Here is a 57,671-nt window from a genome sequence, read left to right on the forward strand (position 1 = left end):
GTCGGCGTCCTTGGCGTCGGTGTCGGCGGCGAATTCCCCTGCGGCCCAGTCGCGATACGTCTGCGGGTCCTCGGCCACACCGGCCAGGAACGCGGTCTTGTCGATGCCGGCCAGGTGGAACATCACCGACGCCGCCATCATCTCCTCGACCGGTGTCTTGTGCACCGGCGCGCCGGCACGGGTTGCCACGTCGGCGTCCCCGGTGGCGTCGACGACTCGGCTGGCCAGGATCGCTTCGCGGCCTGCCTTGGATTCGGTGACAACGCCGATGACCTCGTCGCCGTCCATCAGTGGTGCGACGAACTGGCGGTGCAGCATCGGACGAACGCCCGCCTCCTCGACCAGCCGGTCGGCGACCAGCTTGAAACCCTCGGAGTCGAGTTCGTAAGACAGCGACTGGCTTTCGGGCACCGCCGCGCCCATCTCCTTGGCGCGCTGCTCGAACTCCCTTCCGATGCCGCCCGCTTCGACCGTCTGTTCGTGGCGGTACCAAGCGAATCCCTCGACGCCGACGGCGGTGATGTTCCCGCCGAAACAGCCGAAGCGCTCGACCAGCGCGACGTCGACACCGGCCCGCGCGGCCGCCAGTGCAGCGGCCAGTCCGCCGGGTCCCGAGCCGACGACAAGCACGTCGGTCTCGTGGATGACGTCGATCTCGCGGCTTGGCTCGGTGATGGTTCGGGGCGCCGGCATGGAGCGAGATCCTAGGCCCCGAACACGTCCAGGCAATTACTCGCGGCCGTCTTTCGGTCGGGGATTCTTCTTCGTCCCGTTTGTGTCAGCACTCTTCTTGTGGGCGGGTTTCCCTGCGTGCGTACCTGGTTTCTGATCGGCCGCAGCAGAGTCGGTCGCCGGAGCCGATTTTGCGTTCGGACTCTGGGAATCCTTGTCGGGCCCGGCAGCGCCGCGTTTGGTGTTCGTGGAAGGACTGTCGGCTTTGGTCGATCGTTTTCCTGCCAACTCGCGTGCGGGACCAGTAGTGATGCCGTCGTTCACGGACGAAACATCGTCGAGAACCATAGTTGGCTGCTCCACCGCCGCGAGCGCACTCGACTCGGTCGCGCTGGCCCGTTGCAGGGCGGACGCACCGCCGGCGCCCGGGGTCGCGAGATCGACGAGATAGTCGAGTTGGGCGCGCCCCCAGGCAGCAAGTGCATCGATCGCCTGGCCGCCGCGGGTGCTGATTGAGTCCAACGTCGTTTGCAGCGCGGTGACCGTCGCCGTGATCAGCCCATTGCCGTGGACGGTGTCGACGACGAATTGATTCCCGGCATTTATCAAGTCGTGAGCGAATCCGGTGACGGCGTCGCCTTCACTGGCGATCAGCGTCCAGCCCGCGTTGAGTTCGAAGTTGATCAGCGGAACGAAGGGCACCCATGCGATAGCGTCAAGGACGCCGCTGACGGATCCAACTCCACTGGCGACTATGCCTTTTATGGGCTCCCAAATGTCCCAGATGCGATTGGACACCGCAGCCAAGGCATTCGAGGCACTGACCAAGACGTCCCCGAACAGTCCTTCGGGAACGTCCGCCCATGGCGGGCGCGGCGGGTAGAACGGCAACGGGGGCAACGGAATCCATGCGCCGAGTTCGTCGATTCCCAGCCACACTAGCGCCAGACCGGCGTCTACGACCCAGTCTGCGACGTTCTTCAGGGCGCTGCCCTGCCCGCGCAGCCAGTCGGTGAAGTTGAAAACGCCGCTGTGCACCAGTGACTCAACGAAGTTGTACACCACGTCGACCTGACTGGTGACAATCCATCCGACGTACGGGATGATCCACGCCGCGATATACGCCGCGACATCGACCGTATATTCCACCCAGGGTTCGATCGCCAGGTAGAGCCAGTCGATGAAGTTGGCCAGGTTGATCAACGGTGGTGACGGAGCGATCGTCGGCGTGACAGCAGACGAAGTCAGCGCTTGGCCGATATCCAACACCTGCGCCGGCGACAACGACGACAGCGCCGAGAGGGCTGGGCCAGGGGGCAACGACTGCACGGCATCGCGGAGTTCGACGGCCACGTGCGACGCGGCGGGTGTGCCGATCGCTGGCTTCGACGTGTCGGATGCAGGGGTGATCAGCGCAGCCAGCGCAATGACGACGGCGCTCGCCGCCGCTACCCCACCCCTGAGTGCGGCACGAAGCCGAATAGCCATGTCAACGCCCTGGTAGATCGAAAGACGCAGGCAGAAGCCCCCTGCGATGAAGTCTCTCATGCGAACACGGCCCCCTCGGCGAAATTCGCGGCCTTGCCTCGCCGGTTTGTAGGCTGCGGGGATGCCGTTCGATAGCGGCGAGGTTTTCGCTGGTTACGTCATCCAGCGGATGCTCGGAAAAGGCGGTGCGGGCGAGGTCTACCTCGCCCAGCATCCCCGGCTGCCGCGATACGACGCGCTCAAGATCTTGTCGGCCACCGGCAACGACGACGAGTTCAGGGCCAGATTCAACCGCGAGGCCGAATTGGCGGCAACGCTGTGGCACCCCCATATCGTGGGGGTTCTCGATCGCGGCGAATTCAACGGCCGGTTGTGGATCTCGATGGAGTACGTCGACGGCACCGATGCAGGCCAGTTGATTCGGCAGAGCTATCCCGGCGGGATGCCCGAACACGACGTGACGGAAATCGTCACCGCGGTCGCCGATGCGCTCGACTTCGGCCACGAGCGCCGCCTGCTCCACCGGGACGTCAAGCCGGAGAACATCCTGGTGACCGCGTCCGACGGCCACCGCCGCCGGGTGCTGCTGACGGATTTCGGGATCGCCCGCAGAATCGACGACGTCAGCAACCTGACCGACGATGGCGTGGCAATCGGGACCATCAGTTACATCGCGCCCGAACAACTTCTCAACAAGCCGCTCGACGGGCGCGCGGATCAATACGCCTTGGCGGCCACCACCTTTCACCTCCTGACCGGCGCGCCACCGTTCGTCGATTCCAATCGCGCCGTCGTCATCAGCCACCACCTGTTCACGCCTCCGCCGCCGATCTCGCAGCGTCGCCCCGAGCTTGCCCACCTCGATGCCGTGCTGGCCAGGGCGCTGGCCAAAGACCCCGCGGACCGGTACCCGACGTGCCTGGACTTCGCGCGCGCCCTCACCAAGCAGCCCCCGCGCACAGCGCCAAGCCCGGGTGCGCGCCCCGTCACCCAGCGTCTCGAGCGGGTGGTGCTGCACGGCACCGCCCGTGGGGTCCGCGAACGCGCGGGCGCGGCTGACGAGGCCGGGACGTTGTCGTTCCACGTCGTGTCGCACGATGCGGTCGAGACGCCGAGCGCCCCGATCCCGGTCGAGATGCACACCCAACTCGTCGCGGGTCAACTCGCGGACGGGGACGAAGTCGAGGTCAGCGGTGTCTGGGACGGCGGCACGCTGGACGCGGACACGATCGTCAACCTCTCGGCGGGGAAGCGTCCGACGCGGTCGCCTGATCGCGGCAGGACGCGCACTGTCGCGCTCGCCGCGCTCGCCGGTGTGCTCGTGGTGGCGTTGGCCGTGACGCTGTGGCTGACGAGTGGCTTCGCGCTCTGGACTGGCGGCCCCGGACCGATCGTCAAACCGGAGAGTGCGACGGTGTTCTCGCCGAGCGGCGCCCCGGACAACCCGGACAAGGCGGGCTTGGCGATCGACGGCAACCCGGATACCGCGTGGTCCACCGTCACCTATCGCGACCCGGTGCCATTCCCGACTTTCATTGAGGGAGAAGGCCTTTTGCTGCACCTGGCGCAGCCCACCGCGCTAAGCGCTGTGACGATCGACTTGTCGAGCACAGGTACCGAGGTGCAGATCCGCGCGTCGAACTCCGAGCACCCCGCCAAGTTGGCCGACACCACCGAACTGACGCCGATCACGCCTCTACAACCAGGACACAACCGGATCGAAGTGCACGACGACACCAAGACGTCCAATGTGCTGGTGTGGATCACCAAACTCGGTACGACGGACGCCCAGAGCAGGACCTCGATCTCCGAGATCACCCTGCAGGCCGCCAAATAAAGTGGACGCGTGATCCTCGAACTGCACCGCGACGACTTGCATCAGACCAGGTTCCTGCACGACGACGCGCCGTCGCCGGCGGACGGGCAAGCTCTGCTGCGCATCGAATCGTTCGGACTGACGTCGAACAACATCACCTACGCCGTGTTCGGTGAAGCGATGCGGTACTGGGACTTCTTCCCGGCTTCCGAACCCGAGTGGGGCAGGCTGAACGTCTGGGGCTATGCCCACGTCGAGCATTCCCGGCATCCGGATCTACCGACGGGCACGCGTGTTTACGGGTATCTGCCCTGCGGGACCATCTGCTCGTACAACCCGACCGCGTCGACGAGAAGGGCTTCGTCGACGCCGCCCCGCACCGCGCCGGCCTTCCGCCGGTGTACCAGGGCTACCGCAACCTCGCCACCGACGCCTTCTACTCGGCCGAACACAAGGCCGCGCATCTGGTGTTCTACCCGCTGTTCTTCACCGCGTTCCTGATCGACGATTTCCTCGCCGATGAGGGCTTCTTCGGTGCGGACACCGTGGTGATCTCCAGCGCCTCGGCGAAGACGGCGCTCATCGCGGCCTACCTGCTCGCCAAGCGCGACGGTGTGACGACCGCGGGACTGACTTCTGCGGGCAACAAGCAGTTCGTCGAGAGTCTGGACGTCTACGACTCGGTGAGCGTGTACGACGACATCTCGGCGCTACCGGGCGAGCGGGCGGTCTACATCGACATCTCGGGCAACGGAAAGGTGCGCGCGGACGTCCATGCGCTCTACGGCGACCGACTCGCCCACAGCGCCACCGTCGGCGCGACCCATTGGACCGAGATCGGCGCACGCGCAGGCGAACTCGACGGACCGAGCCCGGTGCTCTTCTTCGCGCCCGATCGCATCGTCAAGCGCAGCGCGGACTGGGGTCAGGCCCGACTGGATCAGAGCCTGGCCGAGGCCTGGCATCCCTTCGCGGCCTGGTCGTCGAATTGGCTTCGCGTGGAACGGATTTCGAGCGAAGACGACATCAAGCGGACTTACCTCGAGTTGCTCGACGGTAAGGTCGACCCAGCCGCAGGTTGCATCGTGGAGGTGTGAGCCGCGCGCCCGATGAACTCGAGGCCGGCGTTGATCGCGGGCCGGTGCCGCAGAATGCGGTAGTGCGCCAACCGGCCCAGTCCGCGGGTGGTGACGAGCTTCGCACCGGGCCAGGCGTCGACGATCTTTTCGCTCATGTGGTACGGACTGTCGGGGTCGTCGGGGTCATGGACCACCAGCAGCGGCGGCGCATCGCCGAGGGTGGCGGCGATGCGAGCAATGTCGGTATCGAACAGCGGCATGTTCAGCCGTCGGTCGAGGCGGCGGTGCAGGCCGCCGAGAATGCGGGGGCCGAATCCGTGACGGTCGGCGAAAATGTCCAGATACCAGGAGAAGTCGCCCATCGGCGCCAGGAACACCAGGCGTTCAGCCGAGGTGCCGCGGGCCACCGCCAACGCGGCCGCCTTGGCGCCGAGAGAATGGCCGACGATCGCACGCGCTGGTCCGTGTTCGCGCACAACGGCTTTCACCGCTTCGGCGCACTCGACGATCGTCGTGCGTCCCGGCGCGAGGTCACCAGGCGCGGAGTCGTGATGACTCGGCAGGTCGAAGGCGATGACCCGGTGCCCTGCCTCGACCAGGGGCTTGACGAAGACGCCGAGGTGCGCTCGGCACCCACCCCAGCCGTGCACCAGGTACACCGTCGGGCCGGCGCCCCAGGCCTCCCCCGCGACCCGGTGGCCCGACCACGTCGCCTCGACAGGCTCACTCGGCGGTACCCCTGGTGGCATGCGCAGGCTGGCGTCCACGTCCGGCGGGGTGCACCACAGCTCGACGGCCCACCGCGACCCGATCGCGGGCGCGAACCGCTCGAGCAGCCCCAACGCCCGGCGTACTCGCCGGTCGACGGGTGGCTCGATGCCAGATCCCGCTTCCACGAGCGGCAATCTTACGGTCCGTCGACGGGTCGCCGCCCTGGGCCTGCTTGACTGGCGTGATGCCGGCGATCGACGAGATGCTCGACGAGTTCGCGTTGCGAAAGCTCGTCCACACGTACTGCCGCGCGGTCGATCGCGGTGACTTCGCGACGCTACGAAGCCTCTACCATCGCGACGCCCAGGATGCGCACGGCGCGTTCTCCACCGGGTCCGTCGACGAGTTCGTCACCACGCTCGAGGCGTCCCGCCCACATCTGCGATCGATGCAGCACCACATCACCACCATGAATTTCGTCGTCGACGGCGCCCGCGCCGAGGGCGAGATCTACACCATCGCGACGCATGCGTTCGCAGCGGGCGACCGCGATGTCGAGGTCATCGTCGGCGGACGCTACCTGGACCGCTACGAGAAGCGTGACGGCGTCTGGAAGATCATGGAACGGGCCATCGTGACCGACTGGGCACATGTGCACGATCCGGCGTCGGTCGACCTGAGCCATCCGATCACCCGGGGCACACTGCACGGTACTTCGGGACCCGATGATCCGTCGCACCAGTTCTTTTCGCTGTTCTAGCGATCACACTCCCACGCCGTCGGCCACCCACGGCACGCGGTCCACGGTGGCGTCGTCGAGCACCATCGCGGCCACCCGGTCCCGATGCTGCTCGGCGCCACCCAACAGCACGGCGTCCGTGGCGGCGCGCTTGTAGTAGAGGTGCGCCTGGTGTTCCCAGGTGAAGCCGATTCCGCCGTGCACCTGGATGGTGTCGGTGGCGACATGGCTGAAGGCCGCCGAGCAGACCGCCTGCGCGATGGCTGTCGCCAACGCCGGATCGTCGGAGCCGTCGGTCAGCGCCCAAATGGCATGGTAGGCAGTCGATCTGGCGTGCTCGACGTCGACAAGGAGATCCGCCAGCCGATGCTTCACCGCCTGGAACGATCCGATGGGCCTGCCGAACTGCAGCCGCGACTTCGCGTAGTCGACGGACAGGTCCAGCAGATGCTGCGCGGCGCCGACCTGCTCGACGGCCAGCAGCGCGGCGCCCACCTGCAGTGCGTGATCGACGACGCGTGCGGTTTCGTCCGGGCCCGCGATCACGGCACCGCGGACGTTGGACAGCGTGATGCTGGCTTGCGACCGGGTCAGGTCGAGGGTGGCCAGCGCGGTGCGCTGTACGCCCTCGCCGGTGGCGTCGACGGCGTACAGGGCGACGCCGTCGGATCCGCGGGCGACGACCAGCAAGACGTCGACGATGCGGCCGTCGACCACTTGCGTCACCGTGCCCGACAGCGCGTCGCCGTCGGCGGTCACGGTGACCGCGTCCGGATCGAACACGCCGGCGGTGTCGGCCACCGCGACGGCGGCGGTGCGCCGCCCTTCGACCAAGTCGCCGAGCAACTGGTCACGCTCGGCGCCCGGCGACGCGGCGACCAGGGCGGGAATTGCGAGGTAGACCGTGCCGAACAGCGGTCCGCACGCCAGTTTGGCGCCAAGTGCCTCGATGGCGACCGCCTGGTCGACGAGGGTGCCGCCGACGCCGCCGTCGGCCTCGGGGACGGACAGGCCGAGCACGCCCAGTTCGCCGCCGAGCCGCGCCCACACCTTGGGGTCGAACGGCGGGTCGGACTCCATCAGCTGCCGGATCTTGTCTTCCGCGAAGTGCTCGGCGCTGAACTTGCGCACCGCGTCGCGCAGTTGGTTCTGCTCGTCGCTGAACCTGTACTCAGCTGAATCAGCCGAGCTATTGGGCTGATTCGCAAGCTTCTCAGCCACGTTGTCCGGCTGATTCGCAAGCTTCTCAGCCGCGTTGTCCGGCTGATTCGCAAGCTTCTCAGCCACGGGGGATCTCCTTCCACGGCATCCCCGCATCCGCGCGCAGATCGCCCGGCAGTCCGAGAATGCGTTCGCCGAGGATGTTGCGCATCACCTCGGATGTGCCGCCTTCGATGGTGTTGGCCCGGCTGCGCAGATACTTCTGTTGGATGGGCCCCTGCCAGTCGCGCTCGCCGCTAGCACTGCCCTGTCCGTACCCGCGATACAGAAGTCCTTCTGGGCCAAGAAAATCCATGCACCACTGGTAGATGTGCTGATTGAGCTCGGCCCCGACCAGCTTGCCGATCGAGCCCTCCGGACCGGGGCCGCCGACCGTCGCAGCCGCACGCGACCGTTCCGATGTCAGGCGCTGCGCCTCCGAACGCAGCCACAGTTCCGTGAGCCGGTCCCGCAGCACCGGCGTGCGCCGCTCGGGGCGCGACGCCCACAGCGCGGTGGCGTCGGCGATGGTGCCCGCACCGCGACGGCTGCCGCTGCCGCCGAGGGCGGTGCGTTCGTTCATCAACGTCGTCATCGCGACGTTCCAGCCGTTGCCCACGTCGCCGAGGCGGTGTTTGTCCGGGATGCGGGCGTCGGTGAAATACACCTCGTTGAACTCGGCTTGCCCCGTCAGCTGGCGCAGCGGCCGGGTTTCGACGCCCGCGCCGTGCATATCGATGACGAAGTAGGTCAGTCCCTTGTGCTTGGGCACATCCGGGTTGGTGCGCGCGAGCAGCAGTCCCCAGCGCGCCCGGTGGGCGAGGCTGGTCCACACCTTCTGACCGTTGACCACCCATTCGTCACCGTCACGAACGGCCGAGGTGGCCAGCCCGGCGAGGTCTGATCCCGCGCCCGGTTCCGAGAACAGTTGGCACCACAGGTCTTCGGTGGTCGCCAGCGGCCGCAGCCATCCCCGCTTCACGTCCTCGCTTTGCGCGTGCTCGCGGATGGTCGGCGCGGCCATGCCGTATCCCATCGGATTGAGTCCGAGCGGCACCGGTCCACCCGCACCCTGCAGGATGCGGTCCGCGACCGCCTGCAGACCGCGGGACACCCCCAGCCCGCCGAGCCCTTCGGGGAAGTGCACCCAGGACAGGCCGGCGTCGTAACAGGCGCCCAGATACTGCTGGACAGGCGCCTTCTTGGGGTCGTGATCGGCGACCACCGTCCGCGCCAGCTCGGCGACCCGTTCGGCATCAGCATCGTTGCTCATGCCAGTCACGATAGAAACTCGACACCCGTCGAGAATCAGCGGCCCCTGGTAGCGGTGCTCAGCTGGGGCAGTACGCGGCCTTCGCGATGGCGACCAGACGCACCACGGTCTCGGGCTGCACGCCGGGTTTCTGGCGCAGGATCGCCTGCGACACCGCCATCGAGGAATTGCCATGCGTGAGTTGTCGGCAGATCGCGCGCCCGATCTGGATCATGTCGCTGTCGCCGGTCGGGCATTCGAACGGCCCCTGGCCGCACCCGAGCCCGCTGGACTTGATCAATCCGAGGTAATTGTCGTCGGCGGCGTCTGCGCTGGCCGGTCCCGCGAACGCCAGCGCCATGGCCACTGCGGCCACGAACGATACGAACACGCGTTTCACGGGAACACCATAATTCGGCGCCCGCCCGGACGCCTGCGCCGCCCAGGAAACCGTCAGGTAACGAGCACTAGGCTGGGCGCTTCGGCTTACTGGTGAAAGGGACCTCGCCGTTGTCTCTGAAAAGTGACATCCCCGGGAAGGAGGCTGTCGGTTTCCGCTCCGAACGGGGACCTGTTCTCATCTCGGTGATGTTGAGCACCGGTCTGGTCGCCATCGATTCGACGGTGCTGGCGACGGCGGTGCCGTCCATCGTCGGTGAACTGGGTGGTTTCAGTCAGTTCCCGTGGCTGTTCTCCGCGTACCTGCTTGGACAGGCGGTCACCGTGCCGGTCTACGCGAAGCTCTCCGATATCTTCGGCCGCAAGCCCATCCTGCTGTTGGGGATCGCGCTGTTCCTCGCCGGATCGATTCTCTGTGCGGCGGCGTGGAACATGCCCGCGCTGATCGTCTTTCGGGCCGTACAGGGTCTGGGCGCGGGCGCGGTCCAGCCGACTGCGATGACCATCGTCGGCGATATCTACACCGTGGCCGAGCGGGCCAGGGTGCAGGGCTATCTGGCAAGCGTGTGGGCGATCTCGTCGGTCATCGGACCGCTTCTCGGCGGCGTCTTTTCGCAACTGGGTGTGTGGCGTGGCGTGTTCCTGATCAACATCCCGCTGTGCCTGCTGGCGGCGTGGATGTTCAGCAGGCACTTCCGCGAGCAGGTCGCCCACCGCCGTCGCAAGGTCGACGTTGTCGGCGCGGTCCTGTCGGCGTGCGCGATGACGGCGCTGATCCTGGCGATCCTCGGCGGCGGTCAGACGTGGGCGTGGTCGTCGGCGCCCAGCATCGCCGCCTTCGCCACGGGCGCGGTGCTGCTGGGGGCATTCGTCATCGTGGAGCGAAGGGCTGCCGAACCGATATTGCCGCTGTGGGTCTTTTCCCGTCGACTGCTGTGCGCGACCACGATCGTCGCGTTCGGTGTCGGGGCCATCCTGATGGGGTTGACGTCATATGTGCCAACGTTTCTGGAGGGCTCGCTGCGGGTCCAACCGGTGATCGCAGGCCTGGCCCTTGCCGCGTTGACGCTGGGGTGGCCTGCAGCGGCGAGCGTCGCCGGACGGTTCTATCTGCGGTGGGGTTTCAAGAACACCGCAATACTCGGGGCCGTGCTGGTGATCATCGGAGCAGCGGTCCTCGCGGCGGCCGCGCACCGGCCGAACGTGGCGGTGGCGGCAGTGGTGTGTCTGGTGATCGGCTGCGGCATGGGGCTGCTTGCCGTGCCGACACTCATCGCAGCCCAGTCCAGCGTCGACTGGAGTGAGCGTGGCGTCGTGACGGGTAACAACATGTTCGCCCGCTCGCTGGGAAGCGCCGTCGGCGTCGCCGTCTACGGCGCGATCGCCAACTCGATCTTCGGCCCCGGCGACGTGCACTCGGTGGGCCCGGCGGCCATCAAGGCGGGTTCGGCGGCGGTCTTCGCCGGTGTGCTCGTTGTCGCGGTGGCCACCGCCGCCGCAGTGCTGGCGATGCCGCGCACGCCTGCGCACGCGGCCGACGTATCGGGCTAGGTCCCAGGCGAATGCACCCGTTGCGCCAGCCACGGCAGCGCGTTCGAGAAAGCCGCGGCGGCGAATTGCCAGGTGTGATAGCCCGGATACACCCGCAACGAGCATCCGATGTCGACCGCGACCGCGGCAGCGCACAGATCCGGTAACGCGCCCTTCTCCCGGAACACGTCGGCGTCGTCGTGGCCGCCGAATCCCACTGGGGCGTCGCGCTTTACATGGTGATCGGGCAGGTTCTTCGTCTTGTCGTCGGCAGGCTCCTGCGAGTCGTCGAAGTATCCCGCGACGCCGGCGTACGGTCCGTGTTTGGCCATCACGGTGCGCGGGTCGAACGCCGCCCAGGTGGCGGCGTCACCGCCGTACAGTCGCTCGATCGTCTGTTGTTTGGTGCCGGAGTTGGGCCCGCGGTCGCCACCGATGTCGTCGAAGGTGGTGAACAGGTCGGGGTGCATGACGGTGAGGTCGATGGCGCAGGTGCCGCCCATGGACCAGCCCACCACACCCCACCGGGTGGGATCCGGCGAGACGCCGTAGTGGGACACCACGTACGGGCGGACATCTTTGGTCAGGTGGTCGGCGGCGTTGCCTCGCGGACCGTTGACGCATTCTGTGTCGTTGTTGAAGTTTCCGCTGGAATCAACGAAGACGAAGACAGGGGCCGCACCGTTGTGGGCCTTGGCGAAGTCGTCGATCACCGATATCGCGTTGCCGGTGCGCATCCAGTTGGTCGGGTTGCTGAACTCGCCGGCGATCATCATCACCGCAGGAAGCTGTGGCGGTGCCGCGCCTGCGAACCAGATCGGCGGTAGGTAGACGTATTCACGGCGATGTTTGAATCCGCTTGCGTCGTTGGGTATGTCGACACCGACGAGTTTCCCCGTGTCAGGGTGCGTGTTACGCAGCCCCGCGAGTGCGGAGACGTCGGTCTGGTCCGGCAGCGGACCGGACGTCAGATCTCCCCACGCCTTCTGCACGGTCGGGTAATAGCCGACCCAGTTGTTGAGCACCAGCAGGGCGCACAGCAGCGTCAACGGAACCGCCAGGAACGACATGCCACGGCGCCACCACCGTGCACCGCGAAAGCCCAACAGCGCCACCGCTATTGACGCCGCGAACACCGCCGTCCACACCCACAGGCGCAACGGCGCGGGATCCGAGGCGAGCCCTTCGGAATTCATGTACGCGCGGGCTCCCAGCGCCACCGCAACTGAAACGGCGGCGGCGACCGGTACCCAGATGATCCGCCACCGACGGGTCCGCCAACCGATCGCGATCACCAGCACGACCACCGTGACCATTTCCACGGTCAGGGGCAGCCAGCCGGCCAGCAGCGAGACGCCGTGGCCGAACTTGCTGAAATCGGGGTCGGGTAGCGGCGGCATCGGGGTCGGCGTCGGAGGCGTGATCGAGGGACCGGTCGGCGGCACCCCGCCAGTCTCGAAGCACTTCCTGGGAAGACGCTGGCGGCTGCGCCGGTGTCAGTTCGAGCGGGCGGATCTGGCGAACCGCCACAAGTAAGTGGGAAGGCGCCGCGCCGGGACGCTGCGCGGCCAATCGCTCGCGCGGAAATAGGCGTCGGATCCGCCGTCGACGAAGATGACGCTGCCGCAGAGGAAGTCCGCGGAGTCCGACAGCATGAACAGCATCCAGTCGGCGAGCTGGCCCGGGTCACCGAATCCGCCGATGGGGACGGGGAACGCTCGGACGGCTTTGGCCTCGCGCGGCATCGATAGCTGTTTCTCGAGCAGAGGCGTCATGATGGCGCCCGGCGCCAGCGCGTTGAGTCGAATGCCTTGGCCTGCCCAGTCGCGTGTCACCGCGGTGCGCCTGACCCAGTGCGACACCGCAATCTTCGACGCGGCGTACGACAGCGACGGTGCGGCCGGCCCGAGCAGCCGCACCGAGCGCGCAGCCCGATCGGCATCGCCTGCGAGCAACGCGCGCACCGTCCGCCGCGGGACGACCGGGGTTGTGGTCGTTGAATTGCTGCCGATCACCACCACTTTGGCGCGCCCGGTCGCGGCCAGCGCCTGCCGCCACACCTGCAGCAGGTCCACCACACCGAGATAGTTGACCTCGAAGATGCGGCGCGGTCCGTCCGGGCCCGGTGTCGGCCCGATACCGGCCGCCAACACAGCGCCATCGAGTCGGTTGCGCGCGGCGGTCAGTACCGCGTCCGCCGCCGACTGGCGACCATCGGGAGTCGACAGGTCCGCCACGACGTCGGCTTCCTTGACGTCGACGCCGATCACGATGTGACCCGCGGCCCTCAGCTTCTCGGCGGCGTGGCGCCCCATGCCCGACGCCGATCCGGTGACCGCGTACACGCCCATTCCCCTGTCCCCTTTCGTTGCTGACGCGTCAGCGTCGACGGGAGCGTAACGGCGCGGGCAAACGCACCCGCGACCGGTCGGTGGCTGGGTGCCTGCAGGCAAAGGGAAGTTTCGTTTGACGGATACCGTTGACCGAGGCGATTGCCCATCGTGCCCGCCCACATCCGCCAAGGAGCCTGATATGAAACTAGCCACCCTGCGCACCTCAGGCGGCACCGTCGCCGCACGGGTCGACAGCGCCGAAAGCGCCGCCGTCATTCCCGGCTACGCGGACCTCTCTGCACTACTCGGTGAGCCCGAATGGCGCACCATCGCCGAACAGGCCGACGGTGATTCGGTGAGCCTCGACTCGGTCGAGTTTGCGGCCGTCGTGCCGCGCCCCGGCAAGATCGTCTGCGTCGGCTTGAACTACGCGGGCCATATCAAGGAGATGGGCCTTGAACTTCCGAAGTATCCCACATTGTTCGCGAAGTTCGCCGACGCCCTGACCGGCCCGTACGACGACATCGTGGTGCCCAAATACGCTTCGCAACAACTGGATTGGGAAGCCGAGCTGGCATTCGTGATGGGCAAGACCGCCTACCAGGTGGCCGAAAACGACGCGGCCGACTACATCGCCGGCTACTCGGTGTTCAACGACTACACGATGCGCGACTACCAGTTCCGCACGTTGCAGTGGGACCAGGGCAAGAACTTGGACAAGGCAAGTGGCTTCGGACCTTTCCTGGTCACGGACTATCAACTCGGCACCACGATCGAGGCCCGCCTCGACGGCGAGCTCATGCAGCAGGCCACCACCGACGACCTGGTGTTCAGCCCCGAGGCGCTGGTTTCCTACATCAGCCACATCGTCACGCTGCGGCCTGGGGACGTGGTGGTTACCGGAACCCCCGGGGGCGTCGGTCACGCCCGTAAGCCCGCTCGCTACATCGGCGACCGGCAGACCGTCGAGGTGAGTATCGACGGACTCGGCACCATCAGGAACAAGACGATCATCAAGTAAAGCCCGCTTCGCGGATCCAGGTTTATAGGGTCATGCGATGAGCATCGACCCCTCGAAGATCCTGCTGACCGACCGCATCGCCGTCGTGACCGGCGGCGGTGCGGGCATCGGCCGCGGCGTCGCGGCGGGCCTGGCTGCCTTCGGCGCCCGCGTCGCGATCTGGGAGCGGAGCGCCGAAATGTGCGCGGCCGCTGCCGAAGAAATCGGCGCGCTTGGCATATCGGTCGACGTCCGGGACAGTGCGCAGGTCGATGACGCGCTTGCGCGGACCGTCGAGCAGTTGGGCCCGGTGACGATCCTGGTGAACAACGCGGGCGGGGTATTTCACTCCGGACTACTGGACACCAGTGAAAACGCTTGGGACGCAATGTACAAGGCGAACCTGCGCCACGTGTACCTGTGCACGCAGCGGGTGGCGCAACAGCTTGTCGCGGAGAAGCTGCCCGGAAGCATCATCAGCGTGACATCGATCGAGGGGGTCAGGGCCGCGCCGGGTTACGCGACGTACGCCGCCGCCAAAGCCGGCGTCATCAACTACACCAAGACGGCGGCGCTCGAGCTTGCGCCGCACGGAATCCGGGTGAACGCGCTGGCACCCGACATCACGTTGACCGAGGGCATCATGGCGATGGCGCCTCCGGGGTCGGACGACCGGTTCGGCCGCACAGTGCCGATGGGGCGCGCGGGCCATGTCGACGAGATGGCAGGCGCGGCAGTGTTTCTCGCGTCGGATCTGTCCAGCTACATCACGGGGCAGACGATCCATGTGGACGGCGGAACGCAGGCGGCGTCAGGGTGGTATCACCATCCGGACACCGGCGACTACGTGCTCGGACCCGCGGGCGGGTGAGTGACGCGCTCAGTGATCGGTCTGTTTGGCCTCTTTGGCGTGCTCCCGATGGTCGGAAGGCGTCTCTTCGGTGGGGACGAGCACGTGATTGAGGTCGGGGCCGTCGTCAGACGTTAGGTCGCGTGTCACGACACAGCCGGACCCGTTTGGGTGGCGATATCCACCTGGCAGGCGGGCCCACCTCGCCCCGGGCAAGGGTCAGTCGGCGATGGTTGTCACGTGCCTTCCGTGCCGAACGACGCTGTCGACCGCCCGCTGAGTGCGTTGCCGGCAACCGGCTACATATACCGGACTGCTTGGCCGGTACCAACCGGAGACATCGGCGGTCAACTGAAATTGCGTCTCGACGCGGTGGTGCACCATGCGAGTCAATCTCGTCGGAAGCGACGGTGGCCGCATCGAAACTGAAGGGTTCTGGATTGCGATCAACGAGCGCACCCTTGCCCCGCAGCGGGTCTCGGACAGCTTGATCGAAAAATTCGCCACCACCGCCTCCGAGCACCGACTCAAATGGCGACCGTGGCTGACAAACCCAGATCACGTCGACATCACGACGCCATTCGCGTCAGGCTGACGTCCTCGCCGTACTGGATCGGCCGACGATACTCGACGACCGCGCGATAGGGGGCGCGGCAGACGTCGGGCACTTCGGCTATCACTTCGTGAATGGCATGCCGATAGGCGGTGTTGGTGACATGTTCGAATACGTCGATATCGGTGCGGCGCAACGGTGGATTCGCCGCGGCGACGACGTCGACATTGCCATCGCTGTCGGCGAAGACGTCCGCGCCGCGGCGCTGCTCGAAAACGGCGGTGACGCCGCACGCTATAGCGACAACCGGGTGCAGATCCGCCCGTCGGCCACCGAAACGCCGGGGGCAACCGCGTAGCAGCGCAAGACCGCACCAAGTCGTCCAATGTGCTTGTGTGGATCACTAGATTGCGCACGACCGATGGCCAGAGCCGGACGGATATCTCCGAGATCACGCTGCAGGCGGGCAGCTGAATAGCATGGGTGTTTGACCTCGGCTCAGGTCGGGCCGCAAGCGGTCTTAGCGGCGGTGGCCATGCGGACGATCATGTCGGGACGACACCGGGCATACGCTGGGGGTGTGAGCGGAAAGTCCGAAGCGAGGAGATTCTTGGCGAAGGAGATCCTCGATTCGTCTGATCCTCATGTGCGCGAGTCAGAGGCATTTCCCAGCCTCACGGCTGATCAGGTTGAGCGCGTCTCCGGCTTTGGTGTCGTAGAACAACTACAGCGCGGCGCCGTGCTCTACGAGCCGGGCGATCGAGCGGCCGACTTCTTCTTGGTCCTCGACGGCTTCATCGAGATCTATGTGTCCCGCACCTCGATGCAAGAGGTGGTGCACACGTACGGGCAGCAACAGTTCACCGGCGAGCTCAACCTCTTCAACGATCGGGCGACGCTCGTCGGCGGGCGCATGGGGTGTGATGGCTGCGTGGCGCGCTTGAACGGTGCACAGTTCCGACGGCTTCTGGCTGCCGAACCCGATATCGCCAACGTGGTGATGCGCGCGTTCATCCTGCGCCGTGAACGGATCATTGTGCTCGGTCATACCGCGGTGACGATCATCGCCCCTCGCGACTCGGCGAAGTCACTGCAACTGAAACGGTTCCTGGACCGCAACCGCCAGCCTTACCTCCTCGCCGATCCGGCAGTCGAATCTGAGGCGGCGGCGCAGTTGCTCGCTCTGGGTCTCGACAACGGCGACACACCGGTCGTGCTGTGCGGAGACGATCGCGTCTTGGTATGCCCGACCCCACGCGAACTCGGCGACAGCATTGGTATCTCGGAAGCGCTTGCCCCAGAACACGTCGCCGACGTGGTCGTGGTCGGAGCCGGGCCGGCCGGACTTGCTGCGGCGGTGTATTCGGCCTCCGAAGGCCTCGACACCGTCGTTTTGGAGGCCGATGCACCTGGCGGTCAGGCATCGACAAGCTCACGCATCGAGAACTATTTGGGGTTCCCGATCGGTATCTCCGGCCGAGATCTGGCACACCGCGCGCAGGTTCAGGCGCAGAAGTTCGGGGCCCGGATCATCGTGCCGCGCGCAGTGGTGCGACTGGTGACCGATTCACGCCCTTACGTCCTGGAATTAGACGACGGCACCCAGGTGCGCGCGCACACAATCGTCGTTGCGACTGGCGCGCGCTACCGCAGCCTTCCCCTGCCCAATATCGCCCAATTCGAGGGCTGTGGCGTCCATTACGCGGCCACGGCAGTCGAATCGGAGCTGTGCCAAGGCGACGACGCGGCTGTCGTTGGCGGGGGCAACTCCGCCGGGCAGGCCGCGGTTTACCTGTCACGTCTCGCCAACCACGTGCACATCCTGGTGCGAGGCGACGGACTGACGTCCAGCATGTCCGACTACCTCATCCGTCGGATTGAGGCGGCGCCCGAACGCATCACCGTGCATCCGCACGCCGAGGTTACTGCGCTCAGTGGCGAGAGGCACCTGGACACCGTTACCTGGCGCGACCGCGATACCGGGCAGTCCCAAACGCGCCACATTCCAAACGTGTTTCTCATGCTCGGGGCCTCGCCGAACACCGAGTGGCTCAACTGCGTCGCGTTGGACGAGAACGGATTTGTCCAAACGGGTATAGCGGCCGCCTCCGACGACCCGGCGACCTCCCATGCATTGTCGCAACCGCTGGCCACCAGTTGTCCCGGCATTTTTGCGGTCGGTGACGTGCGATCCGGATCGATCAAACGAGTCGCTTCGGCCGTCGGAGAGGGCTCGATTGTGGTCGCCTCAGTGCACCAAGCGCTCGAAGTTTCGTGATATGTCGGAGCGTCTTACAGCAGTCCGAGCAACTCCAGATCAGTGACATACTTGATGATGATGTCTGGTGTCACGTGCGGGATGTCGTTGTCTGTGCCGAGCTTCGCGGCTTGCACCGCAGCACGGAACCGCTCAGCCGACACCGTAGATCCGCGGACAGGCGTCGCCGCCTGTTGGTAGTTGTGGAGCAGCGGTAGCAACGAGTGTTGGCGCTGCCGGTCCGGCAGATCCCGCATCGCTTGCTCGAAGCGCCGCAACCAATCCCGGTAGTCGTCGATCCGTTCGATCACGTATCCGGCGCCAATGAGCCAGTCGACGTATTCGTCGAGCCCGATCCCGTCGTCATACGGGTTGGCCACCTGGTAGGTGAGGTACCTGCTTCCGCGGTGCGCGTACAAGGAGGCAATCGCCTCGGCGACGAAATCGACTGGCAGTCCGTCATAGTGAGCGCGCTGGCGGTGACCTGCCCCGTCGAGTTCGTAGAACGAGGCGGGAGCGATGCCGGTTGCTGCCACGCTGAGTATGAGACGGGTAAACGCGTCCGGCACATTCAGTTGGCCGACATATTCGGTATCGGCAAGAATCATGTCGCAGCGGAACACCGCAACCGGCACGCCACACGCGTCGTATGCCTCGCGCAGCAGCACCTCGCCCGCCCATTTGCTGTTCGCGTAGCCGTTGGCGTAGCTGTCGTCGACCATGCGGGTGGGGCTGATGACGCGGATGTCAGCGTCCTCTGTGAAGGCGGGCGGGTTGATCTGGTCGCCGACGCGAACCGTCGACAAGTAGGTGTACGGCTTCAGCTTGGTGGTGAGCGCGACGCGGATCAGCTCGGCGGTGCCAAGCACGTTGGGGCCGAACAGCTGGTCGTAGGGCAGGACGTGGTTGACAAGGGCAGCGGGATCGACGATCAGGTCGACGGTGTCGGCCAAGCGCTGCCACGTCTGGTGAGGGAGGCCGAGCTCGGGTTCGCTCTTGTCCCCGGCGATGACCTCCAGATGGTCGGCGGCCAATTCGCGGTAGTGGCGCAGCAACTTCGGGTCACCGCTGTCGAAGGTGTCGTCCAGGCGGGCCCGGGCGTCGGCGTCGGTTTTCGCGCGCACCAAACAAATCAGGGTGCCGGCAACCGGGGCGAGCCGCTTCATCCACTCCAGCGCCAAAAACCGGCCCAGGAACCCAGTCGCCCCGGTCAGCAGCACCGTGCGCACGTCTGGACTCGGCCCGGGCAGCGAGGGTGCGGTGGCGAGCGTTGCGCTGTCGAGAAACTTGTCGAGCGTGAGATCGCAGGCATGCACCTCGCCGGCATCGGGTCCGTGCACGCTGCCGAAGGTGGCCCGCATGGTGCCGGGTTGCCGCTGAGCCTCGATGTAGTCGGCGAGGGCCCGCAGATCGGTGGCCGGGCTGACGATCACACCCACCGGCACGTCGATATCGAAGACCTCATGCAGCAGATTGGCAAACGTCAATGCCGACAGCGAATCTCCACCCAAATCAGTGAAATGTGCGTCGGCACGCACCGCGCCCACCGCTGTGCCAAGCAGGGCACCCGCGGCGCGCCTGACAGTCTGCAGCACGGGTGCGCACACGCCACCGCAGCGCAGCGCATGCAGTTCGCCGCTCTGGCTTTCCGCCAGCTCGCGGTAGAGCTGTTCCAGACGGGCGCCGTAGCGCTCTTTGAGCCTGGGCCGCGCCAGTTTTCGGATACCGGTCAGCAGCCCGTTCTCCATCGTCCACGGCGTGGTCTCGACGATGAAGTCGCGGGGCACCTCATAGGATTGCAGGGCAACCGCTTTCGCGACGGTCTGCAGCGAGTCCGCGATGAGCGGCTTGAGCGACTCCACATCATGGCCGGACAACGCGTCGTCGGTGGGCACGACGACCGCCAGGAGATAGGAGCGCGCGCTGTTGCCATAAATGTAGATTTCGTGGACGAGCGGACTATCGCTGAACAACATCTCCAGCCTGGAGACGGTCACGAATTCGCCTTGGGCGAGCTTGAGTACGTTGTTACGCCGGTCCACATAGACAAGCCGGTCCGGCCCGGGCTGGGCCATGATGTCTCCGGTGCGGTAGTAGCCGTCGCCGTCGAATGTCTCTGCGTTGAGCTGCGGGCGCTTGTAGTAACCGGGGATCAACATCTCGGATTTGACCAGCAACTCCCCTCGCGGATAAGGCCTGTCGGTGTGGAAGTAGCCCAGATCGGGCACATCGACCAACTTGTAGTCGATCACCGGCGGACGGCGCACCTGGTTGTCGTAGCAGATGAGAGCGGCTTCGGTGGAGCCGTAGCGTTCCACCATGTGCAGGTCGAGGTAGGAGTCGACAAATGCTTTCATCTCAGTGGAAATCGGGGCGGAGCTTGTCATTGCATTGATGCACCGACCACCGAACAGGTGCTGCCGCTGCTCGGCCATCACCTCTGCCCCGAGGGCGGCCCGATCGGCTCCGTCGGTCATGCGCCGGTCCAGCTCACTCTGGAACTCCTCGAACAGCATTTCCCAGATACGCGGCACGAAGTTGACTTCAGTCGGTCGCACCAGCGCGAGGTCCTCCAAGAGGGTCGAAAGATCGCTCTTGGCCGCGAAATACGTTGTGCCGCCGGCTCCAAGCGACCCGTAGAGGATAGATCGGCCCATCACGTGGCTCATCGGCATGAAGCAGAGCGTGATCGACGGTTCGGCGTGGCTGCGGTGCCAGAATCGGGTCACCAACCGCGCCGGGTAGATGGCGCCTTTGGGCGCACCCGTGCTGCCGGAGGTGTAGATCAGCAGCGTCAGGGGGTCCCGGGAGTCGGAAGCAAAGGCACGGGTAGGCAGTGCGCCGCCCCGGTCGAGCATGGCGCCGAGGGTCTCGACAATCACCGTCCTGGACGCGGCGGCCAGCCGCGCCTTCGCCGCGTCGAAAGCCTCACGATGGTCATCGACCTGCGGGCGGTAGTCGAATACGAGCAGCCGCCGCACAGAGTGTTCGGTCAGCACCAGTTCGACGGCGTCGCCGAGATGGTCGACGTCCGCGGCTAACGCGGTTGGCTCGGTCTCGGCGAGTATCGGCCGGAGTTGAGTGGGCGAGGCACCGGTTTGCAGCGGAACCGCCACGGCCCGAAGTTGAATCAGCGCCAGGTCGACGGTGGTGTAGTCGACGCTCGCGAAACCCCGCACGGCGACGCGGTCACCGGGCCGTACCGGTCCGGGATCGCTTGTCAACGCGTTTGCGATCCGACAGATGCGGGTCCACACCTCGCCGTAGGTGATGGTGTCGAATCGCGGAAGCAGTCGCGCGGATGTCCTGCCTGTGTGTGGGTCGGTGACGAACTGCGCCGCGCGTTGGCCGAGTGCGGGCCGATCTGCGTAGCCCTCCATGACCGTGCGCACGAGATCCGGCATAGGCACGCCCGGCTCATTGATCGCCGCAGTGATCTGCTCATTCGGCCGGGCATCGGCGAATTGCCGGTCAGTGGCGTACAAAACGGCGATTCGACGCGCTACCCGCTCGGCACGATCATCAGTCGACGACATGAACATTCCTTTCCCTTGCCGACACCTCTGTGCCGCCGAAGCTAGGCAGGGATAACCGATGCGTCCAATACGGTATTGCGTTGAGATTCATTCACTGGTGAATCGATAGGGGTCGATCAGGCAGCTCATGTGCGCGACAATGTGCGGCGTGTCCGAGGAAACACTGCTCCGCTTGATGGCTCCGAAATTGGCGCTGCTTGATGCGGTGGCCGCGGAGGGGAATCTGACCAGGGCGGCGGCCAGTGTGGGTGTGCAACAGCCGACGGCAAGCCGGTGGCTGGCGGCCTTGTCGGCCGAGTTGGGCACCCCGGTCGTGGTGCCCGATGGGCGCGGTATCCGGCTCAGTCGTGCCGGTGCCAGTCTCGCCGCCGCCGCCGGACGGGCGCTCTCCGAGCTGGCCTCCGGGGTGCGTCAGGCCGAAGACGAGGCCGACCCCGACCGGGGCCGCGTGGTGTTGGCATTCCTGTACACGCTCGGCGAACGACGGGTGCCCGTGATGCTGAGGGCGTTCCTGCGCAGGCACCCGCACGTTAGGTTCACCCTGTTGCAAGGTGTCCGCGACGAGTTGCTCGACCACGTTCGCACGGGGCGAGCAGACCTGGCACTGACCTCGCCGCTGCCAAGGACGGACGAGTTCACGGGGATCGCGTTGGAGAAGCAGCAGTTGGTGGTAACGGTGCCCGCCGGGCACCGGTTGGCACGCAGATCGTGGGTCCGAATGGCCGAGCTGGCGGGCGAGGCGTTCGTTGGGACCAAGGCGGATTCCGGGTTGCGAGAGCAGACCGAGGAGCTCGCGGCGGCGGCCGGCTTCACTCCGACGCTGGCGTTCGAGGGCGAGGAGGTGGACACGCTGCGGGGACTCGTCGCTGCCGGGCTGGGCGTGGCGGTGCTGCCGGTCGCTGAGCCGGCGCCCCCGCAGGGAGTCGTAGAAATTCCGTTGCGCCCCAAAGTAACCCGCAGTATCAGCCTGATCTGGGCACGGGACCGTCCCATGGCGCCCGCGGTGCTAGCCTTCCGCGATTTCGTGCGCTCGCAGGCATAGGCCGAGCTCGATCGTGTGACCTCGAACACACCTGCGAACCGCGACGCGCAGACCTACGCTGGTCCTCCCCTATCAATTCCTCAGTGCATGGATTACGCCTAATTGAGTATTGGACGCATCGATTACGCGAGCCTACGGTCTGCGGTCATGAGGCATCCTTTGAGGCAACTATGAAGACGATCGGGATTATCGGCGGCATCGCGTGGCCCAGTTCCATCGCCTACTACCGGATCATCAACGAAAGAATCGCAGACCGCCTTGGAAGCGGCGGCTTGCACAGCGCCAATCTTGTACTGGCCCAAACAGATTTCGAACAGATCGTGCGCAATCAGCGCGAAGGCCGGTGGGATCTGGTCGGTGAACTACTGGCCGAACAGGGCAACAAACTCAAAGCGGCGGGAGCGGATTTCTTCCTGCTTGCTTGCAACACCGTCCACACCGCTGAAGACTGGATCGAGAAGGCCGTGGATCTCCCCTTCCTGCACATCGTCGGCCCGACCGCAGACCAGGCCCTAAAGCGCGAGTTCACTACCGTGGGACTCCTCGGTAGTCGGTACACGATGACCAGCAGTTACTTCGTAGGCCGGCTGCGGGACCGCTACGGTTTGAAAGTTCTTGTCGCTGAAGGCGAACATCAGGACAACGCGCACAACGCGCTGTACGCAGAGCTTGCCAAAGGCATCTTTTTGACTGCGACGCGGGAGAAGTTCAAGGCCGCGATCGCCGACCTCGTCGAGCGCGGCGCACAGGCCGTAATCCTCGGATGCACCGAGTTCGGCATGCTCATCGACGCCAACGACAGCCCAGTGCCTCTGATCGACACGACCGTCGCGCACGCCGAAGCGGCCGTCGACATGGCATTCCAACCCTGAATCTCCCGTCGGGAGGATGCCATGCAGCGCATGATACTTACTGAGGAGCACGACCGATTCCGATCAATGATTCGGGAATTCATTGTGCGGGAGGTAGTTCCGAAACGGGAGACATGGGAAGAGAAGGGGCACCCACCCCGGGAGTTCTACCGCCGCCTTGGCGAATTGGGTGTGCTCGGAATCCAAGTTCCGGAGGAGTTCGGCGGCGCCGGCGAGGTGAGCCTGAAGTACTCGGCGATAATCTTCGAGGAAGTGGCTCGTGCTGGCGTCTCTTTCGGCTCGTACAATGTACATGCCACACTGGTCCTTCCCTATCTGCTCAACTACGCAACAGCGGAACAGAAGGAGCGTTGGCTGCCAAAGTTTGCGACAGGCGAACTCATGACGGCCATCGCAATGACGGAGCCTGGCACCGGTTCGGACCTGGCGAGCATCTCAACCACCGCCACCCTCACCGAAGACGGCACACACTACCGGGTCAACGGAGCGAAAACGTTCATCACCGGCGGCGTGACCGCCGATCTGGTGCTAACCGTATGTCGCACAGCTGTATTCGACCCAAACAACCGTCGCGCGGGACTGTCCATCATCTGTGTGCCAACCGACGCCGAGGGCTTCGCGGTCGGTCGCAAGCTACGCAAACTGGGGTTGCACCAACAGGACACCGCCGAACTCTCATACAACAATGTCTTGGTTCCGAGCGAGAACCGGCTCGGTGAACAGGACGCCGCGTTCGGCTACCTGACGCACAACCTTCCGCAGGAGCGGCTCGGTATCGCACTAAACAGCGTGGCACTCGCCGAGGCAGCGATCATGCACGCGACCGACTACGTCACGACACGAAGGGTGTTCGGACGTCCGGTGGCGTCGTTCCAGAACACCAAGTTCGTGATCGCCGAATGCATCACCGAAACGGAAGTCGCGCGGATGTATGTCGACAGCGCGCTCGATCTGTTGGACCGCGACGAGCTCAGCGTGGCGGATGCAGCGAAGGCGAAGCTGTTCTGCACAGAGGTCGCCGGACGCGTCATCGACAAGTGCCTTCAGTTACACGGCGGCTACGGCTACACCACCGAATACCCGATCGCGCGCCTGTACGCCGACACGCGTGTGAACAGAATCTACGGGGGCACAAGCGAAGTGATGAAGATGATCATCTCCAAGGCCGCCGGATTGTGACACTGGCCATGAGCGAAACAGTTGAGCTACCAGCGCCGGTGGGCTTCGCCGACATCGCGGCGGCCGACCCCGAGCGGATCGCCGTGATCGAGGTCGAGGGGTCATCGATCACATACGGTGAAATGGCCGACCGGGTGAACCAGTTGTCACATGCGTTCGCCGCAAGAGGTTTGCGCCGCGGTCAGTGTGTGGCCGGCATGTTCCCGAATCGTCGCACTTACTTCGAGATGCGTCTTGCCGCAGGCCAGTCGGGCTTGTACTTCACCCCGCTCAGCCATCACCTCACTGCTCCCGAAGTCGCCTACATTGTGGAGGACAGCGAAGCCAAGATGATCGTCGTCGATGGTTCGCTGCTCGACGTGGCGGGCGATGCACTCGACGACATCGGGTTCGCCGTCGACCGCAGGTTCGCCCTTGGCGGAGCGGGATGGCACGACTACGAGGAGCTGCTGGCGTCCTTCCCGACCGTGGTTCCCGATGAGCTGCTGGCCGGTGACTTCATGGGATATACGTCCGGCACCACCGGTCGGCCCAAGGCTGTGCGAAAGCTGTTGCCGGAGGGGCCGCCTCGCATCACCCAGCATGTGCTGGACTACATGGCCAGGCTCGACATCCATCCCGGGCGTTCGGTTCACCTCGTCAGTGCGCCGCTCTATCACGCAGGTCCCGGAACGTATTCCTTCATCGCACTCAGCCTCGGTCACACGGTAGTCGTCGCTGAGCGGCCCGGCCCGGAGGGGTTGTTAGAACTCATTGAGCGCTACCAGGTATCAATTACCGTCACCGTCCCGACCGTGCTGCATCGCCTGTTGCGGCTCCCGGAACATGTCCGCTCGCGATACGACCTGTCGAGCCTGCGCAGCCTAGTCCACGGAGCAGCGCCGTGCCCGGTCGAGGTCAAGCGTCGCGCCATCGAATGGCTCGGCCCGGTGGTCAACGAATATTACGGGGCCACAGAGGGTGTCGCGGCAGCGGTGACCGCCACTGAGTGGCTGACCAAGCCGGGAACGGTAGGTCGTCCGGCGCCGAACATCGAGGTGCAGATCCTGGACCAGTCGGGTACCCCGCTGCCGCCAGGCGACGTCGGGCACGTGTACTTCACGTTGCCGAGACCAGTCGAGTACTACAAAGATTCGGAGAAGACGGCCCTGGCCATGCACGGTGACTTCTTCACCGCAGGCGATATGGGTTACCTCGACCGGGACGGCTGGCTGTTCCTGTGCGACCGTCGGACCGACCTCATCGTTTCGGGCGGGGTCAACCTGTACCCAGCCGAGATCGAGGCTGCGCTCCTCTCACATCCCGACGTGGCCGATGCCGCGGCGATCGGTGTGCCCGATGACGAGTGGGGGCAGCGTGCCGTGGCGATCGTGCAGCCCGAAGCAGCTGTCGAGCCGGGAGCCGCGTTGGCCGCACGCCTGATTGAGCACTGCCGATCCATGCTCGCGGGATACAAGGTGCCCCGCACTGTCGAGTTCACTGCCAAGATCCCCCGGTCTGACGCGGGCAAGTTGCAGCGAGGCAGATTACGCGACACATACTCTCCGCACGCGACCATTGAGGCAACGGGCGTACGGCAACTCGACGCCTGGCACCGGAAGGTCATGCCGCCGGTCGAGGAGGTTCGGCCGGGGCTGTGGTCCATTCCGGTGCCTATTCCGGGCAACCCCCTGCGTTACACGCTTGTGTATGCGTTCGAAGTGCCCGGCGGGGTCGCAGTCGTTGACCCTGGCTGGGAGTGCGAACCCACCTGGCAGGCATTGATCGCCGGCTTGCAGCTCGTCGGCTACCGGCCCACCGATGTGCGGGCTGTACTGGTCACCCACGTGCACCCGGACCACTTTGGACTGGCACAGCGACTGCGCGCGGTGTCCGGCGCGTGGATCGGCATGAACCACCGCGATGCCGCTCTTGTGGCCGAACAGACCGTGGCGGAAGCTGACGAGTTCCTGGCTGCGGGACGCGACCAACTGATATGGGCTGGGTCCCCGACCCGCGTGGTCGACACCCAGCGCGACTTTCCGTTCACCCGCTTCCCGGCGTCACACGGCCCCGAGGTTCTCATCGCCGACGATGGGCGGCTCGATCTACCCGGTTGGAACCTGCAGGCGATCTGGACGCCGGGGCACACGCCCGGACATCTGTGCTTCTACGAGCACACCCATAAGCTTCTGCTGTCCGGCGACCATGTCCTACCGCGAATCAGCCCGAACATCTCTTTGATGCCCAAACAGATCGGAGACCCGTTGGGCGAGTATGTCGAATCACTCAGACTGGTCGCCCACCTCGAGCCTGACGAGATTCTGCCGGCACACGAATACCGCTTCCGTGGCCTTGGTGATCGGGTCGTGGAATTGATCGCACATCACGATGAACGACTTGCCGAGGTCGAACAGACGGTTTCTCAGCACCCGGGCGCCACCTGTTGGGAACTGACCAAACGACTGACATGGTCGCGACCCGTTGACATCCTGTCAGACGATCTGACGCGATTCGCGGTGCGTGAGACGCTGGCGCATCTCGTCCGGTTGGAACGCCGTGCGGTGCTGCGTTCTTCGCAAGACACGGTGGCCCGGTGGTACCCGGCCGCTGACCGCCCGACTGCTGGCGCCACGACGGTCAGAGAAATGGGTGGTTGAATGTCCCTGAGCGACCAAACAGTTCAGCCGCTTTCGGGTATTCGGGTAGTAGAGCTGTCGAGCTCGTTGGCCGGTCCCTACATCGGAATGTGTCTCGGCGATATGGGCGCCGATATCATCAAAGTCGAGAACCCGTCGGGTGGCGATCTCACCCGGCAATGGACGCCGCCGGAGATTGGCGGCGAGGCGACATACTTCCTGTCCACCAACCGCAACAAGCGCTCGGTGGCTCTGGATCTGCGGGCCGAAGAGGGACAAAGCTTATTGCGCCGGATGGTGCGAGATTCCGACATCGTCATCGACAACTTCCGCCCCGATAGTGCGTTGCACCAAGAGCTTTGCTATGACAGGCTGCGCGCCGAGAACGACCGTCTGATCATGGTGCATATCTCCGCGTTCGGAGAGGTCGGTCCGTGGAAGGGGCGCCCTGGCTTCGATCTGGTAGCCCAAGCGTCCGCGGGTCTGATGTCCGTCACCGGTCAGCCGGACGGTCCCCCGGTGCGTGCGGGATACTCGGTCGCGGATCTGTCCGCGGGGATTTTCGGACTGGTCGGTGTGCTTGCCGCACTGTTCGAGCGCAGCCTGACAGGCAAGGGGCGATACGTAACGACCTCTCTGTTCGAGGCGCAACTGGCGTTGCATGTGAATCTTGCGATGAACCTGTTCGCCGGCGGCGGCACGGCCGGACCATTGGGAAGTGCCCACCCCAACCTCGCTCCGTATCAAGCGTTTCGGGCCAAGGATGGATACTTCGTCATTGCGGCAGGCAGTGACCGACTCTTCCAGCGGACGTGTGAAGCGATCGGGCGCGCCGACCTGGCCGACGCCGACCGCTTCCGCACCAACGCGCGCAGGGTATCCCACCGTGAGGAACTCGTTCGGCTGCTCGAAGCTGTCTTGGCGAGCAGGTCGGTCGATGAGTGGTGCACATTGCTTGACGAACACGGTGTGCCCAATGCGCCCGTTCTTGATCTGACACAGGTATACGGTCTTCCACACACACAGGCGCTGAACATAGTTCGTTCGGTGAACCACGTCGCTGGCCCGCTCCCCCAGGTCGCCAGCCCGATATCGCTGGACGGTCACCGACTGGCGCCCCGTCTACCGCCGCCGACGTTGGGGCAGCACACAAAGGAGGTTCTCGCTGACATCGGTGTGGACCCGGCTTCCGTGGCTGCACTGTTCGCCGCAGGCACAATCGCCTAACACCATGTAAGCAAGGAGCTCGAAATGGGACTGCCTGTTATCCACGACGACAACGGAATCCGGTGGATCACTATCGACCGGCCTGAGATCCGAAACGCGTTACTGGTTGAAGATCTCGACCACATCGCCGAGGGGGTGCGGTCGGCCGGGCCGAGGGTTCGGGCGATCATTCTGACCGGCGCGGGGGATCGGGCTTTCTCGGCGGGCATGCACGTGGACACCTTCGCCGATGCAACACCCGAGAGCGCGCGAAACAGCATCACACGGGTGCGCGATTGCCTCGGCGCCATCCGGCTTTCGCCTCGCCCGACGATTGCACTGGTCAATGGCTACTGCCTCGGGGTGGCGTTCGAGATGGCGCTGGCCTGCGACCTCAGGATCGCGCACCCAGAGGTGCAATTCGGCCTTCCCGAAGTGAAGCTCGGCATCCCCTCGGTTGTCGACGCGGCGCTGCTGCAGCAGTTCGTGGGATTGTCCAAGGCCAAGGAAATCATCCTCACCGGCGACATGTATCCGTTGAAGGACTTGGGGCACACCGGAATCGCGAACCGCATCGTCGCTCCGTCGGAGCTGCGTGCGACGGCACTCGAACTTGCCAACCAGCTCGGCTCGTACACACCGCAGGTGATGGTGGCGCAGAAAGGGTTGTTCGAGACCTGGCTCAATCACGGACTCCAGCATGGAATCGACACCAGCGTAGATGTTTTCGCCGATGTGTTCGCCCACCCGGAAACGGTGCAGGCGATTGCGCAATATCGACCCGGCCCGAAGACATGATCGGGTGCGGTCAGCTCACCTGCCTGCAGGATCACGATGCCCCCGCTTCCGGCTAGCAGGGGTGGACAACTGCCGCCAGCCTCAATGTGATCATGAACGGCCCACGTCACGCTCGATGTGAAACCCGCCTCGATCGTGGAGCTCCGTAGATCGAGAGGTGAGCCACCGAAGCGCGGAGTCGGTTCTTGAGCAAAAAGCGAGGAGACAGCGAGGAGACATGGTCACTGCCCTGATACGCGCTGTAGAGCGTGCCGTATCGACGCCGTTCCGGGCCTTGGCCGCGATACGCGCCGTGAAGACATATGGACACGATCCGTACGACGACTGGCCTGAACATGACGAGGACCGCTGACAGGCATGACGGCCGACTGATTCCCAACGGTTGGAAAGATGGCATGAGTCACGGCCTGGATCGCAGCGCTCACACCGCCGACGCCTTTGCCAAGACTTCCGATGTCAACGACAACGCGGCGGCCACTGTGACCGCGGAGTTCATTCGCGATCGGATGCGGCTGGACGCCGTGCAGACGTGAGCGAGGGCATCCGCGTTGTTGCTGGCGCTGCTGTCACCGTCCTCGTCGCCGGTCTTCTCACCTACCTGCTGCTGCGCGCCGTGGGCAGAAATCGGCAGCAACACACCGACCTGCCTGCCGAGGAGGACATGACCGCCCTGGAACGGGGTCGCTGCATGGAATGCCGCGAATGGCAAAACCTCAATCAACTCGTGTTGACCGGAGGCGTGTGCTTCAACTGTCGGTCCCGACGCGGATCATCGAATGAGTGTCGGCGGGTGTGATCAGAATTCAGACGATGCGCCATTGGCCGGTGACGGCATCCTGACCTAGTCCTTCTTTGTGGAGCTGCCGGGAGTCGAACCCGTTTCGGGGTGCTGGTGGCATACCCGAAGAGGCTCTGAGTTGCAAAATGACATCCGCTGTGATTTAGGCGAATTCACCTCTGTGACACCCAGTGTGCCCAAATTGTGCCCAGCCGCGTCTTCGACCGCCGTACCAATTCTGCGCAACAACCAATATGGGGCAGGCAACACCAAATCAGTCGGCGGCACCCCCATGCTGTTCCTCCGCCTCGGGCATCGGCTCGGTGGGGTTCCGCTCGTGTGGCTGCTCGACACCATGGCCACCTCTATCGATCTCATCTCGCTGCACTTCGCCTGGCGCCGTTTCGCGGCTGATCATCTCGGCTGGCGACGGCGGCTGGCGCACTGCCAGGCAGGCAAACCCTGCCGCCGCCACTCACACCATCGAGCGGCTGATGGCCGAACTAGCGGTGGTCGTTGACTCTTACTTCTTCTTTTTGTGGCTTCTGGTGGTCGATCCGGCTGTGTGCGTTCCGCCATCGCCGGTCTTGCTTACGGGCCTCGCCTGCGCTTTGGGCACCGTACCGCTTTGGCCGCTCGTCAAGGCCGCCCCACCGGTGATGTTGTTGTTGATCGCGATGCCGGGATTCGTCTGCCTCACGGTTAGACCGTCCTGGAAGGCAGCACCTGCAAGTGCGAACGGACCCGGGCCCGCCGCGACTCGATTGTCGTTGCCGAAGGCGTTGAACCCGGCATTGAAGTTGCCGGGGCCACCGGCGCTGATGGTGCTGCGGGCTCCCCCGAAGTTGTAGACGAAGTTCAGCGTGCTGCCGGGCCCGCCGACGGACAGGTCATTATTGCTGCCGCCGATGTTCCGCGCTCTATTGGAAGACCCGCCTAGGGACCTGACGGTGTTGCCGTTGCCCAAGAGATTGGTAGCCAGGGTGTAAGTACCACCCAGCGTTGTGACGGTGTTGTTATCGCCGAACCGATTCCGCGCGAAGTTCCCGTAGCCGCCCGTTGTCGTGACGGTGTTGGTGTTGCCCCAAAAGTTTCTGGCGACGTTCGCGGTTCCGCCTTCCGACGTGACGGTGTTGCCATCGCCGAGAATGTTTTGAGCCCCGTTCCGGTTGCCGCCCGTTGCCGTCACGGTGTTGTCGCTGCCCAGAATATTGCGGGCAAAGTTGGACGAGCCGCTTTGTGTCGTCACGGTGTTGTGATCACCGCCGATGTTCGCGGCCCGGTTCCACAACCCTCCGTGAGCAGTAACGGTGTTGTTACTGCCGAAGAAGTTGGTGGCCAAACTGAGGATAGACCCCGACTCCCCCGCTTCAACCGTGTTGTCGCTGCCTCCAATGCTCGAAGCCAGGCCGAATAACCCGTCGGCTCCCGCAGTGACGTTGTCGCCCGCCGCAGCGGCCAAAGTGAACGCACCGCTCGTGGTTGCGGCGGCACCAGTACCTACGGCGAAGGACGCGCCGAAAAACGCGTCGGCGTGGGCGGACGCCCCATCTCCGATAGCGAAAGCGACACTGAACAACGTGCTGGTGCAGTCGACGCTGTTGCCGATACCGAAGAATGAGGCACACGTCGCGTTCGCAGCGGGGGATGACACCAAACCGGCACTTGCAAGTAATCCGCTCGTCACGGCGCAAACTAGACCGCCAGCGATCTTGTCGCGTGAACTTACGATGCTCGATGCGACCATATTGCTCCTCCAACACAACTAGAACGCGTGCGATATCGATGACCGTATCGCATCATTTGTGCATCGGAGAGGGAATCTGGATTGCCCCTCAAGTGGATGACTGGAGGGATCATCGGGTAAGCAGCGTGGCCGATGGTTTTTCAACACTTCGTATTTGCGGCCCGTCCGTTGGTGGCGCGCTGACAGCGCTGATGATCGCCTCGGGCGCGAATGTCAAGACAGTGCAGTCCCAGATAGGCCACAAGACCGCCACAATGACGCTCGATCAGTACGGGAATCAGAAGTCATGCCGACCTGCGGAAACACTGATTCTGACGACGCGAATGTACGCGGAAACGACGCCAAAACACCTGCGGATACGCGAAATGTGTTGACGGCGTCAACACGGCGTAGAACCCCTCGAAACCTGGTTCAGATTCGTGGTTTCCATCCGGTCGGCCGGAGGATCCGTCGGGGCTCAGCGGCTCAGCCCGTGTACCGCTGCGGACAGCTGTCCGTAAACAGACAACTCTGCCCGTAATGGGGCCACGACCAAGTCGTCTGCCACCGCCTCGACTCGTTGAAGCAGCTCGGAACTGACGCGCTGGCGGCGCCGGGCCGCCCCGACAGCCACGAACGGAGTGATCACCAGTCGCAACACCAATCCCGCAGCGAGTCCGCCAACCAAAAGTACGGTCGGCCAGGCGAACGGCCCGAGCGAGGGCGCGTCGAGATCGATCTGAAGGTAGGCCAGCACAGCGAGCAGCCCGAGCCACAGCCCACCGACCAGGGCCGCCCCCAATAGAACCCACTGGATCGCCGCCACAAAACGCCACCACCGCGGCGGCCGATCCATGCCGAGATCCGCCCCGCCGACAACCCGGTCCAGCGCATCGGGTACGTCCGCTGATCGCGACTTCGCGGCTTCGAGCAGCCGGCGGGTCCACGGCCCAGGAAGCCCCGCCGATGCACTGTCGGCGAGCGAACGCACCGCACTGTCCGCTGCCGCCCGCGATGCCGCAGAACTCGAAGGCAACGACGTTCGTCGGAGCAGTTCGGGCTGGCCGCTCGACTGGCCTACCCCCAAGCGGCGCAATGGATCTGGTCGCAGCTTCCCCACCCAGCGCAGCGGCGGCCAGCCCATGGCGGCCAGTGAGCGTCGCTCATACGCCCGCCCGACCGCGTCGACCACGGCAGGGACGCCGGCGGCCGCGGCGAATGCGGTCCGCAGCTTTCGCTCCCCATCCCGCAGCGCGGGCTCCGACCGGTGACGAGGCACCCACGGCGCCACTTTGGCGGCCATCAGATCCAGATCCGCGCTGACCCGCGCGACCTTCGCGCGGTGGGTAGCAACCGTCGAAGCCAGGAAGTCATGTAGCTCCGCGGCGCCGTCCGACGTCACCGCTGACGTCGTCAGCACCGGCACACCGGCCAGGCCGTCCTCGATGAGCAGCCGGTGCAGATCGCGGATACAAGCCGCTAGGTCAGCGAGGGACAACCGGTCGGACTGATTGAGGACGACGGTTATGACGTCGCGGTGCACGCCCAGTGGCCGCAGGTATGTGTCGTGCAGCACCGCGTCGGCGTACTTCTGCGGATCGAGGACCCAGACGAACGCGTCGACAAGACGAATCAGACGGTCCACCTCGGCCCGGTGGGACAACTCGATCGAGTCGTGGTCGGGCAGGTCGAGTAACACCAGCCCCGATAGGTCGGGCGCCGACGACGAATTGTCGTGCTGCCGCTGCCCTATTTCCAGCCAGTCCAGTAGTTCGGTTGCGCCGTCTTGTCCGAACACCACCGCCTGGGTGGCCGATGTCGTCGGCCGGCGCACCCCAACCGCGGCGAAGGGCTGCCCGCTGACGACGTTGAAAAGCGACGACTTCCCGCTGCCCGTCGCACCGGCCAGCGCCACCACTGTGTGCTCACCGGACAGCCGCAGCCGAGCCCCGGCCCGCTGGTTCAGGTCGCGCAGTTCGTCGATCAGTTCATCGGGGAGTCGGCCCGGGCCCAGCGTGGTCAGGGTCGAAAGCGCCGCCAACCGATCGGTGAGCGTCATCGCAGTGCCGCCGCAACTCGTTCGGCCATTGCTCGTAACTCGTCACCCGAGACCATCGACGATGCCGAACCCAACACGGTGTAGTACCTGCCGGCGTCCTGGTCCAACAATTCGCCGACGCGAGCCAGCAACTCGTCGCGGGCCTGCCGGGCCAAGCCTCTGACCGCCTGCTCACCGAAGATCGCCTCCAACACCTTCTGGCTGGCTACCGTCGTGCCGCCTGCCACCGCGATCTCCGCTCCAGTCAACCCGGCGGTCTGGCTGAACACGGCAAGCATCACGACCAGCCCGGCGCCGTTGACGCCGTACGACGCCAACCGCGCTCCTGTCCGCTTCGAGGCACCCTCGGTGCGGACGAGTTCGAGCACGAACTGCTCCCAGTCCCGGACCAGCCGCTCGACGGCCTCGCCCAGCCCGGTCGCCGGCCGGGCCAATTCATCGGTCAACAGCGGAGCTCCGGCCTGGTGGCGTTCCCAGCATCCGTACGCAGACTCGGCAGCGTCCTCGACCGCGGCCTGCACGACCGCCGCGATGCCGGTCTCCAAAGCCGTACCGAGTTCCTCCACCGGGGTGGGCCGTCCGGTCACGGCGGCCACCATGCGGTCTCGAATTCGACCGACCCGCGATTCCAATTTGCGAAGAAGCTCACCCGTCCCCACAACGTCCTGCCAGCGAGTCAGCACCTCCCCGCGAAGTAGTGCACCATCGCGGACGGCTTCGTCCACCTGTGCGAGCGCGCTGTCATACGCCGCGGACACGCACGATTCCAGCTGGGTGCGAACGACGGCCTGTTCGTCAGCCGCGTCGGCCAGCGCGCGTGTACGCGGCGGGAGGCTGTGTAACGCCCCATCCAGCGTGTAGCGGACCACTGTCGCTCGTTGCTCCGCATCGGAAGTCAGGCTCGCCAACCACTGACGGATCGGCGCAATCGCCTTCTCCTTCAACCGACCGTCGCGAAGGGACTGCTCGATGACGACAAACAACGGTGCGCCACCCAGGCCGCTGGCCGCGAGCATGTCCGACAAGTGGCCGCTCACATCCCTCACCGCCTCGGGTGGACAGCGGTCAAGCACGATCGCGATCGCCGTGCCCCTTTCTCGCGCGGTGTGAAGCAGTTGCCAGGGCACGGCGTCGGCGTACCGGGCCGCAGTTGTCAGGAAGATCCACAGATCGGCAGCGGCCAGCAGAGTGGCGGCGAGTTCGCGGTTGGAGCTCACGACGCTGTCGATATCCGGGGCGTCGAGCAGAGCAATGCCTGGGCCGATGCCCGGGTGCGGCGCAAGTCGCAGACCGTCCGGGCCCGAGGTGCGGGGAAGTTGCGGCAGAATGCGGTCGTCGGTGAACCACTTCAAGTCGGAGGGGTGGCACACGATGACCGGGCCCCGGGTGGTCGGTCGCAGCACTCCTGCCTGGCTCACATCGGCGCCGACAAGCGAGTTGATCAGCGTCGACTTCCCGGCGCCCGTTGAGCCGCCGACCACTGCCAGCAGAGGAGCGTCGATGCTGCGCAGCCGGGGAATTAGATAGTCATTCAGCTGGTTGGTCAACTCGCCTCGGTCGCGCTCGGACTGCGAAGCCGACGGCGAGGGCAGTGGAAACGCCGTTCGCTCCAGCACCGCGCTCAGTCCAGTCACGACGGCGACCAGGTCGCTGGCAGCCTTCATCACTTCAGCCTGCCCCAGATGGACCGCCAAGACCGGCGGGTTGCCCAAGCCTGTTGACGGGGTTACTGGCGTATCAGCTCGGACAGGTCCTCGATCGTGCGGTATGCGACTGCTGTCCACCCCGCACGGCGCGCTGCCTCCACGTTGTCTTCGCCATCATCCGCGAACCGAATCTGTGCTCGCGGCACGGACAGTTCCGCCGAAACCTCTTCATACACAGCGGGATTCGGCTTGTTCGCGGACAGTCGATGACAGAAGAACAAGCGATCGAAGAGTGCGAATACCTCCGGATACAGCCGCGTCAGCACCTCCTCCTCCAGCGGCCCGTTGTTGGTGAAAACACCACGGGGCACAGCTGTTTGGCTGACCAGCGCCACGACATCCTCGGCCGGTTTGAACGCGCTGCACCACGCGATGTCGAGGTTCTCATCGGACCCGGAGTAGCCCATGATGGTGCGCACCTGCACACGCACCTCTGCCGCGGTCGGATATCTGCCGGAGTCCGCGTCGGCACTGAATCCCGAATCCCACAATGCTTCTTTCACCTGCTGCGCCGAGCGGCCGAACAGCTCACCCAGCCGATCAACGCGATGCTCGTCGTCGAAGTCGAACAGCACGCCACCCAGATCGAGGAGCAGCACATAATCACCCTCATCGGACACGCCTTCGACGGTAGTCAGTGATTCACCCTTAAGGAGGGTGGAACGACACCCTTCGGTAGCTAGTCTCAAGAGAATGGCCTCGCGCGCAAATGGCCCGATCACCGTGGCGATCGTCGATGACTACGACGTGGTGCTTATGGGGGTGGCCAAAATGTTCGACCGGTACCGCGACCGTGTCGTCGTCGCCGAGTTGGATTCAAACGAGCCTGTCGTTGACGCCGTCGACATTGTCCTCTACGACTCGTTCGCCCAACCCGAGTCTGATCACGACGAGATTGCCGTCTTGGTTGCCAACCCGCGCGCACGCCGAGTCGTCGTCTACACCTGGAACTTTCATCCGGACCTCATCGCCAGTGCCCGGCAGAAGGGAGCGCACGGTTACATCTCGAAGACACTCCCGGCGCGGGAGTTGGTGGCCGCCCTCGAGGCGATACATGCCGGCGAGACGGTGATAAGTAGTCCGCCGGCGCGGCCGCGAAGCGCCATCGGGCTCGACTGGCCCGGCCGTGGCGAAGGGCTCAGCGATCGGGAATCGGAGATCCTTGCGCTCATCACGCAGGGCAAGAGCAACGCTGAGATCGCCGCGCTGACATATCTCAGCCCCAACACCGTGAAGTCTTACATCCGCGCGATCTACCGCAAGATCGGAGTCGGCAGCCGGACCCGCGCAGTCCTGTGGGGCGTGGAGCATGGCTTCACGCCTGACCATCACCGAATCGAACATTGGCGCGGTGGGCCCTAGGCGGCTCCTTCGGCGGCCAGAAATACCTCCTAAAGGGTGTAACCGCACCCTCCCAACGGGAGTTGACTGGTATCAGTGTCGAGCAACCGTTCGACCGCCACCGGTTTCCCCCGCTGACTCGGCGCGCGAAACCAGAAGGGCTCGCAGCCATGGTCGTGGTCAGAATGGTCAAGAGGCGCTCCCCAGTGTCCGATCGCGGCGCCGAAAGGTTCCCGTCAACCGCCTCCGCAGTTCGTGGCGAATTCGAAATACGGGAAAGTTGGATCGACCGGATCGTGGTGTTGTCGGTGTGCGATGCGGTCGACCTGCTTAGCGCAGCACGCTTCACCGAGGCGATCGGCGACGCACTCGCAAAGACGCCTGCCGGCATCATCGTTGACCTCACGGATGTGAACTTCCTGGCCTCTATCGGAATGAGCGTTCTGGTCGAGGCTCGAGAGCAGGCGAGTTGCATATCGGCCCGATTCGGGGTGGTGGCCGAAGGGGCTGCCACCCGCAGGCCGCTGAAACTGCTCGGAATCGACGCCATCGTGCCGCTCTACGCCACGCTCGACGACGCGCTACGCAATTTTCGTTGATGGAAAGAGAAGAGGCCAGAGCTCGTGTCTCTGGCCTGCATCTGAAGTTGTGGAGCTAACTGTCATATTCACAGTGTCTTCCGTCTTGTCCAGTACGCCTTTTCATCCGCAGTGGAGACAAGGAATGTCTTCCTTCTCGACCACTTTCCGACCTCGGTAGATCACTCGGGCACCGAGACTCCGCCGATCGCGCACCACTCCGCGAGCGCGTCTCGCAGGCGGTCCTGCACACACGCCTCCGACACGTTCGCGTACCGCGCCAGAGCGAGGAGGTGGATCCGAGTCGCAAACGCTGCGAGCGCGGTCACCTTGGCGGTAGTGCGCGGCGACGAGTGCAACGCGGTGGTCCGCACGCCGTTCACGGTTCGGCCAGTGAAAATGGACTCCGAGACGCCCGCGTGCTGGAAGCGGCTGTGCGTCGCAGCCGAGAGCAGTGTGTACGGCAGGCCCGACTGCTGGCCGAGCCCTGCCGCTTCGAACATGTCCCGCACAACGGCGGTCTCCGACGGCGGCTTCACCTTGCTCCCCTGGTCGGAACGGACCAAGTACGGAGCCTCCCAGTCCTTCGCGCCCTGCTTACGTTCGGAACGCAGACCAGCAGTCACTCCGACTGCCACGAGATCGACTGTGCGCGCATCGATCTCCGCGCGCGCATCCGGGTCGCTGAAGTCCCATGGAGTGCGGTAGAGGGCATCCAGCTCCTCGTTCAGGTAGCGCTGCAGTCGCTCCTCCCGCGTCGCACCGCCGAGGATGAACCACGCCTTCGCGGCTGTCACGGCGCACGTCCGCGCCAACGGGAACGGCGAGAAGTACACCTTCGGCGCCGGCAACAGCGCTGCAATCCCGTAGTGCAAGTCACACTGCGCCCCGATGGCGCGGATCTGACTCCCGGACAGGCCGGTCAACGCGTCCTTTATCCGTATGCCGCGGTGCTGTTCATCGGCCGCGTGGTCGCGTAGAGCGTCACTCCCGACCGAGAACGGATACGCGAGTTCGTCCCTGAGCAGATCCTCCACCGCGGTGACGAACCGGAAGACTGTGTCAGCGAGGTCGGTGTACGGATCGAGCGGGACGCCTGGCGTGTGGTTCGTCGTGTTCTGAGTCATGTGCCGAACCGTACACATCGGGGGTGCACGGAACCGTTCACTCGACCTTGGCGTGATGGCCGATACTTGAGCAGCATCACGGCCCTATGTCTCCGTCGGATCGGGATCCGTGATCACGTGCAGATAGGTGATCCCGCCCTGGTTGACGCAGTCCTGCGCGAGCTCGTGCACCTGTTGATGAAACTCCGCGTCAGAGGCGGCCGCATTGATCGTAGACCGCACTGGCGTGTAGCTCGAAAGCGGTGTCGAGACACCGTCATACGTGAATCCGTGTCCGTCGACGGTCAATATCGTGAGCGGATGTGCGCCCGTCCATGCGACTCCGACGCACACGCCGTACTCCCCGTGGTGCAGCCCGGCGGCTGTCGCGCGGATAAGGGCGGCGAAATCCGCGACGGCCGCTTCGATGGCGCGGCTCTCGACCTCCCAGCCCTCGAACTTGCTGTCGCCTCCGCTCCGGTGCCCTCCGACGGCGGCCGCCAGGGTGACCGAGCCATCGTGGTGCACGCTCACCCACGCCTCCCGCCACCGTGAACTGTCGCCGGTGGCGTTGTTGGGAGCGACCCACCGTCGCAGACCCGGCCTCGGGTTGAGGCGGTCGATGTTCCCGAGCGGGTGCATGCCTTTGCGGTTCGAGTAGCTGAGCGCGATCTTCTCCGCCTGCCCGAAGATCGCTTGCGCTTCTTCACGTGTGGGACGAACGAGCGTCCCCGGTAGACGTGGATGCGCGACCGCGGTCAGCCAGGCGCGGTTCGCGGTGTCACGGCCCGATGTGGCCTCGGCGTACAACGAGTCGATCGCCTCGTTGGACCTGCGCTGCTCATCGAAGCGTGCCCGGTACGTGGCTTCGATCTGCCGTTCCTTCATCCATACGGTGTCGGCGTTGTTCCGGATCGGGGCACCGAAGTACTCGCCGCGGTAGATCAGGTGAGGGCCGTCCACACTGGCGGGAACGATGACCGCAACCGCACGGGGATTGCTGCCCAGCTGGTGGATCTCGAGTCCGAACACCGGCGGTGTGATCGCTGTGATCGCAGCGCTGTGGATAGCTCGCTGGTGGACTTCGCTTAGGTCCCCGGTGTCCTTGCGGCCGGTCGCAGCCTTCTGGTCCTCCTCCACCCCGTACACGATCATGCCGCCGCCACTATTCGCCATGGCCGCGATGTCCTTGGGGAAGTCGGTCTGTGGGAGGCCCTTCGCGGGCGAGAGCTCGGACTTCCAGTCGAGGTCGTCCGTCTCGACGACGCCCGCTGTGATTGCGGCATCGAGGATCTCATCGGTCAGTGCGCTCGGCGCGAGACCGAGACTACGGTGCAGGGCGGTGAAACTCACCGGACAAGGGTAGGCACTTGTCGACCACATTCTTCGGCGCAGCCGAGGGCGAGTCTGGAACCGTTTGGCACGCCGCGGCGACCAACATGACGAATGCCAGACGATCTGCCTGCCGGCCTGCCCTCCCAGCCCGCGGACTGAACGTTGCGTGAGCGGACCTAGCACCGCTTCCTACGGGGACCGGCGCGCGGACTATGGCGGAGCTGACGCGGTGGCTGTGAAGCGTCCTACCGGCGAAGATGTCGCTCGCCCGGAGTAGCTTCCCTCACCATGCCGGCCTTCACCGACCTCGTCGCAACCCTTGCCGCGGATCCTAGCGTGCGTGGCAGGCAGTTCGAGCACGGCGAGATCCCGGAACGCGGACAGCGGAGAAAGACTACGGCCAGCTGCTCGATGCATGCACGGGACTAGCGCACCCGGCGCGCGGAGCACCGACACGACACGCTGGAACCAGCGCAAGGCTGTGCGCAACGCCTACAGTCACCGACGTGCTCACCAAGGTGACACCCCCCCAGCAGGTCTGACCGATGTTCGAGCAACATGATCGGTGGCTGGAGGAACTGCGAGAGCACACCGGCAAGATCGATCTGGTCACCTGCACGTCGGGCCACATGCCGCTGACCGCGATCGTTGCGGAGATCGCCGACGCTTGCGCGGACCCCCGGCCGCATGACAAACAGAATCGCCGCGATTGGTTGTCGCTGGCCGCCGACCTAACCGATGCCCTCGCCTGGATCGGACCCGAAGCCAGCGTGCTGGTCGGTGGAGCAGGCCAGGCGATCCACCACGCGATCATCAACGACCTGCTGGCGCCCGGCCCGAACGGAGGTGCGCGTCTAGACGACACCAGGCGCCCGGTTGTGGGCGCGGTCGCCGCAGCACTCACCTCGCTTCTGGGTGGTGACGACCTACTCGTAGCTGCGTGGCGGGACCTGGTCGCGGCGTGCCGCAACCTCGACCACACCGTGTACCCGTACGAGCGGATCCGATTCCTGCGTGACACGCTGATCGGCTTAAGCGAGTATCGCAAGCAGGGACTCGGCTTCGGGAGCCCCGTGGGCACAGCCGTCGACGTGCTGATGGGAAGCGCGAGCAACGTTCGGTACGCGCAGGCGATGGTCGGCGACCCGGTCGACACGACAACGCCTTACGATCCGCGCGCGAAGTCAAACCTGACCGAAGACCAACTCGCCGATCTCGCTGAGCGGTGCATCGTCACGGGGCCACCACCTGCCGGGGAGTACGTGGTCTGGTTCCGCATCTCACCGGCCTTCGTTCCTGCGGTTTCCTGCGTCACCCACAGTGATGTCACGTTCTACGACGCACCGACGCTCGCGGGATCCCTCACCGACCACGAGCTGGCACGTCAGCTCGACGTCGTACCCGAGGAGCTACTGACCGACGAGATCCGCAAGCTCCAGCAGTCGAACGAGATCGACGACCACACCGGCTTCCAGTTCGACCCGCAGCTCGTGTACGCGCGGGTCACGGTCCGCAACGTCGAGCGCCATCGAGCCGTGGAGATCGCACGGATGTACCTCGACACCGTGTTGACCGTCGTCCGCGTCCCCGACGACATGTGGAAAGTGCTCGGCGGGCACCTCTTCTTCGAAGTCGGAAAAACGACGTACCCCTCCCAGCCGCGCTGGGGGTTGAAGGAACAGCTACCCGAGCCCGTCTTCTACCAGAACGACTTCGTCACCACCCGCCTGAACGAGATGACCGCCGACGGCTACGTGATCACAGCAGCCTCGGCCGAGGAGCTGCAAAGGGTTCTGCGTCTCGAGATCGCCCTCGACCGAGCACCACGGTCGGATCCGGAGGCGATCGTCATGGCCGCAGTCCGCGCCGTCGAGCACTGCAACACCTGGGTGGCACCCGCGGGCGGTCTAAATTGGTACGACTTCGCGGTCGAGTATTTCGGTGACGGGTACGCCGTCGAGGCGCTCGCCAACCGTGTGGTGAACGACGTGTACACGGCGGTGCAACTCCGGCCCGATCGGTCACCGGGCGCGGCGACGCCGCCTGAGCTGGGAGTGATTCGGGAAGACATCACGGTGCGCACGGGATACGGCGAGCGTATCGACAAACTGAAGACCCCGGCTCACGTTTCCGCGCTCAAGACGGTCTACGCCGGCCACCGGTTGGCGCGGCAGCTGGCGGAGACCGATGAGTTCCTCACCAACCCTGCGGTGCTCGGAACGACATTCGATGCGGAGAAGCAGCACGTCAGCAGCAGGGTGGAACGGCTCAGACGTACCAGGAACGCCGCGATCCACGGCGGGGTCCTGTCCGAGACGGCATGCGCAACCATCGCCGACTTCGCCGTCTACCTCGCGCGCATGGCCTTGAACGCCACGGTTTGGGCCATCGTCACCGGACAGCCTGTTGATGCGCATACGACGCAGCGGCGGGATGACTACCGCCAGCAGATCCAGAGGCTCAGGCAAGGCGGCGACCTGGCGAACTTATTCAAGCTCACCTAGTTGTCGCGAAAGCTACGGCACCGGCTGAGAAGTCCCGTCCGGCGGGTCACTCCCCTCGCTGTCCCCGCCGAATTCGAGTGACTAGTTCGAATTCGGGTCCCTCGGTCTGGTTGTCAAGGTGCCGGGCGAACAGCGCGGTGGCGAACTGGTTGAGTTGGTTGTGTAGGTCCCGGTTCGTCTGGCGTAGTTCGGCGATGGTCTGCCGGTCGCTGCGGGCAGCGGCTTCATTCAGGCTGTCACCTCTGGTCAGATTCGCAGTGAGCTGCTCGAAACGGCTGTTGAGCCGGTACGGGCTGCTCTCGGTTCGGTCCTGCACGAACGCGCGGGCGACGGCGTCGTGGCTCCTGCCGGTGATCGCTTCGATCTGCCGTTTGGTGCGCGGCATATCGGCGCTGTTCTCGATGGTGGTGATGGCGTCGGCGATGGCCTGCATCACGGCGTCGCTGACGCGCTTGCGGGTGGGGCTAGGCATGTTCGTTCTCCTGATCCAGGTCGTTGTCATCGAGGTCGTCCGCGTCGTCGGCGGCCGTAAGTTCGCGACGGATGCGCGTGAGGTTTGCGCGGTCTCGGCGCATCTGCTCGATGAGGGCCGGATGGCCACGATGTTGATCGATGTAGGCGTCGATGCGATCGATGGCACTCGTGATCACGCCGACGTGTGCCGGTCGAAGTAGGGCGTTGGTGCAGTCGACTCCGACGCACACGTGGTCTCCGAGTTTCGGACGGTCGCCGCCGCAGCTACTGGTTGCCGGGTTCCACATGCAGTCGTTGGTGAGTCCCAGATGAAGTCGCTCGGCGAGCGTTGCGGTAAGTCGATCGGCACGGTCGGGGTTGGTGATGATCTGTGCGCGAAATCCGGTGACGTGGTGTGCCGCCGGTCCGGCCACCGGGCTGTCGTCGTGCAACAGCGCGGCCGCGTCGGTGTGCAGGACGCGTTTGCGTTCATCGTCCATGAGGCGTACGGCCCGTTGTTGTCCGTCGCTCATGTATCCGGTGGTCATCCGCCACGCACTGTGTCCTAGTTGGATTCCTAGTCCGAGTTCGGCCCCAGGGTGCGTGGTCGCAAAGACGCTGAAGGCACGGCGGAGAGAGGTCGCGTTGATGGCCTGTCCGTTGGGGATCGCGATGTGTTGAAGCCCGAGTCCTCGTCCGCGTCCTGGTCGGTGTGCAGGATCATCGTTGATGAACGCGATCAGCCTGGTGATGTCGCGATTCGGAACGTAGGAGCCGACATTGCTGCCGCTGCGAGCGAAAAGGTGAGTGTCGTGTCTGGTGAGGTCGCCCAATACCTCGACGGTGCGAATGACAGGTCGTGGTGCCCACCACGTTCGACGCTCACCGTCTGGACGCTCATTGCCCTTGTGCTGGATGCTGCGGAGTGCGGCGAGTCCATCCTTGGTGGTGTGGCTATCGCGTGTCAGTTCCTGGATCTCGCTGTCTCGCATGCCGGTGAGGCTGGCGATGAGGACGTAACAGGCTGCGCGGAGCACGCTTTCGAGGTATTCCGTTTCGCCGAGGCCTAGTTCGTCGACCCACGTGCTGCTGGTCCCATCCGGGTGAGAGACAACGGCAGTCGGGATGTGCAGCCCTCCAAAGGTCGCCCGCTGCGGGTCGGCTGCCGCTTTGGTGATGAGTGCGACAGCCTCGGGCATGTATTGGTGGCTCGCGCGATTGAGGATGTTGGCATTGATGCCGAGTAACCGTTCCAAGAGCGTCGTATTCGCCTCGCCCCGTTGATGATTGGTGCGCCCGAATCCGGTGTGCAGGGGCAACGGCCCGTATTGCTCGGTCCAGTCGAGAAGTGCGTTGTAGGCGTTGGCCCCAGCGGGTCCCCGAGGCGACTTCGGCAGTGCAGCCCGAGTCTCGATCGCGGCGATGATGTCGGCGCTGAACCTGTCGACGATCGCCCATGACGCGGTGATCAGCGGTGCCCACGTGTCCCATGGGAGGGGCGGCGTCGTGTTCTCGGTGCGGGTGACTTCGCCGCCGACATTGGATGCGCTGCGGCCCGCCCAGGGAAAGAAAGACAGGGCATCGGGCAGGACTGCGTGGCATTCGCGGAGCAATCGCAGGGTCGCAACATATCCGCGGATACCGGTCGCACTGAGTCCCACACCGCCCGCACGGTGTTGGCCTGTGCGGAGGTCATCCAGGAAGTGATCAGCATCGGCCTGGCTCCAGTCAACGAAGCGGATGATTCCGCTCTCCTCAGACCACTTGGCGATCACGACCAACTTGAGGAAGTGGTTGTACACCCCGCCCGGTGGTGTGCCATCACCGCGGAGGACAACTCCAGCGTTGACAACAGTCTCGCGGTCAGGGGCCGCCAGCGTCATCAGGATGTTCTTGATGGTCGTGCGGTGTTGGGCTGGGGTGCTGACGAATTGGATGTATCGCTCGGCCATATTGACGCGGCTCGATACGGGGGCAAGATCCCACGATTCGTCGCCGTAACATGGACTTCCGGCATGGCGAGGCCAGACGCGCATCACCGCTGTGAAAGGGTTCTTCCACGCCGCCGCAGAGCTCCTCGGCGAAATTCCAGCCATCATGATGCCCGGTCTTCCGAAACGCCGCGCATGTCGTTGAGGACGCCGGCGTCGATCGGTGTCCGGCTCGCGAGCTTGCGGGCTTCCTGGACTTGCTCGGGTGTGAAGGCGGGCAGGACTACCTCTGTGATCGTGTCGTAGATGGGTTTCCAGTGCGTCTGCCAGGTTCTCGGGTCGGCGGCGCGGCCGGGATGTGTCATGTCCTGGATCGCGAGGGCGGCCGGCAGGTGGTGCAGCGTGATGAGGGCGTTAGGACACGCGAAGCAGGTACCGGTGATGGACTTGGTACAAACGGTGCCCTTCTTCTCGTAGGGACTGTCGAGAGGGTCGCGGCATCCGGCATGCGGTCCGTCGAGTTGACCGGCCACCAGCGCGCTGGCGGTGACGGCGTCTAGGCCGGGTGCGTCGGCTCCGGTTCGGATGGCTTGCTCAGCGTCCGGGGTGACGATGGTCGGACCTTTGATGGCGCTGTCGAACATGTCGTTGACGCTGTCGATGAGGATGCGGCCAGCTTCGGCTCGGAGTACAGAGCTGTTGGTGTAGTGGCCGAAGAAGGTTTCCGCGGAGTGGCGGCGTCCGTTCGACAGGTAGCTCCTGGGGTCGGCAAGCACCTCGCGTGTGGTAGCAACCTTGCGCAGTCGTGCCCAATGGTTCGGTCCGGATAACGGCAGGCCGTTCCGAGCCGCAACTGCAGACAGTAGGTACGGATCACGCCGCCAAGGCGGCTGCCTGATGCTGCCGCGCTCGTTCTTCATGAGGATGAGAAACGGATTGCCGGAGTCAACTCGAGCAGGGGCGTTGAGCATCAACGCCCAGCGAAACGCGGTGAACGGCGCGGTGTCGCGACGGGCGTATACCTCGTCGTGGGTCTCGTGTGCACGGTTCTTGGTGTATCGAACTCGGAGCAGTTCGATCAGGTCGTTCTCGGCGAGATAACCGAGTCTGTCGGTCGGTGACAAACCAGGCAGTGAGTCATCCGCTGCGGGGGCGGTGGTGGCTTCAATGTCATGAACGGTCAGGGTGCGGAGGACCTCGGGCGGTTCACCAGTGGCGAGGCTGAGTAGCACGTGCGCGGCAATCTGCACGTCGATGTCGCATATACCCCGATCCGGTTGGGATAGAGCACTTTTCACTTTCTGGTAAGCCCACCGTCGCCAGGCCCGGATCTCCTCCTCGCTCAGTGCTGGCATACCTTCGTTTCGGTGATGCCACAGGCGGGGCTGCCGGACCAACCGGTCGACAACGTCCGCATGCAGCGTCCCGGGATGGTCGTCTTCGTGCCGTCGCAGGAGAGCAAAGATATGGACAACCATGCGGTAGGCAGTGTCCGACTTCGCCTCTCGATGTCGGGCGAGCAAGTTGAGTTCCCACAGGTCGAGGTGTGCTCGCCGCAGATCGCGCAGCGCGAACTTGCCCTTCTGATCGTGGGTCAGCGGCAGCGCTCCCATCGACCGCAGCAGATCCAGGAGTCCGGTGGTCAGCGCGACCTCATGCCGGCCGAACTCCGTGAGCACCTGGAACCACGTCGCCGCCAACTCGGCTGCGATAACCGGCGTCTCGAACGAGGCAGGCCTGATGGTCTGAGATTTCTTGTCGCCGTAGAGAGACCATTCAAAAGTGAACTGGTCGTCGTTGGGTATAAGAGGTGTTTCGGACTCCTCGGGAACGTCTGGCGTCGAGTACGAGCCCCTCATCAGATTCCCATATCGGTTGCGTCGGTGTCGAACTCATCCCAGTCGTCCTCAACGGTCTCTGGGTCGACGCCGGGGTCGGCATGGGTGTGTCCGACAATGCCCGCCGCGGCAGACGCGAGCGCAACCGGAACGTCTTCCGTCCATGTCTCCGCGGCATGGAGGTAGTGCATCGTGGTCTGGACACTGGCGTGACCGAGGAGTTCTTTCACGGTCAGCACCGGGTTCGCCAGCAGCAGATAGTGGTCCCCGGTGCGCTGCCGTCCTTCCTTCATCAGAGCTGCAAGCATGCGGACTGCGTAGGAATGTCGCATCGTGTGTGGTGTGACGTGAACGTGGCGTGGCGGCTGGTCTGAGTGGCCGGATTGGCGGACTCGTTCGCGGGCGTCGGCGAAGAGTTGATTCCAGCGCTCTAGGCCTGGCGCAAGTCCGTTACGGGAGACGAACAACGCGAGTGGGTCGATGGTGCCGTCGTCAAGGACCCGGACCGCTCGGGCGCGGTCCTTGTTGCTGAACCGAACCAACGGAATGCGCTGGGACCCAACGGCGACGTAGAGCTTTCCCCGCCGCTCGACCAGATCGTCGATCACCAGCAGTGAACCGTCGCGGACCTTGGCGCGGAGGCCGCGTTGGGCCGCCTGCACGATGCGGTGCCGTTCAGTCTGGCGGTAGAGATCGGCGGCGTGAGCTACCTGTGCGGTGACGTAGACAGACCGGACCACCTGCTTCTTGCCGAGCCGATCGAAGACGTGGATGGACTCCGATCCCATCGTCTCCGGGACCGGAGCCTCGGCGTCGACGAGAAGCGCGCACTCCTCACGTCGCAGGCCAGTAGTTGCGAGCAACAGCCCGTACGCGTAGTCCCGCTCCGGGTACCCAGGTGCGCTCGCCGGCTCGCAGCCGTCACCACGCACGCCAACTTCGAGGAAGTGCTTGGTCTGCGCCGCCGTAAGGAAGCGCGCTCGACGTTGATGTCGTGTCCGGAAAATGAGGGTGTTGCGGTTGTTGCGGCCCCAGCGCGGGATCGGGTCTTTCTCCATCCAGCCGACCTGGGTCGCGAAATAGAAGAAGGAGGAGAAACAGCCGAATTCAGTGGCCAGCGTGGTGTCCTGGACTTCTTGCTGGCGGGCATCGCGATAAGCGGTCAGATCCTCGGTCGTGGCGGCGGTGAGGTCCACCAAATCCCCGCCGCGGCGCTGGCGGACAAACCGCAGCAGCCGGGCGAGGTGGTAGGTGTGGAAGCTCCGCAGGCTGTCGAGGTCGTAGGCGCGTTGGCGCCACGCGGTCAGGAGGTAGGTGTTGAGTCGGTTGCAGCTAGTCAGCGAGCCGTCGTCGTCGATGATGAATGGAAGGCCGTCCGGGACGTCGTGGCGGTCGAGCGTCTGTACAACCGACGACCACGGGAGCGATGCCGCGCCGTCGGGAGCGCGCAGTGTTTCGCCCGCATGGGCGCTTCTCTGGACGACGACTATCCGCATGAAGAAACCTCCTCGCCGACTGTGCATCCAGTGGTACTCCACGGGTATGACACTTTTGCTCGTCGGAAAGGAGGTCTCAGATATGAAGTTGTCTGTACGTCAAAAGTGGAGCTGCCGGGAATCGAACCCGGGTCCTACGGCATTCCCTCAAGGCTTCTCCGTGCGCAGTTCGCTATGCCTCTACTCGGATCTCCTGATCACGCGAACAAGTCAGGATGACGATCCCAGTCGCTGTTTGGTGTCCCGATGAGTCCCGCGACCGAACTCATCGGTTGATCCCTCTAGATGACGCCAGGATCCGGGTCGAGGGCGTTCCCGGACTGACGGACTCACAGTCGCTTAGGCAGCGAGTGCGAAGTCGCGCTGATGAGAATCGGCGCTTAATTGGTTGCAACGACGCTTACGGTGGTCTCTTGCCTGCACCGGCACGCTTCCCTTGATTCGATGCGCGAAGTCGAAACCGTTCAGCCCCCTGTCTGTGTCGCGATCCCGCCGGCGTTCGGCGGGACATTCCATTCTAGCGGCCGTTTCAACGCTGGCCAGGCATTAAATAATTCCAGCTAAATGACGAAATTGAGGTGCTCGACGATCCGCCTGCCCACGGCCTCGTCACCGCCGTACGCGACCGCGCCATGGTCGACGGCGGTCCTGCCGCCTGCCAGCCGGGTGAACAGCAGGCCGTCCAGGGTGATGGTCGCCGTCGGCTTCTCGCCCCCGAAGTCGTCGACCACCTGACCCCTGCCTTCGACGGCGACATCGATCGTCCTGGCCAGCGGACCCGTCAGCTCGATGGCCACCCGCGACCCCTCCGGCGCCCCGCCGAGCTTGCCGACGACGAAGCCCATGCTGGCGGTCATCTCGTCGAGGGCCAACTGCGCGGCCGGGCCCGTCGGATCCGCTGCCGGCTGGTCGAGGGCGTCGCGGACATCGTGCAGATGCATCCAGCAGTCGAAGTCGCGCACCCGCATGAACCGCCCGTAGGTGTCCGGGCCCGCGGGCGTCGCGGTGATCTGATTCCAATCGTCGTCGCTCATCGCGGCCAACTGCACGCGGCGACGATCGGTCGTGGTGCGGAACTCATCGAGCAGATCGGCGGGCCGGATGCCACGCAGCTTGCGCACCCACCGCTCGTTCAGCACGCCGATGTCGTTGTGGACATGCCCGAGAGTCGAGACGTCGATGTCGGCCTCGGGCGGCGCGGCGCCCTGCAGCATCGATTCGGTGCCGGTCAGGTGCGCCGTCACGTCGTGAACCGTCCACCCGGGCAGCGGGGTCTGCGCTCGCCACTGCTCATCGGCCAAGCCTGAGAGGACCGTGTCGATCTCCTCCCACACCGCGAACAGGCCGGCAAGGACGTCGGATTTGTCGAGAGTCGTCACGGGTCGGGGGCTCATTGGGCAGAACGTAGCCCTCGCGGCGCGCGAGCGACCGCTTTTGTACACAGAAAGGCGGCGTGTCGACGTACAGACATGGTCGCTCGCGGCGGGGACGAGGGGGGCGTCAGCCGATCGCGATCATCGCGACCGCGACGACCGTCAGCACCATGCCGACCGCCTGCCACACCGTCACCCGTTCGCGCAGCACCACGATCGCCAACATCACCGTCACCGCCGGATACAGCGACATCAGCACCCCGGCCAACGACAACAGCGACGCGTGCAGCGCCAACAACATCGCGATGTTGGCCGTCGCGTCCAACACCGCGGCCAGCACGGCGAGCTTCAACGGCGTGCCGGTCGGCGGGCGCAGATTCGCGCTGACGGCGGCAATGACGAACATGAGCACGCTGGCAGACAGGCGCGCGAACACCAACGGCCACAGCTCGGCGCTGGCCGGCGCCTGGTGAATCATCACGAAATTGAGGCCGAATGCGACGCCGGATCCGACTGTCAACCACGCCACGGTCGGGGTGAACCGGTGTGGCGTCGCGTCTTCATCGGTGGCCTGCCGCGACACCAGCACGACCGCGATCAATGCGACCACCACACCGGCGGCCGCGGTCAGGCCCGGCCGCTCCCCCAGCGCCAGGCCCGCCCCGACCGGGATGCCGGCCACCAGGATCGCGGTCAGCGGCGACACCACCGAGATCGGCCCCGAACCGAGCGCCGCGTAGAACCACCAGATGCCGAACGCCTGGGTGACACCGCACAGGCCGCCCCACAACACCGCGCGGTGGTCGACCTGGCCGCCGACGATCGTGGCCAACACCGTCAGGATCAGCAGCGCGAGCGGATAGGACACCAGCACCACCCGCAGCGCGGCCACCCGACGGGACGCCAAACCACCGATGAAGTCGCTGACGCCGTAGCCGAACGCCGAGGTCAGCGCGAAGGCCGGCCCCTCGAGGCCGATCAGCGCATGCCCTTGACGCGGCGCCCGAGTTCTCGTGTCACTTCGCGCTGCGCGTCCCGCTTGGCCATGTCCTGCCGCTTGTCGTGCGCCTGTTTACCGCGGGCCAACGCGAGTTCGACCTTGACCTTGCCGTCGGTGAAGTACAGCGACAGCGGCACCAGCGTCAGGTTTCCGTCGCGGACCTTGCCGACCAGATTGTCGATCTCCTTGCGGTGCAACAGCAGTTTGCGGTTGCGCCGCGGCGGATGGTTGGTCCACGTGCCGTGGTGATACTCCGGGATGTGCAGGTTGCGCAGCCAGATCTCGCCGTCGTCGACGGTGGCGAACGCGTCGGCCAGCGACGCCTGCCCCTCGCGCAGGCTCTTGACCTCGGTGCCCACCAGCTGGATACCGGCCTCGTAGGTGTCGAGGATCGAATAGTTGTGCCGCGCTTTGCGATTCGTCGCGACGACCTTGTTGTTCGACCTCGACGGGTCGGCTTTCTTTGCCTTTGCCATGGCTATCTTCGAACGTACAGACGTAGCGTGACGTAGGCGGTGATGCCGGACATCGCCAAACCGAGGAGCAACATCAGCGGCGCGCTGAAGTACAGCACGTCGGCGTAGTCGACCTTGGCGATCAGGTTCGCTTGGTAGAACTGGTTGAGCGCGTTCTCCAGGAACAGCGCGCGCACCACGATCAGGCCGACGATCGCGATCACCACGCCGATGAACGCGGCCAGCATGGCCTCCACCAGGAACGGCAGCTGGGTGTACCAGCGGGTGGCGCCCACCAATCGCATGATGCCGATCTCGGTGCGACGTGTATAGGCCGCGACTTGAACCATGTTGGCTATCAACAGCACAGCGCCGACCGCCTGCACCAACGCCACCGCGAACGCCGCGTTGCTGATCCCGTCGAGCACCGCGAAGAGTCTGTCGATCAGATCCTTCTGGTTCAGCACATTGAGCACGCCCGGCTGCCCGACCATCGCCTCGTCAAAGTCCTTGTGCTGCTCGGGATTGTCGAGCTTGACGATAAACGACGCCGGGAACGCCTCCTTACCCGCCACGTCCTTGTATTGCGGGAACTTGCGGATCGCGTCGTTGTAGGCGTCGTCGCGGTTGAGGAACCGCACCGACTTCACGTCCTCGCGGGCTTCGATCTTCGCGCGCAACGCCTTACACGCATCGCCATCACAGGTTGGGTCGTTGGCCGACACGTCGTTGGTCAGGAAGACCTGACTCTCGACGCGATCGAGATAGATCTTGCGCGATTGGTCGGCCAGCCGCACCACCAGCAGCCCGCCGCCGAACAGCCCGATCGAGATCGCGGTGGTCAGGATCATCGCGATCGTCATGGTGACGTTGCGGCGAAGTCCGGTCAGAACTTCATTGACGAGAAAGCCGAAGCGCACTTAGCGGTCCATTCCGTAGACGCCGCGCTGCTCGTCTCTGATGAGCCTGCCGAGCTCGAGTTCGACGACGCGCTGACGCATCGAGTCAACGATGTGGTGGTCGTGGGTGGCCATCAGCACCGTGGTCCCGGTGCGGTTGATCCGCTCGAGCAGATCCATGATGTCTTTACTGGTCTCGGGGTCCAGGTTTCCTGTCGGCTCGTCGGCAAGCAGCACGAGCGGCCGGTTCACGAACGCACGGGCGATCGCGACGCGCTGCTGCTCGCCGCCGGACAGTTCACCGGGCAGCCGGTTGGCCTTGCCGGACAGCCCGACCATCTCCAACACGTCGGGCACGATCCGGTTGATCACCTCACCGCGCTTTCCGATTACCTCGAGCGCGAACGCGATGTTTTCGAACACCGTCTTCTGTTGCAGCAGCCGGAAATCCTGGAAGACGCAGCCGATGACCTGCCGCAGGCTCGGAATGTGCCGTCCGCTGAGCTTGTTGACGTGGAACTTGGACACCCGGATGTCGCCCGACGACGGGTGCTCCTCGGCCAGCAGCAGCCGCATGAACGTCGACTTGCCAGAGCCGGACGGACCGATCAGGAAGACGAACTCACCCTTGTCGATCTTGACCGAGATGTTGTCGAGCGCCGGCCGCGCCGACGACTTGTACTGCTTTGACACATGGTCGAGGGTGATCATCACGGGTCGCCAGTGTAGCGGTGGCCGGGGCGCAAGCCGCTCAACGCTAACTCGGGGCCGGCGTCGCGGGTAACGGCCCCGGCGGCGGGGCGGGCATTGGCGGCAGGGTGATGGTCTGCGGCCCGAGCAGACCCGGGATCACCGTCGTCGTCGGTGTCGGCGACGTCGGGCTGGTGGTGTCGGTCGGCGACGGCGTCGTCGTGTCGGTCGGGCTGGTGGTGGTCGGCGTCGTGGTGGTGGTCGTCGTCGTGGTGACCGCGGGCTCCTTGGGCCTTCGCACGTTGGTCCTCGGCACCCAGGTGTAGTTCGGGTCCGGCACGAACCCGGGCGGCACGACCGCGGTCGGCGGCGCTTGCGGCTGCGTCGGCTGGGGCTCGAAGTTGTGGTAGACCCAAAACAGCGCCACGAACGCGACGACCAGCACGATCGTCGACACCCGCATCCGGCCGAGACGGGCGCTGAACCAGGACTTCATGACTTCGCCTGCTCCGGCGGGGCTTGGCTTTCCTCCGCGCCGCCGGCGGTCGCGGGATGCACGATGGCTTCGACCAGTGGGGTGTGGCCGTCGCTCGGTGACACGATGCCCGCTCGGCGCAGCGCGCGCACCACGAGCACCCGGATCCGCCGTCCCACCTCGAACTGTTTACCGGGCAGTGTGCGCGCCACCATCCGCAGGTTGACGGTGTCCAACTCGATGCTCTCTACGCCCATCAACTGGGGCGCGTCCAGGAGCAGCGCATCGAGGCTCGGATCTTGCATCGCCTTCTGAGCTACCCCGTGCAGCACGTCGTTCACCTGGTTGAGGTCGGCCGAGGCGGGAACCGGGATGTCGATCACCGCGCGTGCCCAGTCCTTGGACAGGTTCACGGTCTTGACGATCTGCCCGTTCGGGATGGTGTACACCTCGCCCTCGGTGGAGCGCAGCTTGGTGACGCGCAGCGTGACGTCCTCTACGGTGCCCTCCGCCGGGGCGGCGATACCGGACACCGTCAGCGCCACCAGGTCACCGAAGCCGTACTGCTTCTCGGTGATGATGAAGAATCCGGACAGCAGGTCCTGCACCAGGCGCTGGGCACCGAAACCGAGCGCCGCGCCCAGCACGGCGGCCGGTGCGACCAGCGATCCGATCGGGATCGCCAGGATTTGAGTGACCTGCACAATCACCATGACGAACAGCAGCGCGACCGACACCCAGGAGATGACGGACGCGACGGCCTGGCGGTGCTTGGCGCTCTCCGAGCGCACCAGCTGGTCGCTTTCGCGGTACTCCGCATCGATGCGGCGCACGATCCTGTTGGCCATCCAGTTGATGAAGCGGGCCGCCAGCAGGCCGCCGATCAGAAACAGCGCAATGGGCACACCGCGTTCGAGGATCCAGATGCCGATATTGCCGGTCCAGAAGCCATGCCACCGGTCGGCGAAACTCTCTGCTAATAGGGTGCTATTCGTCATCTCGTCTGTTGCGCCAACGGATTCCCGCTTCCAGGAATCCGTCGATATCTCCGTCCAGTACTGCCGCGGGATTGCCGACCTCGTACTCGGTGCGCAAGTCTTTCACCATTTGGTACGGATGCAACACGTAGGAGCGCATCTGGTTTCCCCACGAACTGCCGCCGTCGCCCTTCAACGCATCGAGCTCGGCACGTTCTTCTAAACGCTTGCGTTCCAACAACTTTGCCTGAAGCACGCGCATCGCGGACACCTTGTTCTGCAATTGCGACTTCTCGTTCTGGCAAGTCACCACGATACCGGTCGGGATATGCGTGAGTCGAACCGCGGAGTCGGTGGTGTTGACCGATTGCCCGCCGGGCCCGCTGGAGCGGTACACGTCGACGCGGACATCGGATTCCGGGATGTCGATGTGGTCAGTGGTCTCGGTGACCGGAAGCACCTCGACTTCGGCGAACGACGTTTGACGGCGGCCCTGGTTGTCGAACGGGCTGATGCGCACCAGCCGGTGGGTGCCCTGCTCCACCGACAACGTGCCGTACGCGTACGGGGCGTGCACCGCGAACGTCGCGCTCTTGATGCCCGCCTCTTCGGCGTACGACGTGTCGAACACCTCGACGGGATACTTGTGCGCCTCCGCCCAGCGGATGTACATCCGCATCAGCATCTCGGCCCAGTCGGCGGCGTCCACGCCTCCGGCGCCGGAGCGGATGTTGACCAGCGCCTCACGGGCGTCGTACTCGCCGGAGAGCAGCGTGCGCACCTCCATCGCCTCGATGTCCTCGCGCAGCTTGCGCAGTTCGGCGTCGGCCTCGGCCACGTCGTCGCTGCCGCCTTCCTCGGCGGCCAACTCGTACATCACCGGCAGGTCGTCGAGCCGCTGCCGCAGTTCTTCGACCCGGCGCAGCTCACCCTGGGCGTGCGACAACTCGCTGGTGACCTTCTGGGCGCGCGCTTGGTCGTCCCACAGATTCGGGTCGGAGGCCTCGTGCTCGAGCTTTTCGATGCGACCACGAAGCCCGTCGACGTCGAGCACCCTCTCCACCGTGGTCAGGGTGGAGTCGAGGGCGGCGATGTCGGCTTGGCGGTCAGGATCCACGGGAGTTCAGGGTACCGGCGGTTTACCATCGGACTGGCAACCAGCCTGGCCACCACGCGACAACTCCCTTGCGGGTGACCGGGTAGCGACAGAAACCTCGACAAAAGGGATCCATGCGCCCATACCATGTGGCGATCGTCGGCTCAGGACCCTCGGGTTACTTTGCCGCGGCCTCGCTTCTGAAGTTCGCCGACACCACCGAAGACGCCGACGTCCGGGTCGACATGCTCGAGATGCTGCCGACCCCGTGGGGCCTGGTGCGCTCGGGTGTGGCGCCGGACCATCCGAAGATCAAATCGATCAGCGCCCAGTTCGAGAAGACCGCGCTGGATCCGCGGTTCCGGTTCTTCGGCAATATCGTCGTCGGCGACCATGTGCAGGCCGCTGAGCTGGCCGAACGCTACGACGCGGTGGTCTACGCCGTCGGCGCACAGGCCGACCGCGCGCTGGGCATCCCCGGCGAGGACCTGCCCGGCAGCGTGGCCGCCGTCGACTTCGTCGGCTGGTACAACGCCCACCCTCACTACGAGGAGATGGCGCCCGATGTCTCCAGCGGGCGTGCGGTCGTGGTCGGCAACGGCAACGTCGCGCTCGACGTGGCCCGCATCCTGGTCACTGATCCCGACGTGTTGGCCACCACCGACATCGCCAATCATGCGTTGCAGTCGCTGCATGACTGCGGTGTGGAAGAGGTGCTGATCGTCGGAAGGCGCGGGCCGCTGCAGGCGCCGTTCACGACGCTGGAGCTACGCGAACTCGGTGACCTGGAAGGCCTCGGCGACGTCGACGTGGTGGTCGACCCTGCCGACTTCGCCGACATCTCCGAGGCGGACCTGGAAGCGGCGCCCAAGACGGTGCGCAACAACATCAAGGTGCTGCGCGGATACGCCGAACGAGCGCCGAAAGGCGCCAAGCGGCGCATCGTGTTCCGCTTCCGCACCTCGCCGATCGAGATCAAGGGCGACGGTCGCGTGCAATCAATTGTGCTGGGCCGCAACGAACTCGTCGACGACAACGGTCGCATCGTTGCCAAGGACACCGGCCAGCGCGAGGAAATCCCCGCCCAACTCGTTGTGCGCGCGGTCGGCTACAAAGGGGTCCCGACGCCGGGCCTGCCCTTCGACGATCGCAGCGGCACCATCCCGCACACCGACGGCAGGATCGCGGGCAGCCGCAACGAGTACGTGGTGGGCTGGATCAAGCGTGGCCCCACCGGCGTGATCGGCAGCAACAAGAAAGACTCGCAGGACACCGTCAACACCTTGCTCGCCGACCTGTCCGGGGCGCAGTTGGCCGATGTCGGCGACGACTATGCGGAGACGCTGGTGGAGTGGCTGCTGTCGCGGCAGCCGAAGCTGATCACCGACGATCACTGGAAGCTGATCAACGATTACGAACGGTCAGCCGGCGAGCCGCACGGCAGGCCGCGGGTGAAGCTGACCAGTGTGGCGGAGCTGCTGCGCATCGCGCACGGCTAGGGCGTCGCCTGCGGCGGGGCGAACGCCCAGCGGTCCGGGTTCGTCGGCGAGTACACCACCGGGAACAGCTGACCCATGGTCGGCCAGTCGGCGACGTCGATGGCCAACTGCTGATACACGACGTGTTCGTCGACCGTCGGACCGTTGATCACGCCGGTGATCGTGACGAATTGCTCCCCGGTGGCTTCTGGTTTCGGACTGACGCCGGTGACCAGCAGGTTGCCCTGTACCCAGTCGGCGCCGGCACCGCGCCGTCGCATGATCCAGGGCGCCGCGAGCGCGACCAAGGCCCCGATGAGCACGATGATGATCACGAACTCCAGCACACCGCCATGGTAGGACTGCTGCCATGTACGCGGTCCGAGATGACGTGGTCCTGGCGCGCCGATTGGCCGACCAGGCCGATGCGCTGACGATGGAGCGCTTCGGCGCACTGGACCTCCACGTCGACACCAAACCGGATCTGACGCCGGTCACCGATGCGGACCGCGGGGTCGAGCAGAGCCTGCGGGCCAGCCTGGCCCACGAGCGGCCCGACGACCTGGTGCTCGGCGAAGAGTTCGGCGGCGCCGCGACGTTCACCGGTAGGCAGTGGGTGATCGACCCGATCGACGGCACCAAGAACTTCGTGCGCGGCGTGCCGGTGTGGGCGACGTTGATCGCGCTGCTTCAGGACGGTGTCCCCGTCGCCGGCGTGGTGAGTGCGCCTGCGCTGCAACGTCGTTGGTGGGCAGGCGCCGGCGAGGGTGCGTTCACGTCGTTCGCCGGTGATCAGCCCCGACCGATCGCGGTGTCGTCGGTGACCGACCTCGAATCGGCGAGCCTGTCGTTCTCGAGCTTGTCGGGGTGGGCCGAGTTGGGGTTGCGGGACCGGTTCATCGACCTCACCGACGCGGTCTGGCGGGTCCGCGCCTACGGCGACTTCCTGTCCTACTGCCTGCTTGCGGAGGGTGCCGTCGACATCGCCGCCGAGCCAGAGGTGTCGCTGTGGGACCTCGCCGCACTCGACATCGTCGTGCGTGAGGCCGGTGGCGCGTTCACCGACCTGGCCGGATCGCCGGGGCCGCACGGCGGCAGCGCGGTGGCTACCAACAAGCTTCTGCACGAAACAGTTCTGCACATGCTCGCGCACCCGACTACCGGTTAGCCGGGGGGCCTTGACGGGTGACAGCGGGGACGACATCGACTCCCGCGTCGAGCAGTCTGGAAGTGCATCAAGAACAGCC

50 protein-coding genes, 1 other RNA gene and 1 pseudogene (1 of these 52 cut by a window edge) are annotated in these 57,671 nt (G+C 65.0%); 22 read left to right on the forward strand and 30 right to left on the reverse strand.

The window, feature by feature from the left end; all coding sequences use genetic code 11:
* Positions 1 to 693, reverse strand: partial view of an FAD-dependent oxidoreductase gene (locus A5724_RS23535; protein ID WP_067808057.1) — the 5' portion only. 678 nt of this gene lie to the left of the window's left edge; only the first 693 of its 1,371 coding nucleotides appear in the window; its start codon is at positions 691 to 693; its stop codon lies off the left edge, out of view.
* 36 nt (positions 694 to 729) lie between these two features.
* Entirely contained in the window at positions 730 to 2,220 is a 1,491-nt protein-coding gene (locus tag A5724_RS23540) for a hypothetical protein (RefSeq protein ID WP_156752423.1), read from the reverse strand.
* Positions 2,221 to 2,281: 61 nt separating this feature from the next.
* On the opposite strand from A5724_RS23540, the gene A5724_RS23545 reads away from it, so the two are divergent.
* Both A5724_RS23545 and A5724_RS23550 read left to right on the forward strand, forming a co-directional pair.
* Positions 2,282 to 3,997, forward strand: a complete 1,716-nt coding sequence (locus A5724_RS23545; protein ID WP_067808065.1) for a serine/threonine-protein kinase — start codon at positions 2,282 to 2,284, stop codon at positions 3,995 to 3,997.
* A gap of 159 nt (positions 3,998 to 4,156) precedes the next feature.
* Positions 4,157 to 5,073, forward strand: a pseudogene (locus A5724_RS23550) (DUF2855 family protein).
* Here the strand turns inward: A5724_RS23550 and A5724_RS23555 are convergent.
* Complete coding sequence (locus A5724_RS23555) at positions 5,013 to 5,951, reverse strand: alpha/beta fold hydrolase (protein WP_232004951.1); 939 nt, start codon at positions 5,949 to 5,951, stop codon at positions 5,013 to 5,015. The pseudogene A5724_RS23550 and the gene A5724_RS23555 sit on opposite strands and share 61 nt — an antisense overlap.
* 59 nt (positions 5,952 to 6,010) lie before the next feature.
* On the opposite strand from A5724_RS23555, the gene A5724_RS23560 reads away from it, so the two are divergent.
* The gene (locus A5724_RS23560) at positions 6,011 to 6,526 is read left to right on the forward strand and encodes a nuclear transport factor 2 family protein (protein ID WP_067808072.1); all 516 of its coding nucleotides are present in this window, start codon (positions 6,011 to 6,013) and stop codon (positions 6,524 to 6,526) included.
* A gap of 3 nt (positions 6,527 to 6,529) precedes the next feature.
* On the opposite strand, the gene A5724_RS23565 is transcribed toward A5724_RS23560, so the two are convergent.
* Genes A5724_RS23565 through A5724_RS23575 form a run of 3 tightly spaced genes read right to left on the reverse strand, consistent with a single transcriptional unit; the run spans position 6,530 to position 9,357 of the window.
* Complete coding sequence (locus A5724_RS23565) at positions 6,530 to 7,792, reverse strand: acyl-CoA dehydrogenase family protein (RefSeq protein ID WP_232004952.1); 1,263 nt, start codon at positions 7,790 to 7,792, stop codon at positions 6,530 to 6,532.
* On the reverse strand, positions 7,785 to 8,978 hold the full coding sequence (locus A5724_RS23570; protein ID WP_067808075.1) for an acyl-CoA dehydrogenase family protein: 1,194 nt from the start codon (positions 8,976 to 8,978) through the stop codon (positions 7,785 to 7,787). The genes A5724_RS23565 and A5724_RS23570 overlap by 8 nt, the downstream gene beginning before the upstream one ends.
* A gap of 58 nt (positions 8,979 to 9,036) precedes the next feature.
* Positions 9,037 to 9,357, reverse strand: coding sequence for a DUF732 domain-containing protein (locus A5724_RS23575; RefSeq protein ID WP_067808077.1), 321 nt, complete (start codon positions 9,355 to 9,357; stop codon positions 9,037 to 9,039).
* 188 nt (positions 9,358 to 9,545) lie between these two features.
* Between A5724_RS23575 and A5724_RS23580 the strand changes: the two genes are divergently transcribed.
* Complete coding sequence (locus A5724_RS23580; protein WP_082965236.1) at positions 9,546 to 10,907, forward strand: MFS transporter; 1,362 nt, start codon at positions 9,546 to 9,548, stop codon at positions 10,905 to 10,907.
* Here A5724_RS23580 and A5724_RS23585 read toward each other — a convergent pair.
* Both A5724_RS23585 and A5724_RS23590 read right to left on the reverse strand, forming a co-directional pair.
* Positions 10,904 to 12,286, reverse strand: a complete 1,383-nt coding sequence (locus A5724_RS23585) for an alpha/beta hydrolase-fold protein (protein ID WP_156752429.1) — start codon at positions 12,284 to 12,286, stop codon at positions 10,904 to 10,906. The genes A5724_RS23580 and A5724_RS23585 overlap by 4 nt on opposite strands.
* 96 nt (positions 12,287 to 12,382) lie before the next feature.
* Entirely contained in the window at positions 12,383 to 13,237 is an 855-nt protein-coding gene (locus tag A5724_RS23590) for an SDR family oxidoreductase (protein ID WP_067808080.1), read from the reverse strand.
* Positions 13,238 to 13,418: 181 nt separating this feature from the next.
* Here A5724_RS23590 and A5724_RS23595 point away from each other — a divergent pair, with 181 nt between their 5' ends.
* The 3 genes from A5724_RS23595 (at position 13,419) to A5724_RS34730 (ending at position 15,664) form a co-directional block, all read left to right on the forward strand.
* Complete coding sequence (locus tag A5724_RS23595; protein WP_067808082.1) at positions 13,419 to 14,240, forward strand: fumarylacetoacetate hydrolase family protein; 822 nt, start codon at positions 13,419 to 13,421, stop codon at positions 14,238 to 14,240.
* Positions 14,241 to 14,277: 37 nt separating this feature from the next.
* Positions 14,278 to 15,090, forward strand: a complete 813-nt coding sequence (locus A5724_RS23600) for an SDR family NAD(P)-dependent oxidoreductase (protein WP_067808084.1) — start codon at positions 14,278 to 14,280, stop codon at positions 15,088 to 15,090.
* A gap of 361 nt (positions 15,091 to 15,451) precedes the next feature.
* Positions 15,452 to 15,664 (forward strand): hypothetical protein, encoded by a 213-nt coding sequence (locus tag A5724_RS34730; RefSeq protein ID WP_067808086.1) that lies wholly within the window; start codon positions 15,452 to 15,454, stop codon positions 15,662 to 15,664.
* Here A5724_RS34730 and A5724_RS33305 read toward each other — a convergent pair.
* Positions 15,639 to 15,818 (reverse strand): acyl-ACP thioesterase domain-containing protein, encoded by a 180-nt coding sequence (locus A5724_RS33305; protein WP_232004953.1) that lies wholly within the window; start codon positions 15,816 to 15,818, stop codon positions 15,639 to 15,641. The two genes, A5724_RS34730 and A5724_RS33305, sit on opposite strands and share 26 nt — an antisense overlap.
* Here A5724_RS33305 and A5724_RS23610 point away from each other — a divergent pair.
* Together A5724_RS23610 and A5724_RS23615 are read left to right on the forward strand one after the other, a co-directional pair.
* Positions 15,786 to 15,980 carry a hypothetical protein gene (locus A5724_RS23610; protein ID WP_082965237.1) on the forward strand — a complete coding sequence of 65 codons (195 nt, stop codon included), beginning with the start codon at positions 15,786 to 15,788 and terminating at the stop codon, positions 15,978 to 15,980. The genes A5724_RS33305 and A5724_RS23610 overlap by 33 nt on opposite strands.
* Positions 15,981 to 16,202: 222 nt before the next feature.
* Positions 16,203 to 17,900 (forward strand): FAD-dependent oxidoreductase, encoded by a 1,698-nt coding sequence (locus A5724_RS23615; protein WP_067808090.1) that lies wholly within the window; start codon positions 16,203 to 16,205, stop codon positions 17,898 to 17,900.
* 14 nt (positions 17,901 to 17,914) lie between these two features.
* Here A5724_RS23615 and car read toward each other — a convergent pair whose 3' ends face one another.
* Entirely contained in the window at positions 17,915 to 21,415 is a 3,501-nt protein-coding gene (car, locus tag A5724_RS23620) for a carboxylic acid reductase (RefSeq protein ID WP_067808349.1), read from the reverse strand.
* Between the two features lie 148 nt (positions 21,416 to 21,563).
* On the opposite strand from car, the gene A5724_RS23625 reads away from it, so the two are divergent.
* The 8 genes from A5724_RS23625 to A5724_RS23660 all read left to right on the forward strand — a co-directional run bounded on the left by A5724_RS23625 (position 21,564) and on the right by A5724_RS23660 (position 29,926).
* On the forward strand, positions 21,564 to 22,457 hold the full coding sequence (locus tag A5724_RS23625) for a LysR family transcriptional regulator (RefSeq protein ID WP_197518763.1): 894 nt from the start codon (positions 21,564 to 21,566) through the stop codon (positions 22,455 to 22,457).
* Positions 22,458 to 22,627: 170 nt separating this feature from the next.
* The gene (locus A5724_RS23630; RefSeq protein ID WP_067808091.1) at positions 22,628 to 23,329 is read left to right on the forward strand and encodes an aspartate/glutamate racemase family protein; all 702 of its coding nucleotides are present in this window, start codon (positions 22,628 to 22,630) and stop codon (positions 23,327 to 23,329) included.
* A 21-nt stretch (positions 23,330 to 23,350) separates the two neighbouring features.
* Complete coding sequence (locus tag A5724_RS23635; protein WP_067808092.1) at positions 23,351 to 24,508, forward strand: acyl-CoA dehydrogenase family protein; 1,158 nt, start codon at positions 23,351 to 23,353, stop codon at positions 24,506 to 24,508.
* 8 nt (positions 24,509 to 24,516) lie between these two features.
* Positions 24,517 to 27,147 carry an AMP-binding protein gene (locus tag A5724_RS34260; protein ID WP_197518764.1) on the forward strand — a complete coding sequence of 877 codons (2,631 nt, stop codon included), beginning with the start codon at positions 24,517 to 24,519 and terminating at the stop codon, positions 27,145 to 27,147.
* Positions 27,148 to 28,353, forward strand: a complete 1,206-nt coding sequence (locus A5724_RS23645; protein WP_067808099.1) for a CaiB/BaiF CoA-transferase family protein — start codon at positions 27,148 to 27,150, stop codon at positions 28,351 to 28,353. It abuts the gene before it with no gap.
* Between the two features lie 24 nt (positions 28,354 to 28,377).
* On the forward strand, positions 28,378 to 29,130 hold the full coding sequence (locus A5724_RS23650; protein WP_067808101.1) for an enoyl-CoA hydratase/isomerase family protein: 753 nt from the start codon (positions 28,378 to 28,380) through the stop codon (positions 29,128 to 29,130).
* Positions 29,131 to 29,525: 395 nt separating this feature from the next.
* On the forward strand, positions 29,526 to 29,663 hold the full coding sequence (locus A5724_RS33895; protein ID WP_156752424.1) for a hypothetical protein: 138 nt from the start codon (positions 29,526 to 29,528) through the stop codon (positions 29,661 to 29,663).
* Entirely contained in the window at positions 29,660 to 29,926 is a 267-nt protein-coding gene (locus A5724_RS23660) for a hypothetical protein (protein WP_067808106.1), read from the forward strand. The genes A5724_RS33895 and A5724_RS23660 overlap by 4 nt, the downstream gene beginning before the upstream one ends.
* A gap of 505 nt (positions 29,927 to 30,431) precedes the next feature.
* Here the strand turns inward: A5724_RS23660 and A5724_RS23670 are convergent.
* The 4 genes from A5724_RS23670 to A5724_RS23685 all read right to left on the reverse strand — a co-directional run bounded on the left by A5724_RS23670 (position 30,432) and on the right by A5724_RS23685 (position 36,121).
* A complete protein-coding gene (locus A5724_RS23670) occupies positions 30,432 to 31,655 on the reverse strand; it encodes a hypothetical protein (RefSeq protein WP_067808112.1) in 1,224 nt (407 codons plus the stop codon).
* Positions 31,656 to 32,112: 457 nt separating this feature from the next.
* Positions 32,113 to 33,693 (reverse strand): GTPase, encoded by a 1,581-nt coding sequence (locus A5724_RS23675; RefSeq protein ID WP_067808114.1) that lies wholly within the window; start codon positions 33,691 to 33,693, stop codon positions 32,113 to 32,115.
* Positions 33,690 to 35,357: an ABC transporter gene (locus A5724_RS23680; RefSeq protein ID WP_082965242.1), complete on the reverse strand. Its 1,668-nt coding sequence runs from the start codon at positions 35,355 to 35,357 to the stop codon at positions 33,690 to 33,692. Before A5724_RS23680 ends, A5724_RS23675 begins: the two co-directional genes overlap by 4 nt.
* 62 nt (positions 35,358 to 35,419) lie before the next feature.
* On the reverse strand, positions 35,420 to 36,121 hold the full coding sequence (locus tag A5724_RS23685) for an HAD-IA family hydrolase (RefSeq protein ID WP_156752425.1): 702 nt from the start codon (positions 36,119 to 36,121) through the stop codon (positions 35,420 to 35,422).
* On the opposite strand from A5724_RS23685, the gene A5724_RS23690 reads away from it, so the two are divergent.
* Together A5724_RS23690 and A5724_RS23695 are read left to right on the forward strand one after the other, a co-directional pair.
* A complete protein-coding gene (locus tag A5724_RS23690; RefSeq protein WP_067808124.1) occupies positions 36,093 to 36,761 on the forward strand; it encodes a response regulator transcription factor in 669 nt (222 codons plus the stop codon). The two genes, A5724_RS23685 and A5724_RS23690, sit on opposite strands and share 29 nt — an antisense overlap.
* Positions 36,762 to 36,946: 185 nt before the next feature.
* Complete coding sequence (locus A5724_RS23695) at positions 36,947 to 37,339, forward strand: STAS domain-containing protein (protein ID WP_067808353.1); 393 nt, start codon at positions 36,947 to 36,949, stop codon at positions 37,337 to 37,339.
* Positions 37,340 to 37,500: 161 nt separating this feature from the next.
* Here the strand turns inward: A5724_RS23695 and A5724_RS23700 are convergent, their stop codons facing one another.
* A complete protein-coding gene (locus A5724_RS23700; protein WP_067808126.1) occupies positions 37,501 to 38,445 on the reverse strand; it encodes a hypothetical protein in 945 nt (314 codons plus the stop codon).
* Positions 38,446 to 38,529: 84 nt separating this feature from the next.
* Positions 38,530 to 39,777, reverse strand: a complete 1,248-nt coding sequence (locus tag A5724_RS23705; protein ID WP_067808131.1) for a helix-turn-helix domain-containing protein — start codon at positions 39,775 to 39,777, stop codon at positions 38,530 to 38,532.
* Positions 39,778 to 40,304: 527 nt separating this feature from the next.
* On the opposite strand from A5724_RS23705, the gene A5724_RS34735 reads away from it, so the two are divergent.
* Complete coding sequence (locus A5724_RS34735) at positions 40,305 to 42,263, forward strand: hypothetical protein (RefSeq protein ID WP_232004954.1); 1,959 nt, start codon at positions 40,305 to 40,307, stop codon at positions 42,261 to 42,263.
* A 46-nt stretch (positions 42,264 to 42,309) separates the two neighbouring features.
* Here the strand turns inward: A5724_RS34735 and A5724_RS23715 are convergent, their stop codons facing one another.
* From A5724_RS23715 to prfB, 13 genes are all read right to left on the reverse strand, one after another.
* Positions 42,310 to 42,735 (reverse strand): hypothetical protein, encoded by a 426-nt coding sequence (locus A5724_RS23715; protein ID WP_067808134.1) that lies wholly within the window; start codon positions 42,733 to 42,735, stop codon positions 42,310 to 42,312.
* Positions 42,728 to 44,668, reverse strand: coding sequence for a hypothetical protein (locus A5724_RS23720; protein WP_067808137.1), 1,941 nt, complete (start codon positions 44,666 to 44,668; stop codon positions 42,728 to 42,730). The genes A5724_RS23715 and A5724_RS23720 overlap by 8 nt, the downstream gene beginning before the upstream one ends.
* Positions 44,669 to 44,811: 143 nt before the next feature.
* Positions 44,812 to 46,260, reverse strand: coding sequence for a hypothetical protein (locus A5724_RS23725; protein WP_232004955.1), 1,449 nt, complete (start codon positions 46,258 to 46,260; stop codon positions 44,812 to 44,814).
* A 245-nt stretch (positions 46,261 to 46,505) separates the two neighbouring features.
* On the reverse strand, positions 46,506 to 47,981 hold the full coding sequence (locus A5724_RS23735) for a tyrosine-type recombinase/integrase (protein ID WP_067808145.1): 1,476 nt from the start codon (positions 47,979 to 47,981) through the stop codon (positions 46,506 to 46,508).
* A gap of 103 nt (positions 47,982 to 48,084) precedes the next feature.
* Positions 48,085 to 48,453, reverse strand: a transfer-messenger RNA (tmRNA) gene (ssrA, locus tag A5724_RS23740).
* 88 nt (positions 48,454 to 48,541) lie between these two features.
* Complete coding sequence (locus A5724_RS23745) at positions 48,542 to 49,375, reverse strand: maleylpyruvate isomerase family mycothiol-dependent enzyme (protein WP_067808148.1); 834 nt, start codon at positions 49,373 to 49,375, stop codon at positions 48,542 to 48,544.
* A gap of 106 nt (positions 49,376 to 49,481) precedes the next feature.
* Positions 49,482 to 50,333: an EamA family transporter gene (locus A5724_RS23750; RefSeq protein ID WP_197518767.1), complete on the reverse strand. Its 852-nt coding sequence runs from the start codon at positions 50,331 to 50,333 to the stop codon at positions 49,482 to 49,484.
* The gene (gene smpB / locus A5724_RS23755; protein ID WP_067808152.1) at positions 50,333 to 50,830 is read right to left on the reverse strand and encodes an SsrA-binding protein SmpB; all 498 of its coding nucleotides are present in this window, start codon (positions 50,828 to 50,830) and stop codon (positions 50,333 to 50,335) included. The genes A5724_RS23750 and smpB overlap by 1 nt, the downstream gene beginning before the upstream one ends.
* Positions 50,831 to 50,832: 2 nt before the next feature.
* Complete coding sequence (ftsX, locus tag A5724_RS23760) at positions 50,833 to 51,729, reverse strand: permease-like cell division protein FtsX (RefSeq protein ID WP_067808156.1); 897 nt, start codon at positions 51,727 to 51,729, stop codon at positions 50,833 to 50,835.
* On the reverse strand, positions 51,730 to 52,419 hold the full coding sequence (gene ftsE / locus A5724_RS23765) for a cell division ATP-binding protein FtsE (protein WP_067808158.1): 690 nt from the start codon (positions 52,417 to 52,419) through the stop codon (positions 51,730 to 51,732).
* 46 nt (positions 52,420 to 52,465) lie between these two features.
* Positions 52,466 to 52,894, reverse strand: coding sequence for a hypothetical protein (locus tag A5724_RS23770; protein WP_067808161.1), 429 nt, complete (start codon positions 52,892 to 52,894; stop codon positions 52,466 to 52,468).
* The gene (locus A5724_RS23775; protein WP_067808164.1) at positions 52,891 to 53,871 is read right to left on the reverse strand and encodes a mechanosensitive ion channel family protein; all 981 of its coding nucleotides are present in this window, start codon (positions 53,869 to 53,871) and stop codon (positions 52,891 to 52,893) included. Before A5724_RS23775 ends, A5724_RS23770 begins: the two co-directional genes overlap by 4 nt.
* On the reverse strand, positions 53,861 to 54,967 hold the full coding sequence (gene prfB / locus A5724_RS23780; RefSeq protein WP_067808170.1) for a peptide chain release factor 2: 1,107 nt from the start codon (positions 54,965 to 54,967) through the stop codon (positions 53,861 to 53,863). Before prfB ends, A5724_RS23775 begins: the two co-directional genes overlap by 11 nt.
* Before the next feature lie 113 nt (positions 54,968 to 55,080).
* Here prfB and A5724_RS23785 point away from each other — a divergent pair, with 113 nt between their 5' ends.
* The gene (locus A5724_RS23785; RefSeq protein WP_067808172.1) at positions 55,081 to 56,445 is read left to right on the forward strand and encodes an FAD-dependent oxidoreductase; all 1,365 of its coding nucleotides are present in this window, start codon (positions 55,081 to 55,083) and stop codon (positions 56,443 to 56,445) included.
* Here A5724_RS23785 and A5724_RS23790 read toward each other — a convergent pair.
* A complete protein-coding gene (locus tag A5724_RS23790; RefSeq protein WP_067808174.1) occupies positions 56,442 to 56,771 on the reverse strand; it encodes a hypothetical protein in 330 nt (109 codons plus the stop codon). The two genes, A5724_RS23785 and A5724_RS23790, sit on opposite strands and share 4 nt — an antisense overlap.
* Before the next feature lie 23 nt (positions 56,772 to 56,794).
* On the opposite strand from A5724_RS23790, the gene hisN reads away from it, so the two are divergent.
* Positions 56,795 to 57,592, forward strand: coding sequence for a histidinol-phosphatase (hisN, locus tag A5724_RS23795; protein WP_067808177.1), 798 nt, complete (start codon positions 56,795 to 56,797; stop codon positions 57,590 to 57,592).
* The last annotated feature ends 79 nt before the right edge of the window (positions 57,593 to 57,671 follow it).

Origin of the sequence: Mycobacterium sp. ACS1612 (assembly GCF_001667505.1) — a bacterium.
Classification (GTDB): Bacteria; Actinomycetota; Actinomycetes; order Mycobacteriales; family Mycobacteriaceae; genus Mycobacterium.

Excerpts from the sequence above, each read along its gene's own strand:
- A5724_RS23700 (WP_067808126.1), bottom strand. The coding sequence starts at position 38,445 with ATGACTCAGAACACGACGAACCACACGCCAGGCGTCCCGCTCGATCCG.
- A5724_RS23645 (WP_067808099.1), top strand. The coding sequence starts at position 27,148 with ATGTCCCTGAGCGACCAAACAGTTCAGCCGCTTTCGGGTATTCGGGTA.
- ftsE (WP_067808158.1), bottom strand. The coding sequence starts at position 52,419 with ATGATCACCCTCGACCATGTGTCAAAGCAGTACAAGTCGTCGGCGCGG.
- smpB (WP_067808152.1), bottom strand. The coding sequence starts at position 50,830 with ATGGCAAAGGCAAAGAAAGCCGACCCGTCGAGGTCGAACAACAAGGTC.
- A5724_RS23650 (WP_067808101.1), top strand. The coding sequence starts at position 28,378 with ATGGGACTGCCTGTTATCCACGACGACAACGGAATCCGGTGGATCACT.
- A5724_RS23635 (WP_067808092.1), top strand. The coding sequence starts at position 23,351 with ATGCAGCGCATGATACTTACTGAGGAGCACGACCGATTCCGATCAATG.
- car (WP_067808349.1), bottom strand. The coding sequence starts at position 21,415 with ATGTCGTCGACTGATGATCGTGCCGAGCGGGTAGCGCGTCGAATCGCC.
- A5724_RS23675 (WP_067808114.1), bottom strand. The coding sequence starts at position 33,693 with ATGACGCTCACCGATCGGTTGGCGGCGCTTTCGACCCTGACCACGCTG.
- A5724_RS23735 (WP_067808145.1), bottom strand. The coding sequence starts at position 47,981 with ATGCGGATAGTCGTCGTCCAGAGAAGCGCCCATGCGGGCGAAACACTG.
- A5724_RS23745 (WP_067808148.1), bottom strand. The coding sequence starts at position 49,375 with ATGAGCCCCCGACCCGTGACGACTCTCGACAAATCCGACGTCCTTGCC.
- hisN (WP_067808177.1), top strand. The coding sequence starts at position 56,795 with ATGTACGCGGTCCGAGATGACGTGGTCCTGGCGCGCCGATTGGCCGAC.
- A5724_RS23560 (WP_067808072.1), top strand. The coding sequence starts at position 6,011 with ATGCCGGCGATCGACGAGATGCTCGACGAGTTCGCGTTGCGAAAGCTC.
- A5724_RS23585 (WP_156752429.1), bottom strand. The coding sequence starts at position 12,286 with ATGCCGCCGCTACCCGACCCCGATTTCAGCAAGTTCGGCCACGGCGTC.
- A5724_RS34735 (WP_232004954.1), top strand. The coding sequence starts at position 40,305 with ATGTTCGAGCAACATGATCGGTGGCTGGAGGAACTGCGAGAGCACACC.
- A5724_RS23715 (WP_067808134.1), bottom strand. The coding sequence starts at position 42,735 with ATGCCTAGCCCCACCCGCAAGCGCGTCAGCGACGCCGTGATGCAGGCC.
- A5724_RS23590 (WP_067808080.1), bottom strand. The coding sequence starts at position 13,237 with ATGGGCGTGTACGCGGTCACCGGATCGGCGTCGGGCATGGGGCGCCAC.
- A5724_RS23610 (WP_082965237.1), top strand. The coding sequence starts at position 15,786 with ATGTTCGAATACGTCGATATCGGTGCGGCGCAACGGTGGATTCGCCGC.
- A5724_RS23720 (WP_067808137.1), bottom strand. The coding sequence starts at position 44,668 with ATGGCCGAGCGATACATCCAATTCGTCAGCACCCCAGCCCAACACCGC.
- A5724_RS23570 (WP_067808075.1), bottom strand. The coding sequence starts at position 8,978 with ATGAGCAACGATGCTGATGCCGAACGGGTCGCCGAGCTGGCGCGGACG.
- A5724_RS23595 (WP_067808082.1), top strand. The coding sequence starts at position 13,419 with ATGAAACTAGCCACCCTGCGCACCTCAGGCGGCACCGTCGCCGCACGG.
- A5724_RS23545 (WP_067808065.1), top strand. The coding sequence starts at position 2,282 with ATGCCGTTCGATAGCGGCGAGGTTTTCGCTGGTTACGTCATCCAGCGG.
- A5724_RS33895 (WP_156752424.1), top strand. The coding sequence starts at position 29,526 with ATGAGTCACGGCCTGGATCGCAGCGCTCACACCGCCGACGCCTTTGCC.
- A5724_RS23680 (WP_082965242.1), bottom strand. The coding sequence starts at position 35,357 with ATGAAGGCTGCCAGCGACCTGGTCGCCGTCGTGACTGGACTGAGCGCG.
- A5724_RS34730 (WP_067808086.1), top strand. The coding sequence starts at position 15,452 with ATGCGAGTCAATCTCGTCGGAAGCGACGGTGGCCGCATCGAAACTGAA.
- A5724_RS23540 (WP_156752423.1), bottom strand. The coding sequence starts at position 2,220 with ATGAGAGACTTCATCGCAGGGGGCTTCTGCCTGCGTCTTTCGATCTAC.
- A5724_RS23785 (WP_067808172.1), top strand. The coding sequence starts at position 55,081 with ATGCGCCCATACCATGTGGCGATCGTCGGCTCAGGACCCTCGGGTTAC.
- A5724_RS23630 (WP_067808091.1), top strand. The coding sequence starts at position 22,628 with ATGAAGACGATCGGGATTATCGGCGGCATCGCGTGGCCCAGTTCCATC.
- A5724_RS23600 (WP_067808084.1), top strand. The coding sequence starts at position 14,278 with ATGAGCATCGACCCCTCGAAGATCCTGCTGACCGACCGCATCGCCGTC.
- A5724_RS23580 (WP_082965236.1), top strand. The coding sequence starts at position 9,546 with ATGTTGAGCACCGGTCTGGTCGCCATCGATTCGACGGTGCTGGCGACG.
- A5724_RS23775 (WP_067808164.1), bottom strand. The coding sequence starts at position 53,871 with ATGACGAATAGCACCCTATTAGCAGAGAGTTTCGCCGACCGGTGGCAT.
- A5724_RS23770 (WP_067808161.1), bottom strand. The coding sequence starts at position 52,894 with ATGAAGTCCTGGTTCAGCGCCCGTCTCGGCCGGATGCGGGTGTCGACG.
- A5724_RS23725 (WP_232004955.1), bottom strand. The coding sequence starts at position 46,260 with ATGGGAGCGCTGCCGCTGACCCACGATCAGAAGGGCAAGTTCGCGCTG.
- A5724_RS23670 (WP_067808112.1), bottom strand. The coding sequence starts at position 31,655 with ATGGTCGCATCGAGCATCGTAAGTTCACGCGACAAGATCGCTGGCGGT.
- A5724_RS23690 (WP_067808124.1), top strand. The coding sequence starts at position 36,093 with ATGGCCTCGCGCGCAAATGGCCCGATCACCGTGGCGATCGTCGATGAC.
- A5724_RS34260 (WP_197518764.1), top strand. The coding sequence starts at position 24,517 with ATGAGCGAAACAGTTGAGCTACCAGCGCCGGTGGGCTTCGCCGACATC.